The following is a 57,671-nucleotide window of genomic DNA, read 5'->3' as shown; positions in this document are numbered from 1 at the left end:
TGAATTCTTTCGAGAGCAATCAAGTTTGAGGCCCGCTCATGTTATATTCATTCATGAACGTTGCGCCGGGTCTGGAAGAATGCCCTTGAGGATCGTCTCGGTAATCGTCGTCGCCGCCGTGTCATAATCCTCTGCCTTCAAACGCGCCTTCTTCAGTCCGTCGGCTGCGATGGGCTCGAAATCCGCGTAGAATTGGGTTGATGCCCAAAGCATGATGAACAGGTGGCGCGGATCGACCGGAAGCATCTTTCCTGCCGCAATCCATCCCTCGACGACTGCCACGTGCGCATCCGTGACCTGGCGCATGTGGTCGCGATCCTTCTTCTTCAGAAACCGGGCGCCCTGGATGATCTCGCTGGCAAAGAGCCGGGATTCCGCAGTGTTCTTGCGCGTGTAGTCGAGCTTGGCCTTGATGTAGAGGCGGAAGGCGTCAGCCGGCTCGCGCTCGGGCGAAATGTATTTCAGCGCGTCGTCCCAGCTGGCGATGAGGTGTGTAACGATGGCCTTGTAGATCTCCTCCTTGGAGGAGAAGTAGTAATAGACGTTGGCCTTGGGCAGGCCCGAGGCCTCGGCGATCTCGGCGATGCGTGTGCCGTCGAAGCCCTTACGCGCGAATATCTCGATCCCGGCCTTGATGATGAGGCGCATATTGCGTGCGCGGATACGCTCCTCCGGATCTCGTGCTGCCCTTGCCATGCGATCTCGCCTCCATCTCGCCGCCGCTCCCTACCAGACAATCATGCGTGGCGGCGAGACCGTTTCCGCAATTTCCGAGTTTTCCGGCAAAATGCAAGCGCATCGCCTTTTGTAAAAAAAAGTTGACGATCTGGTCAAAAAAACCTGACGATCTAGTCATTTTTTGCGTTCATGAAAGTTGACACTTTGGTCAGCTTTTGTCTAGTCTCCTGTCAAACGAGTTGGAGGGGCGGTGCGATGATGCCGGCACGACTGAGAGAGGCGATGGCGGAAACGCTGGCCGGCTGGGAGGCCGATCTGCCTGATGTCTGGCAGGATGCGCTCGGACCCATTGGCGATGATTTCGACCGGGTCGACGCAGCTCTGACGTTCGAAGCCTGGGAGCCGATTTTCCCTGCGCGTCGCGGCAAGACCTTTCCCGGGCAGCCGAAGGGTGCGCACGCTCTTGCGGCCTTCGATGGAATTGCGCCCGACGGCGTGCGCTGCGTGATCCTCGGTCAGGATCCCTATCCGGAGCCAGGTTTCGCAACGGGCCGAGCCTTCGAGGCCGGCAATCTTGCCGCGTGGGTCGAGCTGGACAAGATGTTCTCGAAGAGCATCCGCGCCTATATGCAGCTCATCGCGGCCGCGCGGCTCGGTGACGAGAGCCTGAGCGAGGACTTCGGTCGCTGGCCCGATGTGCGGCGCCTGTTGTGCGACCCTGCCGGCGCGTTCGAGGCGCCAGACGCAATCGCCGACCGCTGGGTGGGCGAGGGCGTGCTGCTGCTCAACGCATCCCTGACGCTTTCCCGCTTTCGCGTCGATATCGATCCGCATCAGTCGCGCGGACATCTTCCGTTCTGGCGGCCCTTGATGCTGCGTGTGGTCGAAATGCTTCTGGCTCGGGGCGAGCCGATCGTCTTTCTCGGTTTCGGTGCGGCTGCGGCCGATATCTTCGCCGAAGCCGGCATTCGCGAGGGGCGGACCGGCAATGTCGCCTGCGTCGAGCGCGAGCATCCCGCTTTCGCCGACAAGGTGCTTGGCCGGGAGAATCCCTTCCTTCTCTGCAATCTCTATCTGGAGGCGATGGGCGGCCGTCCCATCGCATGGTGAATCATGGCGTCTACCCCGGAATATGATTTCATCATCGTGGGCGCGGGTTCGGCCGGTTGCGTTCTTGCGAACCGCCTGTCGAAGAACCCGGCCAACCGCGTGCTTTTGATCGAGGCTGGTGGCAAGGACCGCAATCCGCTGTTCAGGCTGCCGATGCTGATGGGCAAGCTCTTCCATTCGGGCATCTACAACTGGCACTATCACACGGAACCGGAGCCCTATCTCAACGGCCGCTCCCTCTATTGGCCGCGCGGCAAGGTTCTCGGCGGGACCTCGACCATCAACGGCATGATCTACGTGCGCGGCAATCGCCACGACTATGATCGCTGGGCGCAGCTCGGTTCACCCGGCTGGTCCTATGAAGACGTGCTGCCGGCTTTCCGGCGCTCTGAGACGCACATCGAGCGCGATGACGCGTTTCACAGCACGGACGGCGAACTCACCGTCTGCCGTGCCCGTGGCCACAATCCGCTGATGGACGTGTTCTGCGAGGCGGGCCTGCAGGCCGGCTATCCAGAGAATGACGACTTCAACGGCGCCACCCAGGAAGGGTTCGGCCGCTACGATTTCACCATTCGCAAGGGCAAGCGCTGGTCCACATCCTGGGCATTTCTGCGCCCGGCGCTCGGACGAAAGAACCTTACCGTGCTGACGGGCGCCGAAACGACGCGTGTCCTCATCGAGGGTGGCCGAGCATGCGGCGTCGGATATTTGAAGGATGGCAGGCCGGGCATCGCGCGTGCCGGGCGCGAAGTCATCCTGTCGGCAGGCGTGGTCAATTCGCCCAAGGCGCTGCTGCTTTCCGGCATCGGGCCGGCAGACGAACTGAGTGCGCTCGGCATCAAGCCGACGCTCGATCTTCCCGGTGTCGGCAAGAACCTCCAGGACCACGTCGACTGCGTCATGAGCTGGGAATGCCGCGAGCCGGTGACGCTGTTCGGCGACCTGCGCGCCGACAAGCTCATTCCCGCCGTCGCACAAGGAATGCTGTTTGGCGAGGGCGTCACGACGACGTTTCCCTACGAGGCGGGTGCCTTCATTCGCTCGAACGACGGCCTCGTCTCGCCCGATATCCAGCTGCATTTCATGCCAGCGCTGGAAAAGACCGCCAACCTGCATTTCCCCAATCCCTTCGCCAAGAAGCGGGCGGTGGAGGCCGATCATGGCTTCACGATCCGGGTCGGGCCCGTCAATCCGGCAAGCCGTGGCGAGATCACGCTGCGGTCGGCGAACCCTACCGACAAGCCGAGGATCCAGGCGAACTACCTCCAGTCCGATTTCGACATCCGCACGATGATCGACGGCATCCGGTTGACGCGCGACATCGTCGGCCAGAAGGCTTTCGACCGCTATCGCGGCAAGGAGCTGGCGCCCGGGCCGGAAGCAAACGACGACGCCGGGCTGACCCGCTGGCTGCGCGCCACGGCCATGACGACGTTCCATCCTGTTGGCACCGCCAAGATGGGCAACGATCCCATGGCGGTGGTGGATGCTCGGCTCAAGGTGCACGGCATCGACGGTCTGCGCGTCGCCGACGCCTCGATCATGCCGATCATCTCGAGCGGCAACACCAACGCGCCCGCCATCATGATCGGCGAGAAATGCGCCGAATTGATCCTGAACACCTAAGGGAGTGATCCGATGATCCTCGAACACCGCACCTACACCTTCAAACCAGGCACGGTCGACAAGTGGATGAAGAAATACGAGGCTGACGGTCTCCCGGTACAAAAACGTCATCTTAACAAATTCGTCGGCCTCTATGTCTCGGAGCTCGGCACGCTTCACACCACCGTTCTGATGTGGGCCTACGACAGCCTTGCAGATCGCGAGGCGCGCCGGTCGGCCATGTATGCCGATCCGGATTGGCAGAAGTTCATCTCCGAAGTCTGGGCGCTCGATGCGATCCAGAAGCAGGAGGTGATGATCATGAACCCTGCATCCTATTCGCCGCCGCTTTGAGACGACCAGGCACGCGTCGGCATTGCCCGCGCGTGTCGGAATGCGCATGACACAAGACAATCAACAAAAGAGGGAACAATCATGACTGACAAGGCTTCACAACACATAATGCACCGTCGCACATTCCTGCAGGCGAGCGCGGGCGCCGCAGCGCTCGGTCTTGCCGCCAGCATCGTGCCCGAATTTGCCAGGGCGTCCGGCGGGCTGGTCGCACTGGTCCACACGCAGGCCGCCGGCGACAACGGCCCGGTCGATCAGATGATCGCCAAGCTCAAGCAGCTGTCGGAAGAGAAGGGTTTTGAATACCGCGCCGTCTACGCGCAGGACCCCGCGACCTACGAGACCATCTACCGCACGCTCGGCGACGCAGGTGCTGCGATCATCATCTCCACCTTCAACGAAGTGGCCGAGCCCTTCAAGGCGCTGGCGCCGTCCTTTCCCGGTACCAAATGGATCCAGCTGTTCGCCGACCCCTTCGAGCCGGCGATCCCGAACGTAGTCACGGTGTCCTACGACTACTATCTCGGCTGCTATCTCTCTGGCGTCTTTGCGGCCAAGATGACGACGACGGGCAAGACCGGTTTCATTGGAGGCGTTTCGATCCCGCCGCTCAACGCCGATTTCAACGCGTTCAAAGCCGGCGTCCACTCGATCAAGCCGGACGCCAGCGTCATCGCCGCTTTTGCCGGCTCGTTCCAGGATCCTGCAAAGGGCCAGGAAATCGCTACCCAGATGTACAATGACGGCATCGACTACATTCAGACGGACGCGGCGGCCACCGACGGCGGCATTATCGCCGCAGCCAACGAAAAGGAAGGCCGCATGGTGAGCTGCCTTGCTCCGGGACAGTACGCACTCGGTCCGAAGTCGCTTATCTCCATCGTCGGCCTCGATTTCGGCGTCTCGCTCTACAACGAGGCAACGAAGGCCGTCGGTCCTGAATGGAAGGGCGGCACGCACGAGCATACGGGCCTTGGCACCGGCGTCATCGACTTCATTCCCTCGCCGGTCTTCGCGGAACAGGGGCCGGCTGAGCTGAATGCCAGGGCGAAGGAAGCGCTTGTCGAGGTCGAAAAGGCGCGTGCCGGTATTCTTGATGGCTCCATCAAGGTTCCATTCAACACCACACTCTGAGCCTCCGGCGCCGGCCGCAGGGTCGGCACCGGAGCCTTGACGAAAAACCGGCATCGGCCTTTGCCTTCGGGGAGGGCCGCCGGACGCTCGCGGATCGTCTTCCTTCCTGTTGACGGTCCGTGAGCCTTCGCTCTCGATGGGAACCTTTTGATGTCCAACCTTCCGAAGCCTGCGCTGGAGTGCCGGGATGTCACCGTGAAATTCGGAGACGTGACTGCACTGTCGGACGTTGCCGTTTCGTTTGTTCCCGGCCAGATCCATGCGGTCGTGGGCCAGAACGGCGCCGGCAAGACAACTTTCGCCCGCGTCGCTGCGGGGCTTGTTCAGCCGACCGCCGGCGCCGTCGACGTGATGGGCCACGAGATCCGCACCGGTCAGGTCCGCGACAGCCGGGCTGCCGGCGTGGAGCTGGTTCACCAGAGCTTCGCCCTGCCGCCATCCTTTACCGTTGCCGAGACCATGGAGTTCGGCGCCACGGGCAAAGGTGGCATCTACACTCGCAAGGGGCTTGCGGAAAAATGGCGGACGCATCTCGCCGGTCTCGACGTCCAAGTTGATTTGAACAGGCGGATCCGCGACCTGCCGATCGAGACCCAGCAGGGCATCGAGATCGCAAGGGCGCTTGTCATGGATGCGCGCGTGCTCATCCTCGATGAGCCGACCGCAGTGCTCTCTCCCTCAGGCATAGACATGCTGTTTGCTCGTGTCCGTCGTCTCAAGGAGCGCGGCGTTACCGTCATCCTCATCCTTCACAAGATCCGCGAGGTGCTCGGCATCGCCGACACGGTAACGGTGTTGCGCGGCGGCCGAAAGGTCGAAGGGCCGCTTCCGATCGCCGAGGTTTCGGCCGAGAGGCTCGCCAACCTGATCGTCGGCGATGCGATTGCCAAGACGCTCGGCCGGCATGAGCGCGACGCGCTGGTCGGAGCGAAATCGCCCGCAGGCGAGGGCGCAGACCATCCGGAACATGCGAAAGGTCCGAGCGTGCTGTCGATGAAGGCCGTCTCGACGCGGCCGGACAGTGAGGGGATCGCACTCGATGGCGTCGATCTGGAAATTCGCCCGGGCGAGATCGTCGGCATCGCCGGCGTGGAGGGCAATGGACAGAAGACACTGGTTCGCGCAATTTCCGCCCTTGCCGATCTTGCCGGCGGATCGATCGTGCTTGCAGGCCATGACGTGACCGGCAAACCGCTCGCCGAGCGTCGCGCGGTTGGTCTCAGGATCATTCCCTTCGAGCGCAATGTCGAAGGTCTCAGCCTCACGAGTTCGCTCTGGCAGAACTGGAGCGCAAGGGAGTTGCTGCAGGGAAGCCTGCTCAAGGTGATCCGCCCCTCGGCGGTGCGCGAAGCCTGCGACCGGTCGCTTAGGGAATGGAGCGTTCACTACCACAATTCAGCGCAGAAAGCGGGGTCCTTGTCGGGCGGCAATGCCCAGAAGGTGATCCTTGCGCGCGAGGTCGATCGCGATGCCAGGCTGATCATCGCGGCTCAGCCGACGCGTGGTCTCGACATCGGTGCCACCGCCTTCGTGTGGCAGGCGCTCCGGCAGGCGCGCGATCGCGGCGCTGCCATCCTCTTGATTTCGTCCGATCTCGACGAGCTGTTCGACATCTCCGACCGTGTGGTGGTGATGCTGTCGGGACGTGTGAACGGCGAATTCCGCGCGCCCTTCGACATCGCGTCGGTGGGCGCAGCCATGACCGATGCGGCTGCGAGGGTAAGCGCATGAAAGACAGTCTCGTCACGGTTGCCCGCAGCCTGATCTTCGTGGCCTTCGCGCTCGTCCTGTGCGCGCTGGTGTTCCAGTTTGCCGGCTACAACGCGGGGGTCATGCTCTGGGCGGTAGGCGACGGCGCCTTCCTGCGTAGCGGCGCGATCGAACAGAGCCTCAGATGGGCGTTGCCACTGTTCATCACGGCCGTGGGCGTCGGGATTTCCTTCCGGGCGGGTTTCTTTAACATCGGCGCCCAGGGCCAGTTCTATGTCGGCGCGATCTGCGCCGCCTTCGCCGCCGAGGCGTTCAAGGGCGGGCCGGCATTCCTCGTCATCCCGGCGCTCATCATCGCCGGCATGCTGGGCGGCGCCCTCTGGGCTCTCTGGCCGGGGCTTTTGAGATTGCGGTCTGGCACGGACGAGGTGATCACCACGCTGATGGGTAACTTCATGGCCGGCCTGCTTCTGGTCTATGTCACTTCGGGACCGCTCAAGGATCCTTCGGGATCCGGCCAGCAGGCATCGAGCCGCCCGCTCGACGCGGCCTACCGCATCTCGGACTCGCTCGGCCTGTCCCCGACCATCGTCGCCATCGCCGCCGCCGTCGGCATTTTGATGTGGCTCCTGGTCAACCGCACGGCCTTCGGGGTTCTTGCGAGCCTTGCCGGCCGCAACGGCACGATGGTGGAGTGGCAGGGCGCGCGGCTGTGGAAACTGGGTCTTTCGAGCTTCATCATCTCGGGCGCACTGGCGGGTCTTGCCGGAACCATCGAGTTCATGGGGCCGAACGGCCGCATCGCATCCGGGTTCCTGCCTGCCCACGGCTTCACGGCGATCCTGATCGCGCTCGTCGCCAATCTCTCCGTGGTCGGCACTGCGGCAGCCGCGGTGTTTTTCGGCGGCCTTGCCTCGGCGGCGCTTTATCTGCCGATCATGGCCGGGCTGCCGGCGGCTGCGATCGACATCATCAATGCGGCGATCGCGCTATTCATCACGGCAAGGTCGAAACTCGTCGACCAAGTGCTGCGTCTCGGAGGACGCCCGTCATGAACGAGATCATTATTGCCATCCTGCGCTCCGGTACGCCGCTGATCTATGTCACCCTCGCCGGCGTCATTGCGCAGCGGGCAGGGGTGTGGAACCTCGGTCTCGAGGGCCTGATGATCATCGGTGCCTGTACCACGATCGTCGGCATCATGCTGACCAATTCCATCGTCGCTGCCATCCTCATCGCCATCCTCATCTGCGTACTCGCCTCCGTCCTCCTCTGGTTCGTCATCGACAGGCTCAAGGCCAATCCGATCATCGCCGGCCTCGGCCTGACGGGTCTTGGCGTCGGTGGCACGGCGCTCGCCGTTCAGTCGATCTTCGGGAGCCAGGCGAGCGTGACCGCACCGTTCGGCATTCCGAAGCTCGGGCCGGCCTTCGGCGCCTATGGCGTGCTGTCGATTGCGGTCGCCGCCATGCCGTTCGTCGTCTTCGGCATGTGGGTGCTGCTGCGTCGCACGCGCTTCGGTCTCCGGCTCGCCGCCTGTGGCGAGCATCCCTTCGCTGCCCGCAGCGTCGGGGCCAATCCCTCGCGCATGCGCCTCGTGGCGCTGGCGATTGGCGGGGCGCTGTGCGCGATCGGTGGGGCCGAACTTGCCGCCGGCAGCCTGCAATTCTTCGCCCAGGGTATGACGGCGGGTCGCGGATTTATGGCTTTCGCCGCGGTCATCTTCGGCGCTTCCCATCCGGTGGGGGCCACCTTCGCCGCGCTCTTCTTCGCTGTCGTCGGCGCGCTCGGTATCCGGGCGCAGCTCATGTTCGGCGACAAGATCCCCCACGATCTCCTGCAGGCGTTGCCCTATCTCGCGACCGTCTTCGGCGTCTGGCTCTCCGGCAAGCTGCGCGGCGGTGCTAAGGCCGCCAGTTCCTTCGCCGAGCTTAGGGATCAATAGGGAGGCACCATGACGTTCGCGCAACGCCATCCGATCCAGGATGTCTGCATCCTGGTCACCGACCTCGAGGCGTCGATCCGCTTCTATACGCAGAAGCTCGGCTTCGAACTCAGGCACCGCGCACCCGGCTTTGCAGATTTCACCGGTGCGGGGCTGACGCTGGCGCTGTGGGAGCGGTCGCATATCGAGAAACATGCCGATGTGCAGGTGCCCGAGGGATCGGCATCGGCGGTGCTCGTGGCGGTACGGCTCGACAGTCCCGCGGATATCGATGTCCTTTATGCGGATCTCGCAAAAGACGGCGTGACCTTCATAAATCCCCCGGCCGACTACCCGTGGAACGCCCGGTGCCTCTATTTCTACGGGCCTGATGGCGAGACCTGGGAGCTTTACGCGTGGCTCGATGGCGGCGCCCCCGGCAAGGTGGCGGCATGACACGCAAGCTGATCATCCTCACCGATCCTGGTCAGGACCAGGCGGCTGCCATCCTGATGATCCTCGGCCAGCGACGGGCCTTCGACGTTCTCGGGCTGGTCGCCACGGCCGGCAACATCAACCTCGATCACACGATCGCCAACTGCCTGAAGCTGATGGAACTGGCCGGCCGGCCGGATATTCCCGTCTTCGCCGGTTGCCCGCATCCGATCATCCGTCCGCTTGTTATGGCCGAGCACGTCCATGGCCCGACCGGTCTTGACGGCCCGGATTTGCCACAGCCGAAGATCGGGCCGCAGGAAAAGCACGGCGTCGATTTCATTATCGACACCGTCCGCGCCAACCCCGGCGAGATCACGATATGCTCGCTGTCGCCGGTGACCAATCTCGCCATGGCCTTGCGCAAGGCGCCCGACATTGCTGGCAAGATCCACGAGGTCGTCGCGATGCTCGGCGCATATTTCGAGGTCGGCAACATCACGCCGACGGCGGAGTTCAACTGCTATGTCGATCCCGAGGCCGCTGACATCGTGCTGAGGGCCGGCATCAGGACCACGCTCCTGCCGCTCGACGTGACGCACAGGATGCGCTCGACACCGGAGCGTTTGAGCGCCATGCGGGCACTTGGAAACCGCTGCGGCGTGGCGACGGCCGAAATGCTGGAATTCTCCGAAGCCTTCGACCTCAGGAAATACGGCTGGGAAGGTGCGCCGCTGCACGGGCCATGCGTGCCGGCCTTCATGCTGGCGCCGCAGATGTTTTCAGGACGGCAGATCAACGTCTCCGTCGAACTCAACGGCACGCTGACATCTGGCATGACGGTCGCCGACTGGTGGCAGATCACCGACCGGCCTAAGAATGTCTTCTATGTCACGGACGGCGACCCAGTCGCCTATTATGATCTTCTCCTGAATTCACTGGAAAACCTGCCATGAGTGAAATCCTGATCCGCAACGCGACGATCGTGGCGATGGATGGCAGCCATGGCGCAGCGCCATTTGCCGGCGACGTCGTGATTGAGGGCGAGACCATCAAGGCCATCGGTGACGGCCTCTCGGCCGGCCCTGGCGCACATATCATTGAGGGACGGGGCAAGCTGGTGATGCCCGGGCTTGTGAATGCCCACACCCATTCCAGCGAGACCTTCCTTCGGGGGCGCTACGAGCGCATGCCGCTCGAAATCTGGCTGCTCTATGCCTATCCGCTGCTGATGAACGACCCGATCGGCGAACGGTTGCTTTATCTGCGCAGCCTGCTCTTGGCCATGGAATCGCTGCGCAACGGCATCACCACCTTCTGCGACGATTTCTTTGATCCGCCCCGGCATGATCTCGATCGCCTTTCAACCGTCTTTCGCGCCTATGACGATGCCGGCATTCGCGCCAATGTCTCGAGCGCCGTGATGAACGTCCACACACTCGATGCGCTGCCCTTTGCCCGCGAGGTGATGCCGCCCGAGTTGCAGGCCCTTCTCGATTTTGGCCCGCCGCTGACGGCGAATGCCTATATCGACTATTGCAGGTCGGCCTTCGCCGGCCTGCACGGCAAATCGGGCCGGCTGCATTTCATGATCGCCCCCTCCGCGCCGCAGCGCTGTTCGCCGGATCTCATGGCGGCGTGCATGGATCTTGCGGTCGAAAAGCACGTTCCGTTCCACACGCATATTCTCGAAACCAAGACCCAAGCCGTGACCGGCCACATGCTGCATGGCAAATCCCTGATCGCCTACATGCACGATCTCGGTCTTTTAAAACGCAACACGACGATCGCGCATTCGGTCTGGGTGAGCGACGAGGACATGCGGCTGATGGGCGAGGCCGGAGTCTCGGTCGCCCACAATGCCGTCTCGAACCTGAAGCTCGGCGCCGGCATCGCTCCGATCCGCCGCTGCTCGATGCCGGGGTGACGATTGGCCTTGGTACGGACGGCGTTTCTTCGAACGACACCTCGCGCATCTTCGATGTCATGCGCGTCGCCGGCCTCGTGCACAGCGCCGCCGGGCCCGACTACGAGAGGTGGGTGGCGGCGGACGAGATTCTCGCCATGGCGACCATCGGCGGTGCGAAGACGGCCTTGCTGGAGCAGGTGACCGGCTCGATCGAGGTTGGCAAGGCGGCCGATCTCCTGATCCTTGATCTCAGCAGCTATCCCTTCATGCCGCTCAACGACGTCGCAAAGCATCTGGTTTACTCGGAAAACGGCTCCTCGATCGAGACCGTGATGGTCGCCGGCCGGATCGTGGTGCAGAATGGGCGTCTGACCACGATCGACGAACAAGCCGTCTTCGATGAGATTGCCGAGCTGGTACCGGCTTACCTCGCCGAACATGCCGACCTCGAGCGCCGCAACAAGATATTCGAGCCGGTCATGGCGGAAATCCATCGCAGGGCGACCCAGGTGGATATCGGGCTCAATCGTTATCAGGGAGACACTGCTGACGTGCGCCTCAAGTCTTGAACCGTTTGCTTTTGCCGGATGATCTCGAGGTGGCATCGCCGTTGACGAGAAGTCGCGTGTCCCGGCGGATTTTGTTCTTGATGAAAAACGGTTCTTTCCGCCCGGCACGTTGCGATGATTGCCATCATGGCGTCGGGTCCGTCTTATCGGTTTGACGGACCCCCGGAGTTTGAAGATGGTCGGATGGATTACCGATGTGCCGTCACCACGATCTCGATCTTGGTGTCGCCGCCGAGATCAGCGACGCCGACGGTTGCGCGTACCGGGAAGGTCTCCGGTGCCAGCCATTTCTTCCAGACCGCATCCATCTCCGGCTTGAGGTTCATGTCGGTGATGAAGATCGTTGCCGACAGCAGCTTTGTCTTGTCCGACCCGGCTTGCGCCAGATAGCTCTCGATCTTCGCCAGGATCTCCTCGGTCTGTCCTGACATGTCGAGGCTTTCGTTGTCGCAGGTCGTCCCACCGACGAACACAAGGCCATTGTGCTCGACGACGCGATGCATGATCGGGGTGGGGAGGTGGCGTTTGGTCATGGGGCATTGCCTTTCTCTGTTTGTAAAGTGCTCGGTTCGTCGGGGACGCGGCCGGTTACGGCGATCACCGCATCTCGGGTTTGGGGAAGGGCCGCAAGTTCGCTAAGGCGAAGCGGCTTGACCGGTGCGCGCAGGCGATAAGTGCCGATCTCGCTTGGGCTGACGTCTCGTTCCGCCGCCATCATCTCCGTGACGGTGGAGGCGCAGAGGCGCCCCTGACAGGGCCCCATGCCGCAACGCGTGAACGTCTTGAGCTGGTTTGGGCCCGGTGGGCCAAGGGCGATCGCCTGGCGCAGCACTGCGGCGCTCACCTCTTCACAGCGGCAGACGATGGTGGCTTCATCCTGCGGTGCTCGAAATTGCTGCGCCGGTCGATAAAACACATCGAGAAAGTCTCTGCCGCGAAGATATGTCTGACGCTCCGCTTCCAGCTGCGCGGCCCTTTCGTCTACGCTGCTCGGTGTGGTCAAGCCGAGGTCGGACAGGGCGGCAAGCACTGCTATCCGCCCACTGACCGCGGCATGCTGGGCACCACCGATGAAGGCGCCATCGCCGGCAACGAAAATCCCCGTGGCGGTCGTGCGTCCCTGGTGATCCGTCTGCGGCTGGAAGGCGCGCTGCCGATCGTTCCATTCGATCGCGCAACCGGCAGCGCTTGCAAGGTTGATGTTCGGAATGACCCCCTGGTGCAGGAGCACGCAGTCGGCGGCAATCGTTTGTTGGCGGCCGCCGGCGCGAATGGCCACGCCTTGCGCTTTGTCTGCGCCGCTGATCGACAGCTGCGAGACATTCGAGATAATCCGTATGCGCCTGCGGACCTTGATGAGAAGAGCCAGTCCCTTTGCGACATAAGGTGAGCGCAGGAAGTCCGGCAGATGGCGCAGCGCCGGTAGCCGCTGTCGTTTATCGGTGGTGTCGACGAGAGCGGTTATATCTGCGCCGGCATCAAGCAGTTGCGCCGCGAGCAGATAGAGAAGCGGGCCGCAACCGGCCAGAACGATCCTGCCCTTCGGGATGCCCGCGATGGATTTGAGTGCAATCTGCGCCGCACCCGCGGTCATCACGCCGGGCAGCGTCCAGCCCGACACCGGCATCGGCCGCTCCATGGCGCCGGTTGCAAGGATGACGGCGCGCGCCTCAATCCTGCGGGTCGTCCCGCCGATCGTCAGACCCACCACGGCATTATCGCAGGACACCGCTCCATCGGCCGGCTCAAGGTCCCAGACAGTGGTTGATGGTGCGTAATCCACCGCCGCATCAAGGAAGGCCGCAGTGATCGAGCGGCCCTTCCAGTATTCCTCGCCGAGGAACGGCTGCGTCTCCGGGGTGTTGCGGGTGATCGCGCGATAGATCTGCCCGCCGAGGCCGGGATTTTCGTCAACGACAAGGATGCGAGCCCCGGCGGTCGAGGCTTCCATTGCGGCCGAGAGACCCCCGGGGCCGGCACCGACGACCACGAGGTCATACCGCGCGGCCAACTGCTCGGCATGGGTGACGGTATGTGCGCTCATTTGCACTCTCTTTCCGTCAAAGTGCGTGCACCCTGTTGGCTGGCAACGACCATGCCTTCACGCACTTCAATCAGGCAGCTTTGCCGGTTCTGCACACCGTCGACCGTCAACAGGCACTCGAAGCAGACGCCCATCAGGCAATAGGGCGCGCGCGGGACGCCGCCGACGGCGCTCTTGCGGAAGACGTCGACGCCGGCTGCCAGAAGCGCGAGTGCCAGCGTATCGCCGCGCTCGGCCCAGTGCGTCTCGCCGTCGAAGGTGAAGGATAGTTTGTCGGTGATTTCACGCGTTCTTAGGAGCATCGAACCTCCGCGAATGAAAGGGAGACAGGGCGCTTGAGAGTGTCCCCGCCGCGATTTGCGGGGCCACGGCGAGTGCATGATTGGCTGCAAGCGTCACGCCGGAATGGCAGATGGCGATGAAGGCACCCGGATGGGTCAAAGACTGTTCGTAGATCGGCAAGCCGTCTTGGGTCTTGACGCGAAATCCGGTCCAGCTTCTGACGACATTGGTGTCGGCCAGCGTCGGGAAAACACGGATCGCGCGGCTTGCCAGCACGGCGGTGATGTCCTGATTGGTGGTTAAGGCAGAGCTCGTGCACTCTTCGCTGTCACCGATCATCACGCCACCTTCGTCGGCCTGGCGGATGGTCGTCGATGCAAAGCTGAAAAACGGCGCGCATTTCTCGGTCACCAGAATCTGGCCTTTGCTGCGCTTGAGCGGCGCGCGAAGGCCGACCATCGGTGCGAGGCGCTCATTGTCCACACCAGCGGCAAGGATGATGCGGCGCGCGCGCACGCCACCCCATTCGCCCGTCAGGCGAAAACCTCCCGCTATCGGTTCGATGTGGTCCACGCGCCGATGGGCGCGATAGTCGACGCCACGATGTTTCATGGCCGCATGAAGGGCGCGAAAGAGCCGAAGCGAGTTCACATGGCCATCGGTCGGCGAATGGATCGCACCGACGACATCCCGGCCGATCAGGGGAAGGCGTGCACGAAGGGCTTGCGGATCGAGTATTTCATAGGGGGCGGGTTCTCCGATGGATTGCGCGGCGATGGTTTCGAGCTCAATTCGCCAGTCTCGGAGTTCTTCAGCCGACAGTGCGAAGGAAAAGCCGCCGCGCTGGCTCAAGGCCACGTCGATGCCGGTATCTGCGGCAAGCATTTGCGCGAATTCGGGCCAGAGCTCGGCCGATGTCTTCGACCAATGCGCATAATCCGGCGCGCCCAAACCTTTGCCCTGCACCCAGATCAGCGCAAAATTGGCGCGCGATGCTCTAAGATCCAGGTCTTCCCCGTCCAGCACCATGGTTTGGGTACCGGATCGCGCAAGGCCCCAGGCCAATGCTGCGCCGACGAGGCCGCCGCCCACGACGGCCATCTCGCATTCGTCCAGAAGTGCCATGAAGTATTCTCGATATTGTCAGCGAGTTGGGTGCGGTTAAGGCCGCCGCACCCGGTTCGGGTCCGTCAGAGCCGGGGGGTGATGTCGATCTTGAACCACTTCAGCGACAGCTCCTTCACTGTCCCGTCAGTAAGTGCGCCCTCGATCGCTTCGTCGAATTGCATCTTCAGTGCGGTGTCTTCCTTGCGCAACCCGACGGCGATGAAGCCGAAGATGCCACCGGAAAAGAGCGGGCCGGATATCTTCGCGCCTTGCATGTCCGGCTTTGCCAGCGACTCCGTAAGAACCGTCGCGTTTGCGAGCACGGCATCGACCCGGCCGTTCACCAGGTCGAAGTTGTGCTCTTCCGTCGACTTGTATTCCTTGATGTCGGCCGCATCCTTGAAATAGCTCTCCATGAATGCCGATGCCGTCGTCGACCCCTGTACGCCCACGGCCTTGCCGTCGAGCAGTTTGGCGATTTCGTCGATATGAGCCTTGGCCTCGTCCGCCTGGCTATCCAGCGAGTAGCTCTCGCCCGTGCCCGGCATGTCGGCAAGCGGGCTGTCGGCGGCGACGGCGAACGCGTTGATGCCCGCCGCATAGGGGGTTGAAAAGGCGATCACTTCCTCGCGCTTGGGCGTGATGCTCATGCCGGCCATGATCGCGTCGTATTTCCTCGCCGTCAGCGACGGGATGATGCCGTCCCAGTTCTGGGCGACAATCTCGCACTTCACCTTCATGCGCTCGCAAAGCACCTTGGCGAGATCAATCTCGAAGCCGTCGAGCGTGCCGTTGGGCCCGGAAAAGTTCCACGGTGCATAGGCGCCCTCGGTTGCGATCGTCAGCACCTTGTCCTGGGCCGCGGCGGTTCCGCCAAACGCAACAAGGAGAGTTGTCAGGATCGTATGCACTTTCATCAGTTCACCTCTTATGTGTTTTCTGGTTGATGTTTCTGTCGACGGTAGATCTGCTCAGGCATTGCTGCCGCCTTTCCTGAAGTGCTCTAGGGGGCGGCTCTTTCCTCCCGTGAAATGAACTGCCGGAACCGCTCGGAACGCGGGTTCGAAAAGACCTCAGATGGCGGGCCGTCTTCTTCGATGACGCCCTGATGGATAAAGACCGTGCGGGTCGACACGTCGCGGGCAAACGCCATCTCATGGGTGACGATCAGCATGGTCCGTCCCTCCGCCGCCAGATCGCGCATGACCTTCAGCACTTCGCCGACCAGTTCGGGGTCGAGCGCCGATGTCGGCTCGTCGAACAGCATGACGCTCGGTCGCATCGCCAATGCGCGGGCAATGGCCGCACGCTGCTGCTGGCCGCCGGAGAGATGGACGGGATAGTGATGGCGTTTGTCGGCAATGCCGACACGCTCCAGCAGGGCTTCCGCCTCCGCCAGACATTGCTTGCGGTCCCGCTTTTGCACGTGCACCGGGGCCTCGATCAAGTTTTCAAGAATGGTCAGATGGGACCAGAGATTGAAGGACTGGAACACCATCGCGGCCTTGGCCCGCAAACGGTTGACCTGCTGGCTGTCTTCCGGGCGCGGCGTCACACCTTGGCGTTGATGGATCCGGATGGTTTCACCATGGATCGCGACCGAGCCGGCGTTGGGAACTTCGAGCATGTTGATGCAACGAAGCAGGGTCGACTTTCCGGATCCCGATGAGCCCAGAATGGAGATCACGTCACCCTCGTTGGCAGTGAGCGAGATGCCGTGCAGAACTTCCAGCGGGCCGTAGTTTTTACGGATTCCCGATAGTTCGACTGCCGGTACACTTCCATGGTCAGACATGACATTCCTTCCGTGTTTCGGAGGCGCAACCCATCGCGGACGGGGTCCGTCGCTCCGGCGTCGAGACGTATTCCAGGCCAGCGAACAGCCGTGCGACGATGAAGTTGATGGCGAGATAGATGGCGCCGGCGCAGATGAAGACTTCGACGGGGCGATAGCTTGCGGAGATGAGCTTGGCGGCGATGCCGGTGATTTCCATCAGCGTGATCGTCGAGGCGAGCGCCGTCGACTTCGTCATCAGGATGACCTCATTGCTATAGGCGGGCAGCATCTGCCGCAGGGCGAGCGGAAGCACGATGCGCCGGAACAGCATCGTGTTCGACATCCCGCAGGCGCGCGCCGCCTCCACCTGGCCGGCAGGAACCGAGATCAGGCCGCCCCGGATGATTTCCGCGCTATAGGCAGCGGTGTTGAGCGCAAGACCGATGACGGCGCACCAATAGGCCTCCCGCAAGAACGGCCACGCGAAGCTGTGGCGTAGGGCCTCGAACTGGCTGAGGCCGTAATAGATGATGTAGATCTGCACGAGGAGTGGGGTTCCGCGGAAGATGAAGATGTAGATCTGCGCCGGTCCATCGAGCCACCATCTCCCGGATACCCGCATCAGTGCGAGGCCGAAGGCAAGGATGCCGCCGGCGATGATGGACGTTGCTGCGAGCTGAAGCGCCAGTGGGATGCCTGTCAGAAGCGCCAGGAAAGTGTCCGCGAGGAAAGGAAGGTCGAGCGCCATCACACAGCTTTCCTCACACCGCGCATTGCACGCTGTTCCGCGATACGGAACCCGCGGCCGGAGACAAAGGTGATCGTCAGATAGAGCGCTGCCGCCGTCAAGTAGAAGCTGAACGGCTGGCGGGTGGATCCGGCGCCGATCTGGGCCTGGCGCATCAGTTCCACCAGCCCGATCACCGAAATCAGCGCGGATTCCTTCAGCACCAGCTGCCAGACATTGCCGATACCGGGTATCGCGAAACGGGCGGCCTGTGGCAGGACGATGCGACGAAAAAGCAGGAATGGCGGCATGCCATGGGCCCGGCCTGCCTCGATCTCGCCCTTGGAAAGGGCCAGAACCGCTCCTCGCAGCACTTGCGTCTGGTAGGCGCCGGAAACGACGCCGATCGCAAGTGTTCCGGTCAGAAAGGCCGGTGCGCCCACGAAACCCTGGGTGCCGACCATCGCCGCTACCGTTGAGATGACCGAGCTCGAACCGAAATAGAAGAGGTAGATGACGAGCAGGTCGGGAATGCCGCGAAGCACGGTCGTATAGGACGCTGCGGCGAAACGCAGCGCGGCGAACCGCGAGAACGTCGCCGCCGCGCCGAGGCATCCCAGGATGCCGCCGGCAAGAAACCCGCTGATTGCGACCGAGACCGTCATGCCGGTCGCCGTCAGCATATCGTATCCCCACCCTTCGGGGCTAAAGCCCATGAGTTGCAAGTAACCCACCAATTCAGCCTTTCGGTTCCCTGCGCATGTTTGCATGCGTCATCGTTTCGGCGCCCGATGGAGCGCCGGTTCTTAAGGTTTTCGATTGTGATGAGAAGGTGCCGCCGCTAGCCGGACCCCGTCTAAAGTCCTCAGCCAGCCAATGGAGTGCCCTCGCTTGACAACGAAATTTGCATGGGGGATCCATGACGTCAAATTCGAAAATTCGGCATGAGAATAAGCAAATGTTATGGAGGCCGATGTGAATCTCAGACAGGTCGAGGCTTTCAGGGCTGTCATGCTGACCGGCCAGATGACAACGGCGGCAGAACTCATGTCGATCACTCAACCGGCGGTCAGCCGGTTGATCCGCGATCTGGAATACACAACGAAGCTTCGGCTCTTTGATCGCCGCGGCAATCAGATCAATCCCACTCAGGAAGCCGTCACGCTGTGGAAGGAAGTCGAACGGGCCTTCGTCGGGCTGAACCGGATCGCGGCCGTCGCCGAAGAAATAGCAAGGCAGTCGGCTGGGACCCTGCGCATTGCGGCGATGCCGGCGCTTGGCAATGGTTTCCTGCCGCGGTTCCTCGCGCGCTTCCTGCGTGACAAGCCGAGCCTTCACGCCTCGCTAAGCGGCCTTCCATCGTCGATGGTCATCGAAGCGGTTGCTGCGGGCCAGGCCGACATAGGCTATGCCGATGGCCCGCTCGATCGACCCGGCTTTACCATCGAGACCCGCCCCTTGCCCGGGGTCGTCGCCATTCCCGATGGTCATGCACTGTGTGCAAGGCAAGTGATCTGTCCGGACGATCTCAAGGGACAGCGAATGATCAGCCTTGAGCCCGGTACGATTTTCGCCATGCGTGTGGAAGTGGCGCTTGCCGGAATTCCCAAGCTGTCGACGCTGGAAACGAAGCTGTCCCACACCGCCCTTGCGCTGGTGGCCGAGGGTGCCGGCATCGCGATCATCGATCCGACGTCGGCCAGCGAATTCGTCGGAAGAGGCGTGACCGTTCGCCCCTTTTCGATCTTTATCGATGCCGGCTTTCTGGCCATTCGTGCTTCAGGGCAGAGCAGATCGGGCATCGTCGATCGATTCGAAAAGGAGTTTTGGGATTATCACGATCAGCAAGTAAGCCCGCTGCTTATCCGTCAGGGATGAGGCCCTGTGTAAGTTGGCGCCCGAGCTGTTTATGCTTCGCGGACCAGAAGACGACGTTTCAGGGCTTCAAGCTATCCGCTTCACGCATTCAGCCATTCGCACTGATAGGCCAGGACAGGCTTTGCAAATCCCTTCAGGTGATGGCGCATGCCATGGGTGAAGACGGCCGCGTTGTCATATTCTCGGAATATGTTTTCAGATATCAGGATCTGGTCGCTTCGCGCCGCCGCACAAAGCCGCGCTGCCAGCTGGACTGTGGTGCCGAAAAGGTCATTGCTGTCTTCGACAGGTTCGCCACAATCCAGCCCGATGCGAATGTGAATAGGCTCGCCATTGCCGGCGTTATAGCGCCGAAACTCCCGTTGGATCTCCCTCGCACAATCGACTGCAAATGCCGTCGAGGGGAACGCAGCCATGATTCCGTCTCCGGTGTGCTTGACCTCGCGGCCGTCCGTTTGGCTCAGGCAACCACGAACGAGGGCGTCATGAGCTCGCACGAGTTCAGTTGCCATGCGATCGCCGAGCCGCGATGTCATTTCGGTTGATCCAACGATGTCGGTAAAAAGGATCGCCCGGTGACCGGCATCCATTTCCTTCGAGGGTAGCCCCGCAGCTTCCGGATCCTGTATTCGGCCCAGAAATGCCTCGACAGCCGATAGCGCTACCTCCACCACTTCGCCGGCCACGAACCCGTGAGCCTCACGGTGAACGCACTGCGCGGTTTCGGCGTCCGGTGCGTCTATGAGACAGAACGTCGTTCCTCGCCGGTGGTCGAACCAGTAGGTCAGGAACTTGACCCCATACTGATCCTGTATGCTGAGATCTTTGAGGTGTGCTTCAGCGACATCTGCAGCGGAAACGCCCGCAAGATCGTGCCGGTCCATGAAGATAGGCATTCGCTCGCTCCCGAAGGGACCGTTGCCGTCACCAATCAGTTTACGACAGCCACGGACAATCGTCTATCTCGGACAACGCGGGCTGTCCTGCCGCCAGCCGCAGTATCAAGACCATCTCCGCCGATGGTTTCGAGGCCGTCGCCGCCACGGTTCAACGCCACGTCGACGGTAGACGCACGCAGCACGATAGCACGTCAATCGTGTTGTAGGTGAAATCTATGCCGTTGGCGAATTGCCGGGGCAATGGCATTACGCCTCGTAGTTCGGTATCCTCATTCCCGCTATGGAGCGCCACCTAACCGTTATCCTCGCTGCCGATGTTGTCGGCTACAGCCGCCTCATGGAGGTTGATGAGGAACGGACTCACGCCGCGTTCTGCATCTGCCAGACTGTTATCGCTGAGCTAGTCTCCAAACATCGCGGTCGGATATTCGCCGGAGCAGGCGACAGCGTGCTGGCGGAATTCGCCAGTGCGGTCGAGGCAGTGCGGGCTGCGGTCGATATTCAGAACGATCTGGCTGAGCGCTCTCTTGATCTTCCCGAGAACAACAAGATGAGATTTCGCATCGGCATCAATCTCGGTGACGTCCTGTCCGATGGCGGCAATCTCTTCGGAGACGGTGTCAACATCGCCGTGCGTCTGGAGGGAGTGGCAGAACCAGGCGGAGTCTGCCTGTCCAGCAGTGTCTATGAACATGTCGAACGAAAGCTGCCTCTGCCATACGTGGATATTGGACCTCAAAGGCTAAAGAACATAGCCAGGCCCATACATGCTTTTCGCGTGTCCATACCACGGACATCCGAGAACTTGCTCTCGATTACCGCGATCCACACCTTCGCGACCAATTGGCTGGCACCGCGCCTCGGGGCGTTCCAGACCGCCCATCGCGATCTTGAATTGAGACTGGAAGTTATGAGCCGCGTGGTCGATTTTGCGCGCGAGCCGTTCGATGTCGGTATTCGCGCGGGTAACGGTCGCTGGCCAGGTCTGATATCCCATGAGCTAATGGCCGAGGAGTTCGCTCCATTCTGCAGCCCAGATTTCTTGGCAGGGGCTGGCAACATATCGGCACCTTCTGATCTCCTTACGCTGCCGTTGCTAAGAGATGATGACTGGTGGCGAGCTTGGTTCAAGGCGGCAGGATTTGCGGATTCCGAGCCAAAAATCTCCTCGGCGGTCTTTTTCAACACCCAGATAGTGGTCAGCCAGGCCGCGCTCGCCGGACAAGGTGTTGCACTGCTTACGCCAGCCTTCTTCGCGCCGGACATCAAGGCCGGACGTTTGGTGCAGCTTTTCAATGTCATCGCCCGCAACGGAACCAGCCTTTGGCTTGTCTATCCGGAGGAACGGGAGAATTCCCGCAAGATTCGCGCGTTCAAGGAATGGCTCCTGGATGAAATCCAGCGAGCCCGGTGACTGGAGCTTTAACGCTCGATGCTGTGCCAAACCACCCGCGTTCATCCTGCGTTCATGGCAGGTGCCGGAAAATGATCCGGTAAAGAACGATCGGATGATGTCATGAAAAGAATAGGTGCGGTGTTCGTCGCAGTTGCCACGGCCCTAACGACGGTACCGGCACAGGCTCTGCCTGTATCTCCTGTGTCAGTAGCGCAGCCGAACTCCCAAGCTGTGGAACTGATCCACCACAAGCCAGGTCACTACGGTGGCCCGCCGCATTCGCGCGGGTACAACGGGTACCGTTACAATTCGGGGCCTCGATACGGCTACTATAACGGCTATAACGGCTACCGTTACCGGCGGGACGGGTATCGTCGGCACAGTGACGGCTGGTGGTATCCTCTTGCTGCATTTGGAGCAGGCGTCGTTATCGGTGGTGCGATCGCGTCGCCGCCCCGCCGAGCCTATTCGAACGCGCCCTCAGCCCATGTCGAATGGTGTTATGACCGCTATCGTTCATACAGCGCCTACGACAATACCTTCCAGCCGTATTATGGGCCGCGCCAGGAGTGCGTGTCGCCATACTATTGATCAGCGCTGCCGTTGGGCGGCGGTCATCGGCTCCAAACCTCAATGACCACCGGCTATGCGGTAGGTGATCGCCTTTCACTATTTGTTCCTACTGCAAGCAGGTTAATCTCGGGGTAGGTGGACACTCTTCGTCCTGTGGATGTTCGCGGCTCGTTCGCGCGCTCTAGTTGTCGCTTGAAAGTGGCCCACCTATTTCTGATCCAACACTATTGGTAATGGCGACCTTTGCCTTCCGCCGGAGAGGTGGATGAATCCGACAACAATTCGAGGCAATGCCTCACTCATATCGAGAAGGCGAAAGCCGATGCGGATGAGCGCTGAGCCGTCGCCCAACACAAGCGCTTTACGACGAAAAGACTGGGCTTCCCGCGTAGTGCACCAGCTCGGCATACTCCCCGGCTAGCGACAGCGCGTTTCCGGCTAATCGGGGCTGTTTGCAAACAGAAAAGCCGACAGGCAAGACGCTCCAATAGGGGGCACATGCATGATAGCGAGGTGCGAAACGGTCATCTGACCGGTCTACGGCGTGGAGCCCGGTAGCTCGCCAGCCTCATAAATTGGAGGTCGCAGGTTCGAATCCTGTCGCCGCAACCAATCTTCAGCGCCAGAAAGCCCCGATCGTAGTCAACAGTCGGGAGACCTGAAAGTGATGCGAGAGATTCTAGAGGGCGGGCAGTTGCGCCAGAAGGCGGGTCCCAGAGCGCTGCGGTATTGGGCTTGGGGGCCTTCGCTCTGGGACCACTCGCGCTCACGGCGGCGGGGCGGGCCGTTGTTCCGTGGGCGCTTTGCCTGCCCGAGTATGCATGGGGAGTGAGATTCGGCAACGCACCTCCGACCTTTGCCGGTCCGTCTCGGACTAAGGTCCTACAGCGCCGCGCGTCTTATTAGACGCGCACAGGTCGCTGTAGCACTTTGAATTACTGCATGTTTTATCCTTAAATCGAATACGATTTAAGGAAACATTCAGTAGCTGCTGCAGCGCATCGAGGCCAGCCAGTGCGACGGCACGGCGCTGGATCTCACCTGAAGACGCGTCGAGCCGAACTGGGCCGATCTTGCTGTCGAGCTCAAGAAGCCAGGTGTCGCCTTGCTCGTCCTCTGGGAGGAGTGTCGTGGCTCGCATCCCGAGGGGGGCACCCCTAAGACCATAAAACGCCAAACAATCATGCAAGGAGGGAAGCCAATGTTTGTACGACTTCCTTTTATCTATCTCATTGATGGTCTGGAGGAAATCGAGATGGGGGCATCCCTGTCCAACGTCTAAACGCGCGCGTGAAATGAGCGGGATCGCTGTAACCTACCCTATAGGCGATCTCGGTCATGCTGTGACCTCCTTCGCGGATGAGCCGGATAGCCTCGCTTCGCCGAGTCTCATCAAGCAGCTCCTCGAACTCGACGCCGCAGTATTTCAGGCGCCTCTGTAGGGTGCGGGCGGACATCCCAACTCTTGCTGCCACCGCTTTCAAGCTAAGCTCCCGTTCATGAAAGAGCTTGTCGCTTAGCAATCGTGCCACCTCCACCGTCGAGGTCAGGGCGGTCGTCGCCTTTGATGGTCCAGTTTCGTGCCTTTTGAGAGGCAGGTCGAGCAACTCGCGATCGATTTCGATCATGTCGTGCTCGCACCCCAATTCGATATTGGGACCCCAGCACTCTTCGAGTGCCTCGGCCCCTCGTGTTTTTGTCGCGGTCAGTCGAACCTTTATTCCGGACGCTTCTCCCGCCAAAAGCGGCACTTTTCGCAAAACCGCGAGACTGCCGAAGATGAACTGCCTGGGATCGAATTCGCAACGGTCCGTGAAACGAAAGACGATTCGCGCGGTTTTGCCCTCCACCAGGAAGCGTACATCCGAACCGCGGTGGATCGAGGACACATTGTCGGACGCGAGCGCGCAAGCGTGGGCCACATCCCTCGCTGCCAGAACGGATTGTCCCCACCCGCCGAACTCACGCAGGTCGGTCGACGAGCCGATATGCGCGCCAGCGAACGGGTCCCCCGCCACCGCCGCCAGCTCATTGCCCAAGCGAAAGCACTGCGCGCGCGCAAGCCAGCCATCGGCATTCTGGAACACGTTTGGCGAAATGCCGAGGCGTTTGCAGAACTCAATCGCCGAGACATCGTGCTTCGCCAGATAGGGCGCGATGGCCAAGAACGTCCTGATCCTGATCGAAGGTGCAGTATTCAACACTCACAACGCTAAATTGGCGTGAAAAGGCAAGACGCAAGAGGCGTCACTATAGCAATATATTATTGATTTGGAATGCTTTCGGTCGGAAGGCGTTTTGGAAGCGAGACCCGAAACGGCCGTTGGTGGACGTGCCAAGTCGGAGGAGCGAGGTCTGAGGATAGCGGATGAGAAAATTGAAAATGAAATGGCCGGGTGCAACCTGGCGCCCATACACGTTGGTCATAGCGGCCACCGCCTGTGCGGCGGCGTGGTCCGCTTCGGCCCAGGACGCGATAGAACCAGAAGCGGCCAAGATTCTCGCTGCGATGAGCGACCATCTCAAATCGATGCCGTCTCTTAGCGTCACCTATGACGCAGACCAGGAAATCGTCGACCTTGAGGGGCAGAAGATCCAGTACAGCGCATCGGGTACCATTGCGCTCGATCGCACCAAGGGTTTCCTGTTGACGCGGCAAGGGCCATTCGCCGATGCGGAGGTAGTGTTCGACGGCAGCACGATCTCGCTCCACAGCAAAGGCATGAACGTCTACGCGCAGCTGCAAAGTCCGGGACCAAGTGTTGAGGAGGCAGCAGACGAACTTCGCGCCGCTACCGGTCTCGATGCACCGGGAGCCGATCTGCTCGCAAGCGACCCCTATACCGTCCTTACAGACGGGGTTACCAAGGGTACTCACGTGGGGTCGGCATTCATTGGTGGGGTCGAGTGCGATCACCTCGCCTTCAGAACAGATATCGTCGACTGGCAGATCTGGGTCAGCAAGGGCAACAAGCCGTTGCCGCTCAAATATGTCATCACGACCAAATGGGTAACCGGAGCGCCGGAATACTCGCTCAGGCTCAGCGACTGGAAGGCAGGCGCCATCGGCGGCGCTCAGTTTAAATTCACGCTGCCAGCGAACGCCAGGAAACTCGAACAGATACATGCAGACGTCACCGGCGACATATCGCTGGAGGTGGGAGAATGAAGATGCGCAAGATGTACGGAAAGATCCTTTGCGCCACAGTCGTCGGCCTCGCCCTGCTCGTCGGCGACCATCTTGTACCGATGCCGTTCGGCTCGTTCGTATCGGAGGCCCAGGCGGTCGTTGGGCATCCCGCGACCCCGGGCAGCGTTGCCGGTGTTGCGCGTCGCACCACCCGCCGCGTAATCCGCCGCTCCACTGTCTACGTCGCCGCGCTGCCCACCGGCTGTGTCAGGACCAGTGTCAACGGCGTTGTGATCTGGCGCTGCGGCGGGGTCTATTACCAGCCCTATGGTGGGCGCTACGTCGTCGTCTACATCGACTGATGCCAGAGCTTGTTTGCACCAGTTCGATTTAAATCTTCACCCTTTTTCCCACTTCGTGCGTAGCCCGCGATGTTCCGAGCGACAGTAGCGCCGACTGGGCACGGCCAGTTGCCTGCAAAGGGTGGAATTTCCTTCTGCGCCTGCAGGCCGCTCGAGCCGTGGTTCGATAAGTCCTGGAAGCCAGGTGAAGTCGGGCTGGCCGAGTGAATACAGAATATTTTCGATGGACTGATCGCAACAAAGGTGTTTTCCGGTTGGTTCCGCCTGCCAAGCTGATCCGACTGATTCTGTCGGATCAGCATCAGTTCGGGGTTATTTACCGCCGTATTTGAGAACGGTCAGCGCGGTGGCTGCGACGGGGTTACATGTTCATCATTCGCTTCCTGTTACTGAGCCTGCTCATCTGCCTGTCGGTTGTTTCCCTGTCGCACGCGCAGGCGCAGGCGCCGGCAACGAGCACAGCAGAACCGCCAAAGGTGGCCGAGCTGCTGCGTCTTCTCGAAGACGCGGACGTGAAGACATGGCTGGCGCAAAGGCAAGCAGCAGTTCCCGAAAAAGGGGCGGCCGAGGTAGCGCGGGTCATCGACGACTTAGAGGCCCGCTCGCGTACCCGCCTCAACGTCCTTTTGTCTGCCGTGCCACGTGTAGGCAGCGAACTCTACCGCGCAGCCTCGTCGGTCCGGCAAGAGGCGCACGATAGTGGATTTGCCCCCGGGATCCTGATGATTGGCATCATCGCGGGCATTGGCTTTGGCACGGAATGGTTCCTTCGTCGTTCAGTGCCAGCCGTGACCTTGCCCAATCAACTCTTGTCGCAGATGCAGACGGAGTTTGCGCCACTCTTGATTTTCACGGCGACGGTTGCCTTCGTCTTTCTCATCTTTCCTTGGCCGCCACTCATGCGTGTGGTCGTGCTTTATTCGCTCGTCGCGACGGTCGCCTACCGAAGCGTGCTGGCGCTTTGCCGGCTGGCGATGACCGTTTCCGTGCCGATGGCTAAGGCATACCCCCGTGTCCGGCTGTTCGTCGCGGTGTTAACAGCGGCGATGGCATTCTCGGCCATATGCGAGCGGCTCGCCGTTGCCGAGGACGTCTGTTCCTTGATTACCATTGGATTTTCGGGCCTGCTTCTTCTGATCGCGATCGAAGCTATCGGCCGCAACCGCTCCAGCGATGATGCACAGCTTTTGGGCCAACGCGTGCCTCGGACAACCGGCATTGCCGGCGCCGTAACGCTCTGGCTGCTCTGGTGCGGTGGTTTCCTGGCGCTATTTTGGCTCGGCATTATGTTTGTCGTTGTGCCCCGTGTCCTGTCAATCGCTGACAAGTTGACCCACGCGTTTGCGGCTTCACGCTGGAATGACGGTGATGCGGCAGATCCGAAGACAGTGCTGCTTGTACGAGGCGCGCGAGCGATCATCATCATCATCGCAGTGGATTGGATCGCATTCGTTTGGCGTCACAATTTCCAGCCCATTACCGGTCAGCTGGCGCTCGCCAAGACAATCATAACCGGCGCCTTCAACAGCGTCGTCATCTTGCTGGTCATCGACCTCGTTTGGCAGTTGGGGAATGCTTACATTGCCCGTCAGCTCGGCCGCGTTGGCGATGGAAGAGCACTCACACCGAATGAGATCGCCCGCCAAGGCCGGCTTCGCACCTTGCTGCCTGTATTCCGCAACGCGTTGGCCGCGGGGCTTCTTAGTGTGGCCGCGCTTACGGTTCTCTCGCAGATGGGGGTTCAGATAGGCCCGCTCATCGCCGGTGCGGGCGTGGTCGGCGTGGCCATCGGGTTCGGCTCACAGACGCTCGTCAAGGACATCGTCAGCGGTGTTTTTTATCTTTTAGACGATGCGTTCCGCGTCGGGGAGTATATTGAGGCGGGAAGTTACACAGGCACAGTCGAGTCCTTCAGTTTGCGATCGGTCCGGCTGCGGCACCATCGCGGACCGATATTCACGGTGCCCTTCGGTTCGCTTGGCGCCATCAAGAACTTGAGCCGTGACTGGTCGGTTGATAAGTTCCGCATCCGTGTCCCCTTCAAAACCGATCTTGACAAGGTCCGCAAGCTCATCAAGGCAATCGGCGGGGAATTGCAGGCCGATCCGGAGCTCGGCTCGTCATTCATCGAGCCACTCAAGCTCAAGGGCGTCGAGCAAATTGGCGAGTACGGCATCGAACTCGGCGTTGGCTTCACCTGTAAGCCTGGCGATCAAACCGCGATCCGCCGCAAGGCATATACGATGCTCATGCAGGTGTTTGGCGACAACGGGATCGATTTCGCTCAGCCTGTCGTCCAGGTGAGCGGAGATGACAAAGGTTCAGCTGCTGCGGCTCACGCCACGCGGCAACTTCAAGGCACCACTGCTCCACCGGGACCGAATGGGCCAGCTTCTTAAGAGCGTTTCCGGTTTAAACGGAGCGCCGGGAAACGCTCTATCTCTTTGTTTTTGCGCATTTACCGACGGAAAACCGCTTCGCGCTTTTCCTGGAAATGCACTAAGAGGAATTATGGACACACCGCCGATCGTCAACGACCTTGCCTCTGTCATACAAACATCCCTTGCGCCGGTGTTTTTGTTGGCTGGTACCGCAGGCTTTGTCAGTATCTACACCACTCGCCTCGGGAGAGTATCGGACCGGCTGAACGAGGTCGCGGAAAGGGGTAAGCAGGGCAAATTGTTTCGCATGCAGCTCGCGTATCTGCGGCGAAGGGCACTTGCTCTGGAAGTTGCGGTCGTGCTTGGGGTAATGGCCGGCATTTGCACGGGCGGCGCAATCCTAAATCTACTTGCTGGTGCACTTGCCATCGGACTGCGCCAAGAAAATCTCTTCTGGTTTTTTGGTGGTGCCATAGTCTCGCTCATCGGATCGCTTGTCGCATTCTTGTCTGAATTGCTGATCGCCGGACGGAACTTGTTGCGGCAAATACGAATGGACCAATTTCCCATGGAGCAAGACTGACCAGGTACTTCTCATCTTGGTCGCCGTTCGCGCTGCTGAACGGCAAACGGCCGTACCTTCAACGCGAGATATTCGAGCGAAACTCCCGTGGTCCATTGCCGGTTGCCTTTCGGAAGGCCCGGGCGAAATTGGCTGGAGACGAATACCCCAACTCCGCCGACACGCGCGTGATCGAGCCGTTCGTGTGCCACAGCAGTTCAATGGCTCGTTGAACCCTTGCGGCGCCCGCCAGCCCGCGAAAATCGGTGCCGGCCCTGTTCAGCTCCCGTTGCAGGGTCCGGACGCTGGTGTCCAACGATTGAGCAGCACCATCGATCGACACGCTGCCGGTGAGAACTTGGACCCGGACCTGCTCCATGATGACTTCGAGCAGATCCCGTGGAGCGCCGCCTCGCCGGTCTCGCGCCACATCCTCGATGGTGACCATTGGCCAGGAAGCGGGCCTCGGAGCAGCGGAAAGATGATGGCGATCCGTGACGATGCTCGTCGCGGGTGCGTTGAAAAGAACCGGACACTGGAAGACGTCTTCAATAAGGCCTGTCTGGCGCGGTCTGTCGGTGTCAAGCTCGACGCGCAGCGGTCGCCAGTCAGGGGGCAGATAAGCCTTAAAGAGGCTGAGCAGGACACCCGCGGCGGCACAGACAATACTGGCATATCCTGAGTGGCCGGCCAAAGCGAACACATAGCTGTACCGTACCTCGTCGCCAACCACTGCGACTGACATCCTATCGACCGTACTATGATAACGAAGGCCAGCAATGCTGCGCTCGATGGCCTGCCCCAGGGTGTCGGCGCCAAACACATAGTGTCCGAAGCTGCCATAGTTGGCGACGTTCATCATCGGCGTGATCAGAATTCCGAAGTTGGCCTCACCGGCGACGCGTGCAGCCGCTTCGACGAAGCCGATTACCGCTGCGTGCGGGATGAAGCAGTTCTCTCCCTCGGTCAGTTCGAGATCGAAGCCGATGGCACGATTGGCCTGCAGCAGCGCCTTTTGCCCCATTTCACGCCGTATGAAGGCCGGCATGCCAGACAGGATGCGGTTGGAAATGACCGGGATTTCAGCCATGTATGCAACACTCCAGAAATAAGACAACCGTGGCGCAAAATGAGTGGTTTCGTATTGCGAATACTGTTTAGTGCCGTAAAACATGTGGGTCGCACAAGTAGTGACCCACATGTCTTGCGACCTTTAGGAGGGGTACGACTATGACAACCAGAAGGAACCTACTGCTGGCAGCCACAGCTGTCGCGGCGACGACAGTGCCGTTCATGCCGCGACTGGCGCAGGCAACCGACGAAGTCGCCGACTTCCTGTTCGTTCAAACCGCAAGTGCTATGAAATTCGACAAGGCGTCGAGCAAGCTGACGCTCGAAGGTGTTGGCGGCGCCACGTTGTTTTTCTCTGACCGCCCCGAGCGCATTGCCGGGAACATGGAGACGGCCGCTTTCGTGCCGTTCTGGAGCAAGGGCAAGGACAGCTTCCTTTCCGATCCGCCGAATGCCGACCTGTCGATCCTCGAAGGGGACAAGCTCAAGCAGGTCGTCGTCGTCCTGGAGAATCCGGAGCTGAACGACAATAACTTGACCTATACGGTCAAGGTTGTTGGCGGCGAAATGCCGGAGAAGGGCTCCGAGGTCTCTGTGTTCATCGACATCATCGGCATGCCGTTGACGCCGCTCTCCTATGCGGGCGTGGCCAGGCGCGGCTACCGGCGGGCATTTCTGTACTAGCACCTGCCGGTTGTGCGTCGGTGCGATCCCGACTGCAGCCCGCTTCAGCTCTCGCGAATACCTCACCAACAGCCAATGCAACCGGACGATTGCGTCCAAGGTTCCTGAGCTGCTCCACAGCCCGCGCCGTTTCGATAACTCATCGATAATCAAGGAGTACGGTAAATGTTGACGAAGAGAGATCTACTTCGATCCACCGCGGTGATTGCCGCTAGCGCCGCGATTGCGAGGCCAAGCCTCCTGATGGCGCAAAGCTACCCGGGCATTATCGAGGCAAAAGACATCGCCGAGGAAGGCTTCATCTACGGCCTGCCGCTGGTGATGATTTATGCGGTTATGCAAGAGTTCGCCGTTGACAAAAACTCGGGGCAATTCAAGGCGCCGTTCAACGAAATCAACAACATGCACCATGTCGCCAGCCCGGCTGACACGGCAGTCATTACGCCGAACAGCGACACGCCTTACTCGTTCATCTGGCTGGATTTGCGCGCTGAGCCGATGGTCATCTCGGTGCCGGTGATCGAAAAGGACCGCTACTACTCGGTCCAATTGATCGATTGCAACACCTACAATTACGGCTACATCGGCACGCGCGCCACGGGGACCGAGCCGGGCGATTATCTGGTCGTTGGCCCAGACTGGAAGGGTGAAACGCCCTCGGGGATCAAGAAGGTCTTCCAATCGACGACGCCGTTCACGCTCGCGCTTATCCGCACGCAGCTCTTCAACCCCGACGACATGCCGAACGTCGAGAAGATTCAGGCCGGCTACAAGGCCCAGCCGCTATCTGGTTTTCTTAAAACTCCGGCCCCGCCAGCCGCGGCCACGATCGAGTTCCTTCCTGCCACCACCGCCGGGATCAAGGACAACTTCTTCCAATATCTCGACGCAGCCCTGCAGTTCGTCCCTGAGACGACAAGGGACAAGGAGATTCGCGCGAAACTTGCGAGGATTGGCATCGGTCCCGGCAAGACCTTCGACTTCAAGGAACTATCGCTCGAACATAAAGCCGAAATCCTGGTGGCCATGAAGCAGGGAAATGACAAAGTCGACAAATGGCTGGCCAGCGGAAATAAGGACATCAACGGCTGGAACGTTGGCTCGTTCTTTGGCGACGAGGCCTTTTACAATGGCGATTGGGTGATGCGGGCAGGCGCCGCCAAGGGCGGTCTCTTGGGCAATGATGCCGTCGAAGCCATGTACCCCTATACCCGAACGGACGCGGCCGGTGCGCCGCTCGACGGCAGCAAGCACAACTACACGCTGACCTTCCCGGCCGGCCAGTTGCCACCAGTAAATGCGTTCTGGTCCGTTACCATGTACGACGGCAAGAGCCAGCTCCTGGTCAAGAATCCGATCAATCGCTACCTGATCAACTCTCCGATGTTGCCGGAGATGAAAAAGGACGCGGACGGCTCGCTGACGCTGTACCTCCAAAAGGACAGCCCCGGTGCGGACAAGGAATCCAATTGGCTTCCGGCGCCGGATGACAAAATCTACCTCGTGATGCGCCTGTACTGGCCGAAGACGGAAGCGCCTTCGATCTTGCCGGCGGGCGAAGGGACGTGGCAGCCGCCCGGCATCACTGTGGCCGAATAGTTCTCCCCCCATTGTGCTGATGCTCGGCTGGCGCCTCTGCTTCTTGTGGTCATCTGACCGAGGACAGTAGGCGGCAGCCGGCATTTGCATAGGCGGTGCGTTCTCGCTGGGCGTTTGCCATTGGGCTGCGCCAAGTATCTCTTCTACAGCGCCGCGTGTCTTATTAGACGCCCGCGCGTCGTGTCGAACGAGACCGACCTTCACGAAAACAGCAACGGGTTAAACAGCGATCTCCGTCTGGGTCTGAATCGCGGACGCAAATCGAGTTTGGCCGCATCGGCGGCCGCTATTAGGGGCTAGCATGAAATTATACCTACTTCGCGCTCTGGCGGCGATCGGAACATGTCTCGTTAGTAATGTAGCGATGGCTGCGGACATCTATTCGCCGATGACGCCGGAGGTTCAGCAGACGACCACGGAGAGTGGCTGGACCTTTTCTTTTGCGCCTTATTTCTGGGCAGCTGGTTTGTCGGGGGAGCTCGGGCAATTCGGCTTGCCTGCAGTGGAAGTCGACGCCAGTTTCAGCGACATCTTCGATCACCTCGATTTCGGCGCCATGGCGATGGGCGAGGCCCGTAATGGACCTTACAGCATCTTCGGCGATGTCATGTATACCAAGATTTCGGGGCAGGCCGGTACGCCAAGAGGCATCCTTGCCACAGACGCCGAGCTCAAATCCGAGACTTTCGCGGGGATGCTCGGTGCGGGGTATGCGGTTTTTGAGGACAGCGCCGCGCGGCTCGAAATCGTCGGCGGTCTGCGCGTCTGGTCCGTCGAAAGCGAGCTTTCCTTCAGCGGCGGCATTCTCGATGGGCGTTCCAAAAGCGATGGTGCAACGTGGGTGGACGGTTTAGCCGGTCTTCGCGGCACCTATTCGCTCACTCCCGAAATCTATCTGACAGGGTGGGGGTTCATTGGGGCAGGTGGTGCCGATCTCGACTGGGACGTCGCTGCGACGATAGGCTACCGGTTTAGCGACACGATTTCGGCAGTTGCCGGCTACCGCGCTTTGGGCGTCGACTACAGCGATGATGGGTTCGTGTTCGACACCGTTCAGCAGGGGCCCATCCTCGGCTTGGTCGTACGGTTTTAGGATGCTCATGTGCCGTTCGCGACGTACAGCGGACGTCTATAGACAACGAGCGGACCGATCGTGGTCCGCTGACTGTGCCGTTACGCGAGCTGCACCACTGCCGTCTTGAGGCAAAGCAGCACAGAAAACCTTCGAATCCAGGGGCCGAGGTCACACTATGAAGCCGCACTACAGAACTATTTGTTTGACTGTCTCTTTCATGGCTACCGTCGGGTCAGCTGTTGCTCAAGAGTCCGGCGCTGAGCTCGCCAAGAAGCTCAGCAATCCGATTGCTTCGCTCATCAGCGTGCCCTTTCAGTTCAACTATGATCGCGGTTACGGCCCGGAGAATGGCAATCGCGAAGTCCTCAACATCCAACCAGTCATCCCAATCTCGCTGAACGAAGACTGGAACATCATCTCGCGCACAATCTTGCCGGTGATCTCGCAAAATGACATAGCCGGGCAATCCGGCCACCAGTTCGGTCTCGGCGATATCACTCAGAGCCTTTTCGTTTCCCCCAAGCAACCTGGCCCAGGCGGGATCATCTGGGGCGCTGGGCCGGTCTTCCTGATCCCAACAGCGACCGATGAGCTACTTGGGAGTGGAAAATGGGGAGCTGGTCCTACGGCTGTCGCCTTGAAACAGGAAGGACCTTGGACATACGGGATACTGGCCAACCACATCTGGTCTTTCGCCGGCCAGAGTGACCGGGAGGATGTCAGTTCGACGTATCTGCAGCCTTTCGTTTCCTATACTACGCCCGATGCATGGACTTATTCGCTGAATACTGAAAGCACGTACGACTGGATCCAGGACGAGTGGTCGGTTCCGGTCAATTTTCAGGTGTCAAAGCTGGTGAAATTCGGTGAGCAGCCCGTGAGCTTCACAGCGGGTGCGCGGTACTGGGCACAGGCACCTGAAAATGGGCCGCAAGGATGGGGTTTCAGAGCGGCAGTAACGTTCTTGTTCCCAAAGTGACGATGAACGGCCGTTTTGGCTATGAACCTGTCCGGCGCCGGGAATACCAAAGCGATGTTCACTCAATGCAGTCGTCCATCTACAAGCTGGACGCGCCGGTCCATACGCGCAGCCATGTCTAGATCGTGCGTCACGGCGACCACCGTCTTGCCCTGCTTGCGCACCAGCGTCTCCAGGATGGTGAAGACTTGTTCGGAACTGTTGCTGTCGAGGCTGCCGGTCGGCTCGTCGGCGAGGATCAGTGGTGGATCGTTGGCGAGTGCCCTTGCCACCGCCACGCGCTGACGCTGGCCGCCCGAAAGCTGATCGGGACGCTTGTCGAGATGATCGGAAAGGCCCAGTGCCTCGAGCAGACCGCTTGCTCTTTGGCGCATCTCATCTCGGGCGAGGCGGCCAAGCTTGCGCATCGGGATCTCGACATTCTCGCGCGCAGTGAACTCCGGCAGCAGGAAGTGAAACTGGAAGACGAAGCCGATATTCTCAAGGCGCGTGGCGGCCCGCTCCTGTTCATCCATGAGATCGGTGTCCCGGCCGCGGATCATGAGCGTGCCGCTGGTCGGCCGATCGAGCAGGCCAAGCAGATAGAGAAGCGACGACTTGCCAGAGCCGGACGGGCCGGTGACCGCGACGAATTCCCGTTCGGCGATCGTCACTGACACCTCCTTGACCAGCGTGACCGGCACCGTTTCCTGGAGGATGCGCGTGAGATCCTTGGCCTCGATGAGTGAACTCATGTCGCCCCCCTGATGATGTCGACCGGATTTGCGCGGGCCGCGCGCCTTGCGGGCAGGTAGCCGGCTACGGCTGCCGAGCCGAGTGCGAAGGCGGCGGCGATGAGATAGTGAAGCATGCTCCAGGCGATCGGCAGCCGGGTCATTTCTTGCCCGGTTGCGGATATCTCGAAGCGCACCAGGGAAAGCGCATAAACCATCGCAAAGCCGAGCGCCCAGCCGAGCAGCGTGCCGGCCGTGGCGATGGCCACACCTTCGAGCACGAAGAGAATGCGCATGTCGGACTCGGTGAAACCCAACGACTTCATGATGGCGATGTCTCGCGCCTTCTCGTGCGTGATCGTAGAGATGATGTTGAAGATGCCGAAGCCTGCGACCAACATGATCGCGGCGACGACGGTGTACATGATGACATTGCGAACGACGAGCGCTTCCAGGATCGACTCGTTCGCCTCCTGCCAGGCAATCGCCTTGTAGCCAAGCTCCGCTTCGACGCGGCGCGCCACCGCGGGCGCGGCGTTCGGGTCGTCGAGTTTGATATTGATCTGGTTGATCGCATTCGGCCGCGCGGAGAGGATTTGTGCGTTCTTCTGCAGCACGTAGGCTTCTCCTTCGTCACGCGCGGTGGTGCCCGTATGGAACAGCCCGACGATTTTGAAGCGGCGGCTAAGCCCTTCCGACGAGACCGCGGTAATCGTATCGCCGAGGCCAGCGCCCAGCCGTGAGGCCATGGTATCGCCGATGACCACGTTGTTGCCGCCGGCGGCGAGGGTCGCGAAGCTTCCCGCCTTGAAATCCTCGATGATCGGTGAGACGCGGGGCTCGGCTTGCGGGTCGATACCGAGGACTGCGGCGCCGACCTCCTGGCCGGAATAGCGAATGACCCCTTGCGCATTCAGCGTCGCTGCAATGCGCCCCGGGATCCAGGCGTTGAGCCAGGCAAGGGCTGCGGTTGGGTTGATGATGCCGCGGCGGTCGTCTCGCGGCCTGAGCCCGAAAATGGCGGCGGCATCGAACTGGTCCTCTGCCGGTTGCCGCCGGGCCGTGCGCTGCTCGTCGGTCACCTGCACATGCGGCATGGTGTCGACGAGCTGACGGACGAAATCATCCTGGCCGCCCTGCATCAGGGCCGCCATGGCAATGGAAAAGCCGACGCCAACGGCAACTCCCAGCATCGCGACGACCGTCTGCCGTCCCCGGCCGGAAATGTGGGTCAGCGCGATGTCGATGATGAGGCGCATGGCGAACTCATTTCTCCGGCTCGGCCGCGGCCTTGACGCGAGCACCGTCGGCAAGGTCGGTCGGGAACGGCGAGACGATACGGGCGTCGTCTTCGAGACCCGACAGGATCTCGACGCCTTCGGCGCCACGTATGCCCGTCTTCAGGGCTTGTATCTTGATACGCCCGCCGTCGAGCACGGCGACCTTTGTCCCTTCCAGAGCTACGGTTGGAATGATCAAGGCGCCATGCGATACCCGCACGATGACGTTGACGTCCGTCGACATGCCGATGCGCAGCGGCGTGTCGTCGGGCAGGCGGAAGCGGACACGATAGGTCTTTGTCACCGGGTCGCCTTTTGGCGTGATGCTGTCGACAGTCGCCTCGAGCTTGCGATCGGGAAAAGCATCCGATCTCAATAGCGCCCGCTGCCCGACGTCGACGCGCGAAATGTCCTCTTCGTTGACGTCGGCCGTGATGATCAGCGGTTTCGGTTCCCCGACCCAAAAGAGCACCGTGCCGAGTCCGGCGACTTCGCCGATCTCGCCATCCTGCCGCAGCACCTGGCCGTCGCTCGGTGCTCGCAACACGTAGGTCGCAAGCCGCGCCTGCCGACCCGCCACCAAGGCTTCGAGCTGGCCCAGTTCGCTGCGCGCTTGGTCGACCTCCTGTTCGCTGATCGTGCGCTTTCCGGCCAGCGTGAGCTTACGCCGATATTCTTCCTGCGCCAGCGTCAGACGCGCCTGGAGTTCGCTGAGCGCTGCGCGCGCCTCCGTGTCGTCGAGGCGGGCGAGCACCTGTCCCTTGGCGACGCGTTCGCCTTCACAGTCGCATTGTTCGACGATCCGCTCGGCCACGGTCGGCGTGACCTTCGCCCAGGTGCGCGGCTCCACGACACCGTCCGCGTATACGATCTCTGCCGCATCGCCACGCTTGGGGGCAACAACGGATACGGGAACTGCACGAAACAAATACCAGGTGGCCACCGCGCCGATGCCGGCGATGGTGGCAGCTGCGATGGCATAACGAGCTAGCCGCAAGAAACGCTCCTTGAAACCTTCCAATCGATGCAGTAAAAATAGACCGACGGTCGGTTTGTTTCAAGGGTGAACACCACCTTGCCTATCGTGGGCATCGTGGAACACATTGCAAACCGTGCTAAGGCGCAGTTCTCGGAGCACTTATGGCTAGAATAAAGAAATCGCCCGAGGTCCGATCGAAGGAGCTGATCGATTGCGCCGAACGGCTGTTCTTTCAGCATGGATACGAGAATACGACGGTCAACGACGTCATCCGTGAGGCCGATGTCTCGAAGGGTGCTTTCTATCACTACTTCGTTTCGAAGGAGGCGCTCCTCGAGGCGGTTGCGACCCGACTGGCGAAGAGGAATCTCGAGGAACTGCAGCCCCTCGCCGAAGACCCTTCGCTTGATGCCGTTGGACAGTTGAATGCGCTTTTCGCCGGCTCGCGGCGACTAAAGCTTGAAATGGCGCCGCAGCTGAAGAATACCTTCAACGCTCTGTTCAAGCCGGAAAACGTCGTGCTGTATCACCGCATCGACGAGGCTCTCCAGGCAGCCAGCCTGCCAATTATCACGGAGATACTGCGGCGCGGTCATGCGCAGGGAGCGCTGGACGCACCTGATCCGGAAACTGCCGCGATGATGCTTCTGCAATTGCGATTGAGCGTCGCCAAGATGATGCACAAGGCGTTGCAACTTTCGGAGGCCGGTGATCTCGACGGGGCAGCGGCGATGCTGGACAGCTGGATGCGAACCTATGGCACCGCGATCGAGCGTTTTTTGAAGCTTCCGGAAGGGGCGATCGAGGTAACGGAACCCGGCTTTGCGCGCACCTTCCTGCAAGCCTGATCCGTTGGCCCGGCGGTATGCCGGCAAGATTGACGGCGGCCGAAAAGATTTCTTGAATTGTTTGTCGAATTCCGGATCAGCCGTTCGTCTATGCAGCGAAGGCGCGTGTAACTGGCCCGATCAAACGGTGACCAACCGGAAGGAACGACGATCATGAACTTGATTACCATGACGAATGTCTCCCTCGATGGAGTCATGCAAGGGCTCGGCTCGGCCGACGAGGACCGTCGCGGCGGCTTCGAGCGCGGCGGATGGATTGCGCCGCTCTTCGACGAAGAGGCGGGGGCCGCATTGGGCCAGATCTACGCGCGCGCCGACGCGTTTCTGTTCGGCCGGTGGACGTACGAGGTCTTTGCCGGCTCCTGGGGGGCGGTCAAAGAGATCCCGCGTGACAACCCCGTCGCACTCGCCTTGAACACGCGGCCCAAATACGTGGCATCGAATACGCTCAGGGTCCCGAAATGGACGAATACCACTGTCCTTTCGGGCGACGTCGCGACCGCGATCCGCGACCTGAAGGCCAAGCCGGGCGGCGAGTTGCAAGTGCATGGCGGCACCACGTTCATCCGCTGGCTGCTCGACAACGACCTGGTCGATGAGATCAACCTTTTCACCTACCCGCTGATCCTCGGCCAGGGTATGCGGCTCTTTCCCGAGACCGGCCCGGACAGGGCACTCGAACTGGTCGCATCGCGGTCCACCGCCGGCGGGGTGATCATCCAAGCCTACCGTCCCACCGGGCGTCCGCAGTATCGAACGGCCACGATGGACTCGACGGAAGCAAGGAAGTAGACATCTTCACCTTGCTGGGGTGCTGTCACGACGTCGTAGTCGAGGGTCGGCAGTTAGATGAGATCGACGCTCAGCGCCTCGATCATGTAGAACTCTTCGCCAAGGTCCGAGAGATCGCCGGTCCGGTTTCTCGCCGAGATGCCAATGCTGAACGCACCATGTTCAAGGATCGTTCCCAGTAGTGTCTGATCGGCAGTCTTGCCAGTCTTTCGATCTTCGAGCCGTCGCGGCGGTGGGCAGGCCGACGACATGACCAATCACGTCCCTGCGGCGATCTCCCTGCAGATCTCCTCGAGTTTCAGCTGGGCCATGACTAGACGCTCGTGCGCGATATCCTGTGTCTTGCAAACGGGCACGCGAGCCTCAACCATCGTGCCGATCAACTCCATTGGATGAGCGCCGAGCGCCTCGCACATGAGAATAAGCATCGGCACGGAGATATTGCTCCTGCCATTCTCATATTTCTGGACTTGGTGGAGCGTGACGCCAAGCGCGGCGGCAAGCCTATCCCGCGAGAACCGGTGATCAAGCCGCACGGCCCGTAGGCGTTCGCCAAGTTCTTCCGCAAGCGCAGCTGTTGTGTTGACGCGTGTTGGCATGACACTGCACCTCCAGCGACTAATGTCTGGATTGAGCGTGCTGTTGCGCACAATTCTCTGCAATTCGTCCGTTTGCGGTACAATCCTCAAACGATCGGCTGCTGTGTGCGACTTGCGGTGAGTTGCTCTAACTGGGCATTCGTCAATAGTGGTAGGGCGGAATGAGACCCGACGCTTCCAGTGCGTACAATCGGTGAGCGTAGTGCCTTTCCGGATCGGGTGAATCCGTCGGAGAGTAGCGCCTCAGAAACGTTTCGAAATACAGCTAGTAATTGAGGCAATCGGGTATCAGATCAGGCAAGGCTTTGTGATATCACCATCAGTGGCGTGGAGCGGGCAGCTCGTCCCGATCAAGTTTCTGTGTCGCAATCAGCACTTCGAGGCGATTGCGGACATTTAACTTTTGCATGAGCGCAGTCATATGATTCTTAACGGTTTTTTCGCCAATCTTCAATTCCACGGCGATCTGGCGGTTGGTGCATCCCCGCGTCAGCATTGCGATGATTTGGCCTTCCCTGAGGCTGAACTTGACGGGTGGCCCGGCTGCGGCACGGAGCGAAGCCATTCTGTGGTGTTCAATCAACTTGCAGGCGAGATCCCGGCTTATGAAAATCTCACCTCGCTGAACGGCCTTAACCGCATCGATGAGCTCCTGTGGACTGGTCCCCTTGACGACGTAGCCGCTGGCGCCGGCCTTGAGCGCATTGATTGCGATGTCAGATTTCGACATGGCGCTGAACGCCAGGAACCTCGTCCTGCAACCGCGTTTCATCAGGTCCAGGATAGTATTGAAGATGTTGCCAGGCATCATAATGTCGACGATGAAAACTTCCGGCGCTGTTTGTAGCCCGATCTCAAGTACTTCTTCGGCGGAAGACCCAGTCGCGACGACTACAAACTCCTCTTTGGATCTAAATAGATCTACAAGACCCGCGAGCATCAATGGATGATCATCGGCCAGAGCCAGTGCAATTGATCTCATATTTGATCTCCCACCCTCTGGCGGGAGATATACGCCTGCGCCCATTTCCTGTCCATGAGCTTATGTAGGTAAGTCTAAATCTGTAGTGCCTCAACGGTCTGGAACCGCCTGTCGGGCAAAGCCATCGCCTGAACCGTTTGACCTCCAGAGCAGCGGTGATGCTGCGCCCTGTGATTAAGACCTTGGTCCCGGGGTTAGGCGACCAACGTCATGCGCGCTTTAGGCACCAAAGTCTGAAAAATGACTGGACTTAGGCAACTGGCCAAGAGGCATCGGACCAGTTGATTATTAGCAAATTAGATAAAGCGAATGTTTCTGTCGGCGATGTGCGGGCAACAACCCGCGCAGCAGGACGATCGACGTCATCAATAATATTTCACCGGTCACGCCAAGCCGCATTTGCCGGCTTCAAGGGGAGAGTAGAAATGGTTGCCTATATTCGTTCTGACCTCGATTTCATCTTGAAGCAGATCAAAATCGCAGAGGATCACGCGCTCTTCGAGCAGTCGGGTGGTACTCAGGGCAAGTCGCTGTTCGGCCCGAACGGTTCGGTTCCAAGCTACAATGTTTCTTGGGGCCTGCGAACGGTTGACGGCACCTATAACAACCCGCTTCACCCGGAATGGGGTGCGGCCGACAATGAATTCCCAGAGCCTTTGGGCACCGATTTCCGCACGATCATGGTCGACCCCGACGGTCCCGGTCCGGCACCGATGGTCCCCGTCACCTACCAGCCAGGCATCGACAATGACGGCCCCGGAACAGCCGGCCCCGGTGACGTGTTCGACCCCTATGTGCGTACCATTTCCAACCTGCTCGTCGACCAGACCCTTGGCAATCCGTCGGCCATTTTGACCGGCCTGCAAAGGGCTGGCATCGTTCCCCCGGACCAGCAGATGGCCGTCACAGCAGCGATTTCGGCGGCCTATGCACCGCTGATCCCGCAGTTCAGAGCTGTCGCGACCGAAGAGCGCGAATATGCGGAAGCGGCGGCGGCGGCATCGGCCAGTCCCGGCAACGCAGCCTTGCAACAGGCGGCAGCCGATGCGCTTGCGGAACTGGACGCGGCACGCGCAGCACTTGATGCTGTCGACGATGCTCTGATGACACTTCTCACAGACAACGGCATCGAACTTGAAGGCGCGAACGTCAAAATCACCAACCTGGCGCCGGACGAAGGCTTGTCTGCCTCATTCAATTCCTGGTTCACGCTCTTTGGCCAGTTCTTCGATCACGGGCTCGATCTTGTCGCCAAGGGCGGCAACGGCACCGTGTTCATACCGCTGATGCCCGACGACCCGCTTTATGTGCCAGGTGGCACGACCAACTTCATGGTGCTGACCCGCGCGACTTTGGCCGGGCCGGGCGCCGATGGTGTGATGGGGACCGCAGACGATACGGACCGTCCGGTCAACAACACGACCTCATTCGTCGACCAGAACCAGACCTATACCTCGCATCCCTCCCATCAGGTATTCCTGCGCCAATATGTGCTCAATGCGGACGGCGTTCCGGTTGCAACCGGACGGCTGATTGAAGGCGTCAATGGCGGGATGGCCACCTGGGCCGACGTCAAGGCCCAGGCAAGAACGATCCTCGGCATCGAATTGACCGACTTTCATGTCGGCAACCTGCCGCTGCTGGCGACCGACGCCTATGGCAACTTCATCCCCAACCCGACAACGGGCTTCCCGCAGGTTGTCATGGCCGGGCCACCGCAGTCACTGCAATCGGGCACGCCAACCGCTCCACTCAGCCTGTTTAATCTCGTCGCAGACGGTCCCGACGCCGATACGCTTCCCGATGTACAGCATCTGGCCGTGCGGACCGGTCACGCTTTCCTGGCCGACATCGCCCACAATGCGGTCCCCACGGGTCTTGCCGACGGCGATCTAGAAATCGGGCTCGGCAATCCGGACCAAACGCCGACCGATGGTCAGTATGACAACGAGTTGCTTGACGCCCACTTTATCGCCGGTGACGGCCGTGCAAACGAGAATATCGGCCTGACGGCCGTCCACCACGTCTTCCACTCCGAACACAATCGCCTGGTGCAGCACACCAAGGACGTGGTGTTGGCCGACGCCGCTGCCATGCTCACAAACGGTGCTTCGCAAGCGGAGGCCGTTGCATTTCTGAACGAATGGCTGGCTGTCGACGTCACGGAAGTACCGGCAAGCGCAACCGGGCTCATCTGGGACGGCGAACGCCTATTCCAGGCTGCCAAGTTCGGCACCGAAATGCAGTATCAGCATCTTGTTTTTGAAGAATTTGCACGCAAGATCCAGCCCAATATCAACGTGTTCCTGGTGCCGGACGGTTTCGACGTCACCATCGACCCGTCGATCGTGGCGGAGTTCGCTCACGTGGTCTATCGCTTCGGTCACTCGATGCTGACTGAGTCCATCGACCGCTTCGACGAAAGCTTCAATGCCGACCATATCGGCTTGATCGAGGGCTTTCTCAATCCGATCCAGTTCAAGAACAACGGTACGGCCGGCGTGGTTGATGCCGATGTCGCCGCCGGCGCCATTATCCGTGGCATGACCCGGCAGGTGGGCAACGAGATCGACGAGTTCGTCACCAGCGCACTTCGCAACAATCTCTTGGGGCTGCCGCTCGATCTGGCGACCATCAACCTGGCTCGCGGTCGTGACACGGGTGTGCCGACCTTGAATGAAGCGCGCGCTCAGTTCTATGCGGCGACCAACCAGGATGCCCTGCTCAAGCCCTATGAGAGCTGGGTCGACTTCGCTAGCCATCTCAAACACGAAGCCTCGATCATCAACTTCATCGCCGCCTACGGCACGCATCCGCTGATCACCGGCCAGACGACGATCGAAGGCAAGCGCGACGCCGCGATGACCCTGATCTTCAACCAGTCCTTCGGCGGACTGGCGGTACAGGCGAACGCCGAGGACTTTCTCAATGCCACCGGCGCCTTTGCCGGGGGATCGCTTGGTGGTCTCAACGATGTCGATCTATGGATCGGCGGCCTTGCCGAACAGATCATGCCCTTCGGCGGCATGCTCGGCTCGACCTTCAACTTCGTCTTCGAAACCCAGATGGAAAAACTGCAGAGCGGCGACCGCTTCTATTACCTGCAGCGTCTCGACGGCCTGCACCTCTTTGGCGAGATGGAGAACAACTCCTTCGCAGCCATGATCATGCGCAATACCGACGCGACGCATCTTCCTTCCGACGTTTTCTCGACACCCGGCCTCATTCTCGAGATCGATCGGACCAAGCAGTATAATCCCGGTCTCGGCGAGACGGCCGGTGCAGACGGCATCATGGATGACAATCCCGGGACCGGCGTCGACGAAAGTGCCGACAATCTGGGCAATGACCCTCTCGGCGGTGGTATTCTCACACCACTCGTCCAACGCAACAACCCGGCGACACCGGGCGCGGATACCAACTATCTCAAATATACCGGCGGCGACCACGTGGTCCTTGGCGGCACCGAGCAGAACGATATCCTGATCGCCGGGATCGGTGACGACACACTTTATGGCGACGGCGGCAACGACCGGCTGGAAGGTGGGTTCGGCAACGATATCATCAATGCCGGCGCAGGCGACGATATCATCGTCGACTCCGGCGGTGACGACAACATCAAGGCGGGTGCCGGCAATGACGTCGTCCATGCAGGACCCGGCCTCGACCTGGTCATGGGCAATGACGGCCAGGACTTCATCTTCCTCGGCACCGACATGGGATCGGAGGTCTTCGCCGGAACCGGCAACGACTTCATCTACGGCAACAAGAACGCCGAACGCATCCTCGGCAACGAGGGCAACGACTGGATCGAAACCGGTACATTTGACGGTGCGCCTGGCGATAACTTCGATGAAGTCTTTGCCCATGACGGCGTTGACGGACATGACGTGTTCCTCGGCGATGGCGGCTTTGACGAGTTCATCGGCGAAGGTGGCGACGACATCATGGTCGGCAGCGCCGGCCGCGGAAAAATGGTGGGCATGTCCGGCTTCGACTGGGCGACCTACAAGGACAACGCCCGTGGGGTAAATGCCGACCTGTCGATCCCGATCGTGTTCGACGAAGCTCCGGTGCTGCCGGAGAACGCTGCACTCGACGAATACGAATCCATGGAAGGTCTCTCCGGGACGAGGTTCAACGACGTGTTGGCCGGAACCGAAGACGTGGCGGCCGATAGGGCGCCTCTGACCCAAGGCGGGACCACAGGGTATCTCGGCAGCGTGCTCGACGCTGAAGGCATTGCGCTTGTCAATGGCCTGCAGGCGCTGCTTGGCGCCGGCGTCACCTCCTTCGACGGCGGAGACATCATCCTCGGCGGCGACGGCAGCGACCGTATCATCGGCAACGCCGGTGACGACATCATCGACGGCGACAAGTGGCTGGACGTGCAGATCGGCGTCTATGCCGCCAACGATCCTGAGCATACAGGCACGCCTGTACTGCACAACAGCATGACGACGCTCGCCGCCGCCATGTTCAACGGCACCATCAATCCGGGTCAGCTGGCAATCGTGCGGACAATCCGCGACAGCAACGACCAGGTGGATAGCGACGGGATTGCCGACATCGACACGGCCGTGTTCTCGGGTGCCCGTGCCGAATATGACATTACGTTCAACACAAACGGCACGGTTACAGTCGCCCATGTTGGCGGGTTGGCGACCGACGGCACCGACACGATCCGAAACGTCGAGCTTCTGGATTTCACCGACCAGGATATCTCGCTGCAGGCGCCGACGCTGGATCTGCACGGCCCCTCGACCACCACGACGACAGCGACGGTCGCGCAGGCCTATCGCGATACGTTCACCGCAGCCGCCTACACGAATAACAACGGCGCTTCGAACTGGGGAGGCCCATGGGTTGAAGGCAACGATACCGGCGGCGCCACAGGGGGTGATATCAGTGTCAGTCTCGCCGCTGGCAGACTGCAATTCATCGAAGGCATCGATGGCAATGAGACCCTTGCGCGTGCTGTCAATCTGACAGGCATTACCAGGGCGACCCTAAGCTTCAACTACGTCGCAGACGAACTGGATGGCGGCGAGAATGTCGTGGTCGAAGTTCGTAACACAACCAACGGCGCATGGACGGAGCTTGGCACCGTCGGCGGCAATCAAACGAACGTCTTTACGGCCCCAATCCCCCAAGGCTTGATCGGCACGAATACTCAAATCCGCTTCAGAGCCGCAGGGACTTTCGACGGCGGTGAAAACCTCTACATCGACAACGTCAACATCCAGACCGAGGTCGATACGATCACGCCCGTGGCTGGCGCGCCTGGCAACAACTACCAGACGAGCTATACCGAAAATGCCCCTGCCGTTGCCATTGCGCTTGGCCCTGTCATTACCGACGATGGCACGACCCTGGCTTCTGCCCGGGTGGTTCTGACCAATGCCAGCGCCGGTGATGCCTTGACGGTGCAGGGCGGCCTGCCGGGAGGAATTTCCGCGGCGGTGGACACTTCGGTTGCGGGGCAGATTACCCTGACCCTCACCGGCCCCTCGTCGATTGCCAACTTCCGCACTGCAATCCAGCAGGTGCGTTACGCCAACACCTCGGAGAACCCGAGCACGGCCGCCCGTAGCATCCAGGTCACCGTCAATGACGGGCTTTTGACCAGCGCGGTCGCCACCACGACCGTCACCGTGAATGCCATCAACGATGCACCGTCCGTCAATACCGACACGGTCATCACCAACGTCGCGCAAGGGGTGAACTTCACGATCTCGCATGCAGCCCTTCTTGCCAACGATACCGACCCGGAAGGCAGCGCCCTTACGATCACCGCCGTCAGCAGCCCGGATGGCGTCACTACTCCGGTGATCGGGGCGGGCATCCTCACCCTGAATGACACAGGCGGAGCAGGCGGCTCGTTCGTCTACACCGCTACCGATGGCGGCCTGACGGATACGGCCCAGGTCAACATCAACCGCGTGACCGGAAACATCACCGGCGGCGGTGCTGCCGAAATCATCATCGGCAATACCGCGGGAACGACGATCACCGGCGGCGGCGGCAATGACAACATAGATGCCGGCGACGGTGGAGACACGATCAACGGCGGCACCGGCAATGACATGATCGACGCCGGTACCGGCAACGACACCATCAACATGAGTTCCACCGAAGGGTTTGATCGTGTTGATGGCGACGCCGGCACCGACACCTTCCAGCTCACTGGCAATGGTGAGGCAGAAACGTTCCGTATCTATGCAAAGGCAGCTGCCATTGCCGCAGGGGTTCCTGTCACCGGTGCGGATGCCGAGATCATCATCACCCGTACAGTCGGGCTGAACACCACTGTTATCGCCGAACTGGACAACATCGAAGAAATCACGGTCAACGCTTTCAATACGACCGCGAACAACGGCAACAACCCGAACCAGCCTGACGGCGGCGGCCCCATCGTTGGTGACACGATCCAGGTGTTCGGCGATTTCAATGCGCCGTTCACAAGCCTCAACTTCAGCACGATCACCATCGACGGCAATACCGGCGACGACACGGTCGACATAACCGGGCTCAGCTCCGAGCATCGGATCGTCTTCCGGTCTAATGGCGGTAACGACACGCTTGTCGGCCAACTGCGTCCGCAGGACGTGATCGAGCTCGGGGGCACGCTGACGGACTTCGTGACCACCGAGGCCAACGGCAACGTCACGGTCAGCAACGGCACGAACTCCGTCACGTTCAAGAAATACGACGGCGGCGGACCGCAGATCACCGGGACGGACGACGATACCGCTGAAACGCCGAACACTCCTGCTCCGTCCGCAGGATCGCCGATCGCCGGCACAGCCAGTGCAGACGTCCTGCTTGGTACGGCAAATGCCGAAACGATCGTTGCCCTTGGTGGCAATGACACCGTCATCGGTGGTGAGGGTGCAGACGTCATCAGAGGTGATGAGGGCAACGACTTCATCACGTCCGGTGGCGGCAACGACCTGGTCTTCGGCGGCGACGGCAACGACGACATTCTCGGCGGTGAGGGCAACGACATGCTCTACGGCGATGCCGGATCGGACCGTATCTTTGCCGATGCCGGCAATGACATGATCCAGACCGGTGCCGGCAGCGACTTCGTATCCGGGGGATCCGGCGACGATATCATTGTCGCCGCCAAGGATGATGGTGACGACATCTACTACGGCGATGCCGGCAACGACACTTTGGACATGTCGGCCATAACCGCCAGTCTGACCGTCGATATCGGCTCCGGGTTCATGAACCAGGGGAGCGTGTCCAGCAGTCAGACCGGGCAGGATACCCTGTGGGGGATCGAAAATGTCGTGACCGGCTCGGGCAATGACACGATTGTCGCCAATGCCTTCGTCAACGTCATCGAAGGCGGAGCCGGCAACGATACCTTCCGGTTCCAGTCCGAAGCCAATGCCGATGGCGATACGATCACCAGCTTCCAGGCCGGTGACAAGATCGACCTCAGCGGTACCGATGCCAACAACGGGGTCGCGGGAAATCAATCCTTCACCCTGGTCTCGGGATCGAGCCTAAGTGGCCCGGCACAACTCGCCGTGACCCATGAAACCAGGGCCGATGGCGATTACACCGTCGTCTCGGGTAGCGTCGACAATGACGGAGCCGCAGAGTTCCGCCTGAACATCAAGGGGAACCACAACCTCACCGGTTCTGACTTCAACTTGTAACCAGCGTTTTCCGGCGCGCCGACCAAGGGCGCGCCGGCTTACTCCATCAAACGCGGATTGGTGAGTATCATGCGCACGAAGACCCCACTGACTGGCACGAAACGTAAGAACGCTGAGAAGCTTACGCAGAGATTTAAAGGAATATTCCTCTTCCTTTTCATCACCTCCGGAATAATCAACATTCTGGCGCTGACCGGCTCCTTCTACATGCTGCAGATCTACGACCGGGCTTTGACCAGCGGCAGCATCCCGACCCTGCTCGGGCTCTCGATCCTGGCGATCGGGCTCTATTTGTTCCAGGGGCTCTTCGACATCATCCGCTCACAGATACTGGTGCGCGTCGGCGCAAGGCTGGATGCAAAGATCGCCCCGCTGGCGCATGAAGTTGCGATCGACATGCCCCGTTTCGGCTTCTCCACGGCAGAGGCCCTCGAGCGCGGCCGCGACGTCGATACGGTCAGGGGATTTCTCGGCAGCCAGGGGCCGATCGCCTTTTTCGACCTTCCCTGGATGCCGCTCTACCTGATCTTCGTCTACATGCTGCATCCCTATCTCGGCGCCCTGACATTTGGCGGCGCTTTTGTCCTCACGATTCTCGCGATCCTGACCGAGGTGATGACGCGCAGATGGGCCGCCGCCACCCACAAGGCCGGTATTGAGCGAAATGCCATTGCCGATTCAAACACCCGCAATGCCGAGGTGTTGAAGGCCATGGGCTTTGCGCCGCGTGCGGTCAGCCGGTTCAATGTTGCCAACAAGGAGCATCTGGCGCTTCAAACCCGGACAAACGACATCAGCGGCACCTTTGGGGCGATCTCCCGGGTGCTTCGGATGGTGTTGCAGTCTGCGGTTCTGGGCCTGGGGGCGTGGCTGACGATCCAGGGGGAAATGTCTGCCGGCGCCATCATCGCTGCATCCGTTGCCTCGGCGCGCGCCCTTGCCCCGGTCGATCTTGCCGTCGGCAACTGGAAGAGTTTCGTCACGGCACGAACCGCCTTCGGTCGCCTCAAGGAAACGGTGGTCGCATTGACGAGTACCGTTGCACCGATGGACCTTCCTGCGCCCGCCAAGACCTTGAAGGTCGAAAAGCTCACGGTCGCAGCGCCCGGTTCCGGCCGTGTTCTTCTGAGCGACGTCAGTTTCGACATCGAAGCCGGCCAGGTGTTGGGCATTATCGGTCCAAGCGGCGGCGGCAAGACAACGCTGGCGCGCGCGCTGACCGGGATCTGGCCGCCCCTTCGCGGTGGCGTTCGGTTGGATGATGCGGAACTGACGCAATGGTCAGACAGCTGTCTCGGGCAGCACATCGGTTATCTCCCGCAGGACGTGGCGCTCCTGGACGCCACGGTTGAGGAGAACATTTCCCGGCTTGACCCTGACGTCGACCCAAGGGCAATCGTGGACGCGGCACAAACCACGGGTATTCACGAGATGATCGTGCGGTTGCCGGATGGTTATCGCACGGCACTCGGGCCCCAGGGCGCATCCCTGTCCGCGGGTCAGAGGCAGCGGATCGCGCTTGCACGGGCGTTGTACCGCAATCCGTTCATCGTCGTCATGGACGAGCCCAACTCCAATCTCGACGGAGAGGGCGAGTCCGCACTGACGCAGGCCATACAAGCCGTTCGCGCCCGCAATGGCATTGCCATTGTCATTGCCCATCGTCCGAGCGCGCTTACCGCCTGCGACCTGATCGCCGTGGTTCAAGGCGGCAAGCTGGTCGCGTTTGGGCCCAAGAACGAAATCCTGAAACCAGCCGCGATCGGGGACGCCGTTGGCCGACCCGCACTGCCCGCGCGCATGACGTCAAAGGTGTCGGAATGATCGAGGCGAAGGGAACAAAAACGGTCAAAGAGGAAGACCCGCACCAGCGCTACAGCCTGAAGAACGAGGAAGCGCCGTCAAGAGCGCCGGCTGTTATCGCGATGTTGTTGACGGGCTTTGCGCTTTATCTGAAGAGCGCCTTCAGCACGGCGTCGGAGCCGGCGGAGGAGCCTCCGCAAGCCAGGGAGCCGCAGGAGGATATCGCGCCCTTGCAGTTGGTGGCGGAGAACAAGCCGGAAGAAGTCAAGGAAGAGGAAGCGCCGGCCAAAAAGAAGGCTGGCGGCGCCATGCGAAACTACAATAGCCAGAACGAAGAAATGGATGCCGTCGACATTCGTTCGCCCTCATTCCGGCCGGATGATTTCTCGACCTCGATGTCTGAACGGTGGGAGCTGGAAAGCCCGTCGCCTGTCTTGAGGGCGTCGAACGACAATGTCGCGCCAGGCCCCTCTACTGCCGGCCCTCCCGTCAAAACTTTCCCGACGAAGGACGAGGAAGACGACAAGTCGGGTGGTGGTGATGACGATGACGATGATGACGACAACGAAGATAATGACCCCGTTAACCGCGCACCACGCGTGAACGGCTCAGTCACACTGAAAGATGTTTCCGGTTGTGCTGCGGTCGTCATCGGCCTTTCGGATCTATTGCGCGGTGCATCCGATCCGGACGGCAATGTGCTTTCCGTCAGGGATATCACGGTGACATCCGGCACCATTACGAGGACCGCAGAAGGTTGGCTTTACGATTGGACAGAGCTTGGTCCGGTAACGATTACCTACCAGATCACAGATGGCCAGCTTTCGATTACCCAGACTGCGTCTTTTTCCGTGGTCAACGCCCCGCCGATCGTCGGGACTGTGGGTGACGATCTGTTGCTCGGCACCAATTGCGGCGATGCCATCGACGGCAGGGCGGGTGATGACAGCATTGATGCCCGAGGTGGTGCCGACACGGTGAATGGTGGCGAAGGCAACGACAACATCGTCGCGGGCGGGGGCAACGACATCATTTTCGCAGGGATCGGAAACGATGTCGTCTTCGGCGGCACCGGCGACGATCAGATCCACGGCGGCAGCGGCAACGACCGTCTGTTTGGCGAGGAGGGGCGCGATATTCTGTCTGGGGATGAGGGAGACGACGCCCTGCATGGAGGCGCTGACGACGACCTGGCCTTCGGCGGCGACGGAAACGATTTGGTTGCCGGTGATGAAGGCAACGACGCCATCGACGGCGGCAGCGGTGACGATCGCCTGTCCGGCGGTAGCGGAAACGATACCCTGCTCGGGCAAGCGGGCAAGGACCATCTCTTCGGGGACGAAGGCGCGGACGTTCTGGTCGGGGGCGGCGACGAGGATATCGTCATGGGAGGTGCTGGTAACGACACGATTGCGGGCGAGGGGGATCTCGTATCGGACCAATATGACGGCGGCGACGGCTCCGACACACTCGACTATTCCAGCGTGTCACAATCGATCACCATCGACCTCAGCGAAGGCAAAGCCTCAGGTGAAGAGATTGGAGACGATACCATCTCGAATTTTGAGGTGGTCATGACCGGTCAGGGGGATGACAGCGTGACCCCCAGCCTTGAGGCCGAGACAATCGCCACCGGAGCCGGCGACGATACGGTTAAAGATGCAGGAGGGGATCTTCTCCCCGATCTTTACGATGGCGGAGATGGCACCGACACGCTCGATTATTCCAGCTTGTCACGGTCGATCGAGATCGACCTCAGCGAAGGCCAAGCCTCGGGCGCAGACGTCGGCGAGGACACCGTCGCGAATTTCGAGGTGGTCCTGACCGGTCAAGGCGATGACAGCGTCATCGGCAGCGATCACGCCGAGACGATCGTCACCGGAGCCGGCGACGACACGATTGAGGATGGGGCTGGTGCAGATATCGTTTCGGCTGGGGCGGGCAACGATACCGTCGTGGCTGCGGCCGACAATGCCGACGACAATTATAACGGCCAATCGGGTCTGGACACTCTCGATTATTCTGCAGCAGCGCATGGGGTTGTCATCGACCTTGCGACCGGCGTTGCGACCGGTGTCGATATCGGCACCGACATTGTCACAAGCTTTGAACAGATCGTGGGCAGCGCCCAGGCGGATGTCTTCCACGTCGGTCAAACGGCCCTAACCCTTGAGGGAGGCAGCGGCGATGACGTCTTCCGTTTCAATATGCCGGCCGGCTCATCGACCAGCGATGCCATCCATCACATCCTCGATTTCATGGTGGGGGACCGCATCGAGATGTCGAGGTATCAGATCTTCGAGGAGATCGTCGATAATCTCGAGGATCATTTCGAGGCCATCTATGGGGAGGATGTAGATGAAGATGCTCTCCCGATCAGGATGCGGCATGAGGGGACAGAGGAACACGGCATTACGCGGATCGAATTCGATACCGACAATGACCAGGAATATGAGGTGGCTGTCACTTTGAGCGGTCATCACATGTTGGTGGTCGTCGAGACCGCTCAAATATAATCTGGGGAGGGAAACAAAATGCTCAAATCACAACGAAATCCTCCAGCCATCGGCGACGATGAGGCAGACGCCGCGTTCCCGGTAACCTTCCGGGTTATCGTCGGCGCCTTGCTTGGCGTTCTGCTTTTTGCCGGCGCCGGCGGATGGGCTGCCACGGCCCAGCTTACGGGCGCGATCGTTGCGGCGGGAATGGTCAAGGTCGATCAGAACCTGAAGGCAATCCAGCATCGTGACGGCGGCATCGTCAGCGAGATCCTGGTCAAGGAAGGCGACGCCGTCAGAAAAGGCGACATCATGCTGCGGCTTGACGACGTGCAAACCCGAGCGGAACTGTCCATCGTCAAGAACCAGCTCGTCGAACTGGCGGCGCGAAAAACGAGGCTTGTCGCCGAACGGGACAACGCGGCGGAATTGCAGTTTGGAGCAGAACTCAGTGAGGCAATGAGTGTGGTTCCGACGGTCTTCATGGGCGAGGCGCGGCTTTTCTACGGGAACCGCCAGAACCGGGAAAGCCAGAAGCAACAGCTCCAATTGGGAATTTCCCAACTGGAAGAGGAGGTCAATGGCTTGAAGGTTCAGCTCTCGGCAAAGCAGGACGAACTGGCGCTGATCAAAACCGAGCACAAGAAGATCAAGCGCCTCACCGACAAGAACCTGCTCGAGACCTCCCGCAAGTACATCATCGATCGCGAAATGGCGAAGATCACCGGCGAGTACGGCGAGATACAAGCCAACATCGCGCGGTCCAAGGCCAGAACCAGCGAAATCGAGCTTCAGATCATTGCCATCGACGAGGCGGCTCGAACCGAAGCACAGCGTGATCTAACGACCGTCGAACAGAAGATCTCGGAGTTGAGTGAACGAAAGGTGGCTGTCGAAGATCGGTTGCAACGCACTGATATACGCGCCCCTTTGTCGGGAACCGTGAACGAGCTTTTCGTCCACACGATTGGTGGGGTGATCACGCCGGCGGAAAAGCTGGTCACGCTTGTCCCGACCGACGCTGCACTTAAGATACAGGCCCGGCTTTCTCCCACCGATATCGATCAGGTGTTTTCCGGTCAGGTGGCCAAGCTTCGCTTTTCGGCTTTCAATCAGCGCACTACTCCCGAACTCTCCGGACACGTCACCTATGTGTCGGCCGCAACGAGCAACGACCCAAGTTCGGGCGAGACATACTACTTGGCGGATATCGGGGTTGCCCAAGTGGAGTTGGCCAAGCTCGGTGACAATAAACTCTTGCCCGGCATGCCGGTGGAGGTCTTCGTTTCAACGGAGCAAAGAACAGCACTGTCGTTCCTATCGAAGCCGCTTACCGACCAATTCAGCCGGGCCTTTCGAGAACAGTGAACAATTTCCGATCTTTCGTACCGAGGCGTGACGTGCCTCGTGCGCGAACGGGTCATCCCAGGGCTGTTTCCGCGACATCCTTGGGATGACCGTCTGTCGCCGGACGGGACGCTTAAGAAACTCCAAAGTGGCCACCACAAGCAGGCAGGGCGAAGCCGTCAGTGCCACTGGTAAAGCTGCTCTGCATCTTGATCGTCATCCAGACCTGCTGTCTGACGTTCGGGCAGTGTGCAAAGTCCGGCTGACAGGGTAGCGGCTTGCTGAAGATCGAAACTCCGCAGCTTCCCCCCACCCGCCGACATCGGTCAACCGCGAGAGGAACCAAACGCGCCCGAAAATGGTTTTGTCTCGCGAGGATGCGAGCCGTTCCAGCACGTGACAGCACGGTGAACACGGGCGCGTTATCCTTGTGTTGCCATGAGCAACGAATTGGCAGGCGAGCCTGCACGCACCTGATCTACACTCAAGGAAGTCGGTGCGGATGGCGGACGAGTACCGGGGACAGCGATGGCCAGCGACAAGCTTTCGACCTACAAACAGAAGCGCGATTTCAAGGTCACCAAGGAACCAAGCGGAGCGGGCAAGCTCAGCCCTTCCAATCGACGTCGCTTCGTCATTCAGAAACATGACGCCACCCAGCTGCACTACGATCTTCGTTTGGAGCTCGACGGTGTCTTCAAATCCTGGGCCGTGACCAAGGGGCCATCGCTCGATCCCCAAGACAAGCGCCTTGCGGTGGAGGTCGAGGATCACCCGCTCGACTATGGCGATTTCGAAGGCACCATTCCGAAAGGCCAGTATGGCGGGGGCACTGTCATGCTGTGGGATCGCGGTTATTGGGAGCCGGAAGGAAATCGGACGCCGGAAGAGGCGCTGGCCAAAGGTGATTTCAAGTTCACACTTGAGGGCAAACGGCTCCACGGCAGCTTCGTGCTCGTGCGTATGCGTCATGATCGCGATGGTGGAAAACGAACGAATTGGCTCCTGATCAAACATCGTGACGATTTTTCGATCGATGAGAACGGAGCGGCTGTCCTTGAGGAAAACGACACCTCAGTCGCCTCCGGACGCTCGATGGACGCGATCGCGTCGGGCAAAGGCAGAAAGCCAAAGCCCTTCATGGTGGAGGGCGGCGCTATTGGGGCCGACGCGGTGTGGGACAGCAACCACGGTCTTGCCGCCGAGGAACGCCAGGCGGGAGCGGGGAGCCGAAAAAAGTCTGTGTCCGCCAGACGCCCGAAATCCAGAATGCCTGATTTCATCCCACCGCAGTTATGCGAAACACTGGACCGCCCTCCGAACGGCGGTGGCTGGATCCATGAGATCAAATTTGATGGCTACCGCATTCAGATGCGGGTCGAGAATGGCAAGGTGACTTTGAAAACCCGCAAAGGTCTCGACTGGGCAGCGAAATTTGCCGCCATCGCCAAGTCGGCAGCAGCTCTGCCTGATGCCATCATCGATGGTGAGATCTGTGCTCTTGACGAAAAAGGAGCACCTGATTTTGCCGCCCTTCAGGCAGCACTTTCCGAAGGCGAGACTGATGCCTTGGTCTACTTTGCATTCGATCTCCTGTTTACCGGCGATGAGGACCTGCGAGAGCTTGCGCTGACAGAGCGGAAAGAACGGCTCGCAGCGATGCTGGAGGATGCGGGCGACGATCCGCATCTGCGCTTCGCCGAGCATTTTGAAACCGACGGTGACGCCGTGCTGCGATCGGCCCGCCGTCTTTCGCTTGAGGGCATCGTTTCCAAGAAAGCGGATGCACCGTACCAGTCCGGCCGCTCCGACACGTGGGCGAAATCCAAATGCCGCGCAGGTCATGAAGTCGTCATCGGCGCCTATGCAACGACCAACGGCAAATTCCGATCTCTCCTTGTTGGCGTCAATCGTGGCGAGCATTTCGTCTATGTCGGCCGGGTAGGGACAGGCTATGGCGCAAAGACCGTCGAAATGCTGTTGCCGAAGCTGCAAAAGCTCGAGGCCTCCCGGTCACCCTTTACGGGGATCGGGGCGCCAAAGAAGGATCGGAATATCGTTTGGCTCAAGCCGGATCTCGTTGCCGAGATCGAGTTCGCCGGCTGGACGACTGATGGCCAGGTGCGGCAGGCGGCATTCAAGGGCTTGAGGGAAGACAAACCGGCGGGCGAGGTGAAAGCGGAAAAACCGGCGTCACCTTCAAAGGCTGCCGTGTCCGATCCATCGACAGTAAAGCCAGTACCAAATCGTATCCGCAAGGGCGGGAAGGCCGAGGTCATGGGCGTGCTGATTTCCAGCCCGGAAAAACCTCTATGGCCGGATGGTGGCGATGGGAAGCCGGTGACCAAGGTTGAGCTTGCCCAATATTATGAGGCGGTCGGGTCCTGGCTGATCGATCATATCAAAGGTCGGCCCTGTTCGATCATTCGCACTCCCGACGGCATTGGCGGCGAGCAATTCTTCCAGCGACATGCCATGCCCGGAACATCGAACCTGCTCGAGCTGGTCACCGTATTCGGGGACAAGAAGCCTTACCTGCAGATCGACCGCGTCGAGGGGCTTGCGGCGATCGCCCAGATCGGTGGTGTCGAACTGCATCCCTGGAATTGCGAGCCCGGGAAACCGGAGGTGCCCGGCCGCCTGGTGTTCGATCTGGACCCGGGCCCCGAAGTCGAGTTTTCCACCGTCATTGACGCGGCTCGGGAAATTCGGGACCGGTTGGCAGAACTCGGGCTGGTAAGCTTCTGCAAGACGACGGGTGGCAAGGGACTGCACGTCGTAACGCCGCTTGCCGTGTCGCGACGGAAGAAATTGAGTTGGGAAGAGGCGAAGGGTTTTGCCCATGATGTCTGTCAGCGGATGGCCCGTGACAATCCGGATCTTTACCTGATCAGGATGGCGAAGAACCAGCGCGAGGGCCGCATCTTCCTCGACTACTTGCGCAACGACAGGATGTCGACCGCCGTTGCTCCTCTGTCGCCGCGGGCGCGCCCTGGGGCCACGGTGTCGATGCCGCTCAACTGGACGCAGGTCAAAAAGGGTCTCGATCCCACACGCTTCACCATCCGGACCGTGCCGCAGCTTCTGAGAGCGGGGACCGCTTGGCAGGATTATTGTGAAAGCCAGCGCTCGCTGGAGCAGGCAATCAAGCGCCTGAGCAAAACGAACAGGGCTGCGGCGTAGTCATCCGCCGAAAATGCGGATGCTTTTCACCTCGACATGGATCGTGGGCGATGGCTGTAGCGGACCGGACGCCTCGGCAATGGTGCGCGGCTCATTTGCGGGGTCGGGTTTCGGCGGCCACAGATTTGCGCAGCGCATCCATGATGTTGATGACATTGCTCGGTTCCGACGCTGGCGATTTCGCTTTGCCCTTCTGGGGTTTTTTCGACTGTTTCTTCCTCGTGTTGATGATGTCGAGCAGCCGATCCTGGACCGGGTCGACGACCATCTTCGGGTTCCAGTCCTGGGTCTTCTTTTCGATCAATTGCTGGACGAGCGGCATCATGTCGGAATCCGCTTTCTCGTTGCCGATATCCTCAAAATAGGCTTTCTCGTCCCTGACCTCGTCCCCGTAGCGCAAAGTCCACAGGATGATGCCTTTACCACGCGGCTCCAGTAAGACGGCGCGTTCGCGACGCGAGATGACCAGTCGCGAAATGCCAACCACCCGCTTGGCCTCCATCGCTTCACGAATGACGGAAAAGGCTTCCTGACCGACAGGGTCGTTCGGGGAGAGATAGTACGGGGTATCGAACCAGATCCATTCGACGCTGTCGCGGGGTGCGAAGGTGGATATGTCGATGGTTTTGGTGCTGTCCAGCGCGACATTTTCGAGCTCGTCGTCCTCGAGCATGACGTACTCGTCTTCGGCGCGTTGATAGCCCTTGACCTGGTCGTCCTCCTTGACTTCGTGCCGGGTGACCGCATCCACGTAGTGGCTGATAACGCGGTTCTGTGTCGCGCGGTTGAGCGTATGAAAACGGACCTTTTCTTCGTCGGACGTTGCCGGCATCATTTGCACCGGGCAGGTCACCAGCGACAGCTTGAGATAACCTTTCCAGTAGGGTCGAACGGCCATGAAAGCGTCCTCCGACTAGCTGGCGCGCCGTTTTTGCGCGGTAGCGGGCTTGGATTTGGCAGCTGCAGATTTTGCAGCTGGCTTGCGAGCGGCGCCCTTGTTGACATTCGCTGCGGTGC

Annotated in this window: 47 protein-coding genes, 1 tRNA gene and 1 pseudogene (1 of these 49 cut by a window edge); 29 read left to right on the top strand and 20 right to left on the bottom strand. The window is 60.4% G+C overall.

What is annotated here, in order from left to right; all coding sequences use genetic code 11:
* Positions 1-51: 51 nt before the first annotated feature.
* Complete coding sequence (locus tag BKP54_RS02015; RefSeq protein ID WP_025430497.1) at positions 52-696, bottom strand: TetR family transcriptional regulator C-terminal domain-containing protein; 645 nt, start codon at positions 694-696, stop codon at positions 52-54.
* A gap of 264 nt (positions 697-960) precedes the next feature.
* Between BKP54_RS02015 and BKP54_RS02010 the strand changes: the two genes are divergently transcribed.
* The 10 genes and pseudogenes from BKP54_RS02010 (at position 961) to BKP54_RS01965 (ending at position 11,431) form a co-directional block, all read left to right on the top strand.
* On the top strand, positions 961-1,788 hold the full coding sequence (locus BKP54_RS02010) for a hypothetical protein (RefSeq protein ID WP_084814121.1): 828 nt from the start codon (positions 961-963) through the stop codon (positions 1,786-1,788).
* A gap of 3 nt (positions 1,789-1,791) precedes the next feature.
* The gene (locus BKP54_RS02005) at positions 1,792-3,417 is read left to right on the top strand and encodes a choline dehydrogenase (protein WP_084814120.1); all 1,626 of its coding nucleotides are present in this window, start codon (positions 1,792-1,794) and stop codon (positions 3,415-3,417) included.
* Between the two features lie 12 nt (positions 3,418-3,429).
* The gene (locus tag BKP54_RS02000; protein ID WP_084814119.1) at positions 3,430-3,750 is read left to right on the top strand and encodes an NIPSNAP family protein; all 321 of its coding nucleotides are present in this window, start codon (positions 3,430-3,432) and stop codon (positions 3,748-3,750) included.
* A 108-nt stretch (positions 3,751-3,858) separates the two neighbouring features.
* Positions 3,859-4,884, top strand: coding sequence for a BMP family ABC transporter substrate-binding protein (locus BKP54_RS01995; RefSeq protein WP_084814118.1), 1,026 nt, complete (start codon positions 3,859-3,861; stop codon positions 4,882-4,884).
* A gap of 150 nt (positions 4,885-5,034) precedes the next feature.
* Positions 5,035-6,615 carry an ATP-binding cassette domain-containing protein gene (locus tag BKP54_RS01990; protein WP_084814117.1) on the top strand — a complete coding sequence of 527 codons (1,581 nt, stop codon included), beginning with the start codon at positions 5,035-5,037 and terminating at the stop codon, positions 6,613-6,615.
* On the top strand, positions 6,612-7,649 hold the full coding sequence (locus BKP54_RS01985) for an ABC transporter permease (RefSeq protein ID WP_084814116.1): 1,038 nt from the start codon (positions 6,612-6,614) through the stop codon (positions 7,647-7,649). The genes BKP54_RS01990 and BKP54_RS01985 overlap by 4 nt, the downstream gene beginning before the upstream one ends.
* Positions 7,646-8,539 carry an ABC transporter permease gene (locus BKP54_RS01980; RefSeq protein WP_084814115.1) on the top strand — a complete coding sequence of 298 codons (894 nt, stop codon included), beginning with the start codon at positions 7,646-7,648 and terminating at the stop codon, positions 8,537-8,539. Before BKP54_RS01985 ends, BKP54_RS01980 begins: the two co-directional genes overlap by 4 nt.
* Before the next feature lie 9 nt (positions 8,540-8,548).
* Positions 8,549-8,974, top strand: a complete 426-nt coding sequence (locus BKP54_RS01975; RefSeq protein ID WP_084814114.1) for a VOC family protein — start codon at positions 8,549-8,551, stop codon at positions 8,972-8,974.
* Positions 8,971-9,909 (top strand): nucleoside hydrolase, encoded by a 939-nt coding sequence (locus tag BKP54_RS01970; RefSeq protein ID WP_084814113.1) that lies wholly within the window; start codon positions 8,971-8,973, stop codon positions 9,907-9,909. The genes BKP54_RS01975 and BKP54_RS01970 overlap by 4 nt, the downstream gene beginning before the upstream one ends.
* Positions 9,906-11,431, top strand: a pseudogene (locus BKP54_RS01965) (amidohydrolase). Before BKP54_RS01970 ends, BKP54_RS01965 begins: the two are co-directional and overlap by 4 nt.
* Before the next feature lie 188 nt (positions 11,432-11,619).
* Here BKP54_RS01965 and BKP54_RS01960 read toward each other — a convergent pair.
* The 8 genes from BKP54_RS01960 to BKP54_RS01925 all read right to left on the bottom strand — a co-directional run bounded on the left by BKP54_RS01960 (position 11,620) and on the right by BKP54_RS01925 (position 18,084).
* Entirely contained in the window at positions 11,620-11,964 is a 345-nt protein-coding gene (locus BKP54_RS01960) for a RidA family protein (RefSeq protein WP_084814112.1), read from the bottom strand.
* The gene (locus BKP54_RS01955) at positions 11,961-13,475 is read right to left on the bottom strand and encodes an NAD(P)/FAD-dependent oxidoreductase (RefSeq protein ID WP_084814111.1); all 1,515 of its coding nucleotides are present in this window, start codon (positions 13,473-13,475) and stop codon (positions 11,961-11,963) included. Before BKP54_RS01955 ends, BKP54_RS01960 begins: the two co-directional genes overlap by 4 nt.
* Positions 13,472-13,777: a (2Fe-2S)-binding protein gene (locus tag BKP54_RS01950; RefSeq protein ID WP_084814261.1), complete on the bottom strand. Its 306-nt coding sequence runs from the start codon at positions 13,775-13,777 to the stop codon at positions 13,472-13,474. Before BKP54_RS01950 ends, BKP54_RS01955 begins: the two co-directional genes overlap by 4 nt.
* Positions 13,758-14,882, bottom strand: coding sequence for an FAD-dependent oxidoreductase (locus BKP54_RS01945; RefSeq protein ID WP_084814110.1), 1,125 nt, complete (start codon positions 14,880-14,882; stop codon positions 13,758-13,760). The genes BKP54_RS01950 and BKP54_RS01945 overlap by 20 nt, the downstream gene beginning before the upstream one ends.
* Positions 14,883-14,947: 65 nt before the next feature.
* Positions 14,948-15,781, bottom strand: coding sequence for a lysine/arginine/ornithine ABC transporter substrate-binding protein (locus BKP54_RS01940; protein WP_084814109.1), 834 nt, complete (start codon positions 15,779-15,781; stop codon positions 14,948-14,950).
* An 86-nt stretch (positions 15,782-15,867) separates the two neighbouring features.
* The gene (locus BKP54_RS01935; protein WP_084814108.1) at positions 15,868-16,659 is read right to left on the bottom strand and encodes an ATP-binding cassette domain-containing protein; all 792 of its coding nucleotides are present in this window, start codon (positions 16,657-16,659) and stop codon (positions 15,868-15,870) included.
* Positions 16,652-17,389 carry an ABC transporter permease gene (locus BKP54_RS01930; RefSeq protein ID WP_057206945.1) on the bottom strand — a complete coding sequence of 246 codons (738 nt, stop codon included), beginning with the start codon at positions 17,387-17,389 and terminating at the stop codon, positions 16,652-16,654. Before BKP54_RS01930 ends, BKP54_RS01935 begins: the two co-directional genes overlap by 8 nt.
* Positions 17,389-18,084 carry an ABC transporter permease subunit gene (locus BKP54_RS01925; protein ID WP_084814107.1) on the bottom strand — a complete coding sequence of 232 codons (696 nt, stop codon included), beginning with the start codon at positions 18,082-18,084 and terminating at the stop codon, positions 17,389-17,391. The genes BKP54_RS01930 and BKP54_RS01925 overlap by 1 nt, the downstream gene beginning before the upstream one ends.
* A 259-nt stretch (positions 18,085-18,343) precedes the next feature.
* Between BKP54_RS01925 and BKP54_RS01920 the strand changes: the two genes are divergently transcribed.
* Positions 18,344-19,246 carry a LysR substrate-binding domain-containing protein gene (locus tag BKP54_RS01920; RefSeq protein ID WP_025430477.1) on the top strand — a complete coding sequence of 301 codons (903 nt, stop codon included), beginning with the start codon at positions 18,344-18,346 and terminating at the stop codon, positions 19,244-19,246.
* 80 nt (positions 19,247-19,326) lie between these two features.
* On the opposite strand, the gene BKP54_RS01915 is transcribed toward BKP54_RS01920, so the two are convergent.
* On the bottom strand, positions 19,327-20,142 hold the full coding sequence (locus BKP54_RS01915; protein WP_084814106.1) for a nickel-binding protein: 816 nt from the start codon (positions 20,140-20,142) through the stop codon (positions 19,327-19,329).
* A 283-nt stretch (positions 20,143-20,425) separates the two neighbouring features.
* Between BKP54_RS01915 and BKP54_RS01910 the strand changes: the two genes are divergently transcribed.
* The 3 genes from BKP54_RS01910 to BKP54_RS01900 all read left to right on the top strand — a co-directional run bounded on the left by BKP54_RS01910 (position 20,426) and on the right by BKP54_RS01900 (position 22,726).
* Positions 20,426-21,559, top strand: a complete 1,134-nt coding sequence (locus BKP54_RS01910) for a LysR substrate-binding domain-containing protein (RefSeq protein ID WP_084814105.1) — start codon at positions 20,426-20,428, stop codon at positions 21,557-21,559.
* 102 nt (positions 21,560-21,661) lie between these two features.
* Positions 21,662-22,132, top strand: a complete 471-nt coding sequence (locus BKP54_RS01905; RefSeq protein WP_082557384.1) for a BA14K family protein — start codon at positions 21,662-21,664, stop codon at positions 22,130-22,132.
* 520 nt (positions 22,133-22,652) lie between these two features.
* A tRNA-Met gene (locus BKP54_RS01900) sits at positions 22,653-22,726 on the top strand.
* Positions 22,727-23,343: 617 nt separating this feature from the next.
* Here the strand turns inward: BKP54_RS01900 and BKP54_RS01890 are convergent.
* A complete protein-coding gene (locus BKP54_RS01890) occupies positions 23,344-24,279 on the bottom strand; it encodes an AraC family transcriptional regulator (protein ID WP_244496042.1) in 936 nt (311 codons plus the stop codon).
* 203 nt (positions 24,280-24,482) lie between these two features.
* Here BKP54_RS01890 and BKP54_RS01885 point away from each other — a divergent pair, with 203 nt between their 5' ends.
* The 4 genes from BKP54_RS01885 to BKP54_RS01870 all read left to right on the top strand — a co-directional run bounded on the left by BKP54_RS01885 (position 24,483) and on the right by BKP54_RS01870 (position 28,570).
* A complete protein-coding gene (locus BKP54_RS01885; protein ID WP_128090352.1) occupies positions 24,483-25,283 on the top strand; it encodes a DUF2092 domain-containing protein in 801 nt (266 codons plus the stop codon).
* An 11-nt stretch (positions 25,284-25,294) separates the two neighbouring features.
* Positions 25,295-25,606, top strand: coding sequence for a hypothetical protein (locus tag BKP54_RS01880; RefSeq protein WP_244496043.1), 312 nt, complete (start codon positions 25,295-25,297; stop codon positions 25,604-25,606).
* 365 nt (positions 25,607-25,971) lie between these two features.
* A complete protein-coding gene (locus BKP54_RS37245) occupies positions 25,972-28,005 on the top strand; it encodes a mechanosensitive ion channel domain-containing protein (protein WP_084814103.1) in 2,034 nt (677 codons plus the stop codon).
* A 112-nt stretch (positions 28,006-28,117) separates the two neighbouring features.
* Complete coding sequence (locus BKP54_RS01870; protein ID WP_025430469.1) at positions 28,118-28,570, top strand: DUF2721 domain-containing protein; 453 nt, start codon at positions 28,118-28,120, stop codon at positions 28,568-28,570.
* 58 nt (positions 28,571-28,628) lie between these two features.
* Here BKP54_RS01870 and BKP54_RS01865 read toward each other — a convergent pair whose 3' ends face one another.
* Positions 28,629-29,723, bottom strand: coding sequence for an AraC family transcriptional regulator (locus tag BKP54_RS01865; RefSeq protein ID WP_245317760.1), 1,095 nt, complete (start codon positions 29,721-29,723; stop codon positions 28,629-28,631).
* A gap of 56 nt (positions 29,724-29,779) precedes the next feature.
* On the opposite strand from BKP54_RS01865, the gene BKP54_RS01860 reads away from it, so the two are divergent.
* The 4 genes from BKP54_RS01860 to BKP54_RS01845 all read left to right on the top strand — a co-directional run bounded on the left by BKP54_RS01860 (position 29,780) and on the right by BKP54_RS01845 (position 33,957).
* Positions 29,780-30,304 (top strand): hypothetical protein, encoded by a 525-nt coding sequence (locus BKP54_RS01860; RefSeq protein WP_063997102.1) that lies wholly within the window; start codon positions 29,780-29,782, stop codon positions 30,302-30,304.
* Between the two features lie 165 nt (positions 30,305-30,469).
* Positions 30,470-31,903 carry a DUF1254 domain-containing protein gene (locus BKP54_RS01855; protein WP_084814102.1) on the top strand — a complete coding sequence of 478 codons (1,434 nt, stop codon included), beginning with the start codon at positions 30,470-30,472 and terminating at the stop codon, positions 31,901-31,903.
* A gap of 301 nt (positions 31,904-32,204) precedes the next feature.
* Positions 32,205-32,996 (top strand): hypothetical protein, encoded by a 792-nt coding sequence (locus tag BKP54_RS01850; RefSeq protein ID WP_084814101.1) that lies wholly within the window; start codon positions 32,205-32,207, stop codon positions 32,994-32,996.
* A 199-nt stretch (positions 32,997-33,195) separates the two neighbouring features.
* On the top strand, positions 33,196-33,957 hold the full coding sequence (locus tag BKP54_RS01845; RefSeq protein ID WP_128090368.1) for a transporter: 762 nt from the start codon (positions 33,196-33,198) through the stop codon (positions 33,955-33,957).
* Between the two features lie 62 nt (positions 33,958-34,019).
* Here BKP54_RS01845 and BKP54_RS01840 read toward each other — a convergent pair whose 3' ends face one another.
* Genes BKP54_RS01840 through BKP54_RS01830 form a run of 3 tightly spaced genes read right to left on the bottom strand, consistent with a single transcriptional unit; the run spans position 34,020 to position 36,947 of the window.
* On the bottom strand, positions 34,020-34,691 hold the full coding sequence (locus tag BKP54_RS01840) for an ABC transporter ATP-binding protein (RefSeq protein ID WP_025430463.1): 672 nt from the start codon (positions 34,689-34,691) through the stop codon (positions 34,020-34,022).
* Positions 34,688-35,929 carry an ABC transporter permease gene (locus BKP54_RS01835; protein ID WP_084814099.1) on the bottom strand — a complete coding sequence of 414 codons (1,242 nt, stop codon included), beginning with the start codon at positions 35,927-35,929 and terminating at the stop codon, positions 34,688-34,690. Before BKP54_RS01835 ends, BKP54_RS01840 begins: the two co-directional genes overlap by 4 nt.
* 7 nt (positions 35,930-35,936) lie before the next feature.
* Positions 35,937-36,947: an efflux RND transporter periplasmic adaptor subunit gene (locus BKP54_RS01830; RefSeq protein ID WP_084814260.1), complete on the bottom strand. Its 1,011-nt coding sequence runs from the start codon at positions 36,945-36,947 to the stop codon at positions 35,937-35,939.
* Between the two features lie 143 nt (positions 36,948-37,090).
* Here BKP54_RS01830 and BKP54_RS01825 point away from each other — a divergent pair, with 143 nt between their 5' ends.
* Both BKP54_RS01825 and BKP54_RS01820 read left to right on the top strand, forming a co-directional pair.
* A complete protein-coding gene (locus tag BKP54_RS01825; protein WP_057216709.1) occupies positions 37,091-37,777 on the top strand; it encodes a TetR/AcrR family transcriptional regulator in 687 nt (228 codons plus the stop codon).
* Between the two features lie 153 nt (positions 37,778-37,930).
* Complete coding sequence (locus BKP54_RS01820; protein ID WP_057216712.1) at positions 37,931-38,569, top strand: dihydrofolate reductase family protein; 639 nt, start codon at positions 37,931-37,933, stop codon at positions 38,567-38,569.
* Between the two features lie 53 nt (positions 38,570-38,622).
* Here the strand turns inward: BKP54_RS01820 and BKP54_RS01815 are convergent, their stop codons facing one another.
* The 3 genes from BKP54_RS01815 to BKP54_RS01805 form a co-directional block, all read right to left on the bottom strand.
* Positions 38,623-38,820, bottom strand: coding sequence for a hypothetical protein (locus BKP54_RS01815; protein ID WP_128090351.1), 198 nt, complete (start codon positions 38,818-38,820; stop codon positions 38,623-38,625).
* A gap of 6 nt (positions 38,821-38,826) precedes the next feature.
* Positions 38,827-39,168 (bottom strand): helix-turn-helix transcriptional regulator, encoded by a 342-nt coding sequence (locus tag BKP54_RS01810; RefSeq protein WP_084814097.1) that lies wholly within the window; start codon positions 39,166-39,168, stop codon positions 38,827-38,829.
* Between the two features lie 319 nt (positions 39,169-39,487).
* Positions 39,488-40,150 (bottom strand): response regulator transcription factor, encoded by a 663-nt coding sequence (locus BKP54_RS01805; protein ID WP_025430457.1) that lies wholly within the window; start codon positions 40,148-40,150, stop codon positions 39,488-39,490.
* 425 nt (positions 40,151-40,575) lie between these two features.
* Between BKP54_RS01805 and BKP54_RS01800 the strand changes: the two genes are divergently transcribed.
* The 5 genes from BKP54_RS01800 to ligD all read left to right on the top strand — a co-directional run bounded on the left by BKP54_RS01800 (position 40,576) and on the right by ligD (position 56,654).
* Positions 40,576-47,823, top strand: coding sequence for a peroxidase family protein (locus BKP54_RS01800; RefSeq protein ID WP_084814096.1), 7,248 nt, complete (start codon positions 40,576-40,578; stop codon positions 47,821-47,823).
* Positions 47,824-47,892: 69 nt separating this feature from the next.
* Positions 47,893-49,647, top strand: coding sequence for a type I secretion system permease/ATPase (locus BKP54_RS01795; RefSeq protein ID WP_084814095.1), 1,755 nt, complete (start codon positions 47,893-47,895; stop codon positions 49,645-49,647).
* Between the two features lie 317 nt (positions 49,648-49,964).
* Positions 49,965-52,142 (top strand): cadherin-like domain-containing protein, encoded by a 2,178-nt coding sequence (locus tag BKP54_RS01790; RefSeq protein WP_158071665.1) that lies wholly within the window; start codon positions 49,965-49,967, stop codon positions 52,140-52,142.
* 18 nt (positions 52,143-52,160) lie between these two features.
* On the top strand, positions 52,161-53,492 hold the full coding sequence (locus BKP54_RS01785; RefSeq protein WP_084814093.1) for an HlyD family type I secretion periplasmic adaptor subunit: 1,332 nt from the start codon (positions 52,161-52,163) through the stop codon (positions 53,490-53,492).
* Positions 53,493-53,999: 507 nt separating this feature from the next.
* Positions 54,000-56,654, top strand: coding sequence for a DNA ligase D (gene ligD, locus BKP54_RS01780; protein WP_084814092.1), 2,655 nt, complete (start codon positions 54,000-54,002; stop codon positions 56,652-56,654).
* A gap of 91 nt (positions 56,655-56,745) precedes the next feature.
* Here ligD and BKP54_RS01775 read toward each other — a convergent pair whose 3' ends face one another.
* Together BKP54_RS01775 and BKP54_RS01770 are read right to left on the bottom strand one after the other, a co-directional pair.
* On the bottom strand, positions 56,746-57,552 hold the full coding sequence (locus tag BKP54_RS01775; protein WP_084814091.1) for a Ku protein: 807 nt from the start codon (positions 57,550-57,552) through the stop codon (positions 56,746-56,748).
* Between the two features lie 15 nt (positions 57,553-57,567).
* Positions 57,568-57,671 carry the final stretch of a Ku protein gene (locus BKP54_RS01770; protein ID WP_084814090.1) on the bottom strand. 796 nt of this gene lie beyond the right edge of the window, so only the last 104 of its 900 coding nucleotides appear in the window; its start codon lies beyond the right edge, outside the window; it ends in the stop codon at positions 57,568-57,570.

This window comes from Ensifer sp. 1H6 (genome assembly GCF_001976035.1).
Taxonomy (GTDB): domain Bacteria; phylum Pseudomonadota; class Alphaproteobacteria; order Rhizobiales; family Rhizobiaceae; genus Ensifer; species Ensifer canadensis.
The sequence above is the reverse complement of the archived record's forward strand: the minus strand, read 5'-3'. Positions and strand labels throughout refer to the sequence as shown.

What these genes read in the sequence shown, in the direction of transcription:
- BKP54_RS02015 (WP_025430497.1), bottom strand. Translation starts at nt 696, where the DNA reads ATGGCAAGGGCAGCACGAGATCCGGAGGAGCGTATCCGCGCACGCAAT.
- BKP54_RS02010 (WP_084814121.1), top strand. Translation starts at nt 961, where the DNA reads ATGGCGGAAACGCTGGCCGGCTGGGAGGCCGATCTGCCTGATGTCTGG.
- BKP54_RS02005 (WP_084814120.1), top strand. Translation starts at nt 1,792, where the DNA reads ATGGCGTCTACCCCGGAATATGATTTCATCATCGTGGGCGCGGGTTCG.
- BKP54_RS02000 (WP_084814119.1), top strand. Translation starts at nt 3,430, where the DNA reads ATGATCCTCGAACACCGCACCTACACCTTCAAACCAGGCACGGTCGAC.
- BKP54_RS01995 (WP_084814118.1), top strand. Translation starts at nt 3,859, where the DNA reads ATGCACCGTCGCACATTCCTGCAGGCGAGCGCGGGCGCCGCAGCGCTC.
- BKP54_RS01990 (WP_084814117.1), top strand. Translation starts at nt 5,035, where the DNA reads ATGTCCAACCTTCCGAAGCCTGCGCTGGAGTGCCGGGATGTCACCGTG.
- BKP54_RS01985 (WP_084814116.1), top strand. Translation starts at nt 6,612, where the DNA reads ATGAAAGACAGTCTCGTCACGGTTGCCCGCAGCCTGATCTTCGTGGCC.
- BKP54_RS01980 (WP_084814115.1), top strand. Translation starts at nt 7,646, where the DNA reads ATGAACGAGATCATTATTGCCATCCTGCGCTCCGGTACGCCGCTGATC.
- BKP54_RS01975 (WP_084814114.1), top strand. Translation starts at nt 8,549, where the DNA reads ATGACGTTCGCGCAACGCCATCCGATCCAGGATGTCTGCATCCTGGTC.
- BKP54_RS01970 (WP_084814113.1), top strand. Translation starts at nt 8,971, where the DNA reads ATGACACGCAAGCTGATCATCCTCACCGATCCTGGTCAGGACCAGGCG.
- BKP54_RS01960 (WP_084814112.1), bottom strand. Translation starts at nt 11,964, where the DNA reads ATGACCAAACGCCACCTCCCCACCCCGATCATGCATCGCGTCGTCGAG.
- BKP54_RS01955 (WP_084814111.1), bottom strand. Translation starts at nt 13,475, where the DNA reads ATGAGCGCACATACCGTCACCCATGCCGAGCAGTTGGCCGCGCGGTAT.
- BKP54_RS01950 (WP_084814261.1), bottom strand. Translation starts at nt 13,777, where the DNA reads ATGCTCCTAAGAACGCGTGAAATCACCGACAAACTATCCTTCACCTTC.
- BKP54_RS01945 (WP_084814110.1), bottom strand. Translation starts at nt 14,882, where the DNA reads ATGGCACTTCTGGACGAATGCGAGATGGCCGTCGTGGGCGGCGGCCTC.
- BKP54_RS01940 (WP_084814109.1), bottom strand. Translation starts at nt 15,781, where the DNA reads ATGAAAGTGCATACGATCCTGACAACTCTCCTTGTTGCGTTTGGCGGA.
- BKP54_RS01935 (WP_084814108.1), bottom strand. Translation starts at nt 16,659, where the DNA reads ATGTCTGACCATGGAAGTGTACCGGCAGTCGAACTATCGGGAATCCGT.
- BKP54_RS01930 (WP_057206945.1), bottom strand. Translation starts at nt 17,389, where the DNA reads ATGGCGCTCGACCTTCCTTTCCTCGCGGACACTTTCCTGGCGCTTCTG.
- BKP54_RS01925 (WP_084814107.1), bottom strand. Translation starts at nt 18,084, where the DNA reads ATGGGCTTTAGCCCCGAAGGGTGGGGATACGATATGCTGACGGCGACC.
- BKP54_RS01915 (WP_084814106.1), bottom strand. Translation starts at nt 20,142, where the DNA reads ATGCCTATCTTCATGGACCGGCACGATCTTGCGGGCGTTTCCGCTGCA.
- BKP54_RS01910 (WP_084814105.1), top strand. Translation starts at nt 20,426, where the DNA reads ATGGAGCGCCACCTAACCGTTATCCTCGCTGCCGATGTTGTCGGCTAC.
- BKP54_RS01905 (WP_082557384.1), top strand. Translation starts at nt 21,662, where the DNA reads ATGAAAAGAATAGGTGCGGTGTTCGTCGCAGTTGCCACGGCCCTAACG.
- BKP54_RS01885 (WP_128090352.1), top strand. Translation starts at nt 24,483, where the DNA reads ATGAGAAAATTGAAAATGAAATGGCCGGGTGCAACCTGGCGCCCATAC.
- BKP54_RS01880 (WP_244496043.1), top strand. Translation starts at nt 25,295, where the DNA reads ATGTACGGAAAGATCCTTTGCGCCACAGTCGTCGGCCTCGCCCTGCTC.
- BKP54_RS37245 (WP_084814103.1), top strand. Translation starts at nt 25,972, where the DNA reads ATGTTCATCATTCGCTTCCTGTTACTGAGCCTGCTCATCTGCCTGTCG.
- BKP54_RS01870 (WP_025430469.1), top strand. Translation starts at nt 28,118, where the DNA reads ATGGACACACCGCCGATCGTCAACGACCTTGCCTCTGTCATACAAACA.
- BKP54_RS01865 (WP_245317760.1), bottom strand. Translation starts at nt 29,723, where the DNA reads ATGTTTTACGGCACTAAACAGTATTCGCAATACGAAACCACTCATTTT.
- BKP54_RS01860 (WP_063997102.1), top strand. Translation starts at nt 29,780, where the DNA reads ATGACAACCAGAAGGAACCTACTGCTGGCAGCCACAGCTGTCGCGGCG.
- BKP54_RS01855 (WP_084814102.1), top strand. Translation starts at nt 30,470, where the DNA reads ATGTTGACGAAGAGAGATCTACTTCGATCCACCGCGGTGATTGCCGCT.
- BKP54_RS01850 (WP_084814101.1), top strand. Translation starts at nt 32,205, where the DNA reads ATGAAATTATACCTACTTCGCGCTCTGGCGGCGATCGGAACATGTCTC.
- BKP54_RS01845 (WP_128090368.1), top strand. Translation starts at nt 33,196, where the DNA reads ATGGCTACCGTCGGGTCAGCTGTTGCTCAAGAGTCCGGCGCTGAGCTC.
- BKP54_RS01840 (WP_025430463.1), bottom strand. Translation starts at nt 34,691, where the DNA reads ATGAGTTCACTCATCGAGGCCAAGGATCTCACGCGCATCCTCCAGGAA.
- BKP54_RS01835 (WP_084814099.1), bottom strand. Translation starts at nt 35,929, where the DNA reads ATGCGCCTCATCATCGACATCGCGCTGACCCACATTTCCGGCCGGGGA.
- BKP54_RS01825 (WP_057216709.1), top strand. Translation starts at nt 37,091, where the DNA reads ATGGCTAGAATAAAGAAATCGCCCGAGGTCCGATCGAAGGAGCTGATC.
- BKP54_RS01820 (WP_057216712.1), top strand. Translation starts at nt 37,931, where the DNA reads ATGAACTTGATTACCATGACGAATGTCTCCCTCGATGGAGTCATGCAA.
- BKP54_RS01815 (WP_128090351.1), bottom strand. Translation starts at nt 38,820, where the DNA reads ATGTCGTCGGCCTGCCCACCGCCGCGACGGCTCGAAGATCGAAAGACT.
- BKP54_RS01810 (WP_084814097.1), bottom strand. Translation starts at nt 39,168, where the DNA reads ATGCCAACACGCGTCAACACAACAGCTGCGCTTGCGGAAGAACTTGGC.
- BKP54_RS01805 (WP_025430457.1), bottom strand. Translation starts at nt 40,150, where the DNA reads ATGAGATCAATTGCACTGGCTCTGGCCGATGATCATCCATTGATGCTC.
- BKP54_RS01800 (WP_084814096.1), top strand. Translation starts at nt 40,576, where the DNA reads ATGGTTGCCTATATTCGTTCTGACCTCGATTTCATCTTGAAGCAGATC.
- BKP54_RS01795 (WP_084814095.1), top strand. Translation starts at nt 47,893, where the DNA reads ATGCGCACGAAGACCCCACTGACTGGCACGAAACGTAAGAACGCTGAG.
- BKP54_RS01790 (WP_158071665.1), top strand. Translation starts at nt 49,965, where the DNA reads ATGGATGCCGTCGACATTCGTTCGCCCTCATTCCGGCCGGATGATTTC.
- BKP54_RS01785 (WP_084814093.1), top strand. Translation starts at nt 52,161, where the DNA reads ATGCTCAAATCACAACGAAATCCTCCAGCCATCGGCGACGATGAGGCA.
- ligD (WP_084814092.1), top strand. Translation starts at nt 54,000, where the DNA reads ATGGCCAGCGACAAGCTTTCGACCTACAAACAGAAGCGCGATTTCAAG.
- BKP54_RS01775 (WP_084814091.1), bottom strand. Translation starts at nt 57,552, where the DNA reads ATGGCCGTTCGACCCTACTGGAAAGGTTATCTCAAGCTGTCGCTGGTG.